At 59.2% G+C, this 57,408-nt stretch carries 54 protein-coding genes and 1 tRNA gene (2 of these 55 cut by a window edge); 24 read left to right on the top strand and 31 right to left on the bottom strand.

Annotated features, from left to right (window positions below; translation table 11 throughout):
- Together V6Z53_RS26750 and V6Z53_RS26755 are read left to right on the top strand one after the other, a co-directional pair.
- On the top strand, nt 1-647 hold the final stretch of the coding sequence (locus V6Z53_RS26750; protein ID WP_338582604.1) for a methyl-accepting chemotaxis protein. Its footprint begins 1,492 nt before the window's first position; 647 of the gene's 2,139 nt are visible here — the last part of the coding sequence; the start codon falls outside the window, past its left edge; it ends in the stop codon at nt 645-647.
- 169 nt (nt 648-816) lie between these two features.
- Complete coding sequence (locus V6Z53_RS26755) at nt 817-2,166, top strand: CoA transferase (protein ID WP_338582605.1); 1,350 nt, start codon at nt 817-819, stop codon at nt 2,164-2,166.
- 112 nt (nt 2,167-2,278) lie between these two features.
- Here V6Z53_RS26755 and V6Z53_RS26760 read toward each other — a convergent pair whose 3' ends face one another.
- Together V6Z53_RS26760 and arcD (V6Z53_RS26765) are read right to left on the bottom strand one after the other, a co-directional pair.
- On the bottom strand, nt 2,279-3,142 hold the full coding sequence (locus V6Z53_RS26760; protein ID WP_338582606.1) for an AlkA N-terminal domain-containing protein: 864 nt from the start codon (nt 3,140-3,142) through the stop codon (nt 2,279-2,281).
- Nucleotides 3,139-4,566 carry an arginine-ornithine antiporter gene (gene arcD / locus V6Z53_RS26765; protein WP_338582607.1) on the bottom strand — a complete coding sequence of 476 codons (1,428 nt, stop codon included), beginning with the start codon at nt 4,564-4,566 and terminating at the stop codon, nt 3,139-3,141. The genes V6Z53_RS26760 and arcD (V6Z53_RS26765) overlap by 4 nt, the downstream gene beginning before the upstream one ends.
- A 426-nt stretch (nt 4,567-4,992) precedes the next feature.
- Here arcD (V6Z53_RS26765) and arcD (V6Z53_RS26770) point away from each other — a divergent pair, with 426 nt between their 5' ends.
- The 12 genes from arcD (V6Z53_RS26770) (at nt 4,993) to V6Z53_RS26825 (ending at nt 19,592) form a co-directional block, all read left to right on the top strand.
- Nucleotides 4,993-6,420, top strand: coding sequence for an arginine-ornithine antiporter (gene arcD, locus V6Z53_RS26770; protein ID WP_338582608.1), 1,428 nt, complete (start codon nt 4,993-4,995; stop codon nt 6,418-6,420).
- 33 nt (nt 6,421-6,453) lie between these two features.
- A complete protein-coding gene (arcA, locus tag V6Z53_RS26775; RefSeq protein ID WP_338582609.1) occupies nt 6,454-7,710 on the top strand; it encodes an arginine deiminase in 1,257 nt (418 codons plus the stop codon).
- Between the two features lie 69 nt (nt 7,711-7,779).
- On the top strand, nt 7,780-8,790 hold the full coding sequence (locus V6Z53_RS26780; RefSeq protein ID WP_338582610.1) for an ornithine carbamoyltransferase: 1,011 nt from the start codon (nt 7,780-7,782) through the stop codon (nt 8,788-8,790).
- A gap of 190 nt (nt 8,791-8,980) precedes the next feature.
- Entirely contained in the window at nt 8,981-9,910 is a 930-nt protein-coding gene (gene arcC, locus V6Z53_RS26785; RefSeq protein ID WP_338582611.1) for a carbamate kinase, read from the top strand.
- 12 nt (nt 9,911-9,922) lie between these two features.
- A complete protein-coding gene (locus tag V6Z53_RS26790) occupies nt 9,923-10,285 on the top strand; it encodes a DUF5064 family protein (RefSeq protein ID WP_338582612.1) in 363 nt (120 codons plus the stop codon).
- Between the two features lie 202 nt (nt 10,286-10,487).
- Nucleotides 10,488-11,996 (top strand): sigma-54-dependent transcriptional regulator, encoded by a 1,509-nt coding sequence (locus V6Z53_RS26795; protein ID WP_338582613.1) that lies wholly within the window; start codon nt 10,488-10,490, stop codon nt 11,994-11,996.
- Between the two features lie 427 nt (nt 11,997-12,423).
- Nucleotides 12,424-12,807 (top strand): glycine cleavage system protein GcvH, encoded by a 384-nt coding sequence (gene gcvH, locus V6Z53_RS26800; RefSeq protein WP_150703051.1) that lies wholly within the window; start codon nt 12,424-12,426, stop codon nt 12,805-12,807.
- Between the two features lie 11 nt (nt 12,808-12,818).
- The gene (gene gcvP / locus V6Z53_RS26805) at nt 12,819-15,671 is read left to right on the top strand and encodes an aminomethyl-transferring glycine dehydrogenase (protein ID WP_338582614.1); all 2,853 of its coding nucleotides are present in this window, start codon (nt 12,819-12,821) and stop codon (nt 15,669-15,671) included.
- A 183-nt stretch (nt 15,672-15,854) separates the two neighbouring features.
- The gene (locus V6Z53_RS26810) at nt 15,855-17,231 is read left to right on the top strand and encodes an L-serine ammonia-lyase (protein ID WP_338582615.1); all 1,377 of its coding nucleotides are present in this window, start codon (nt 15,855-15,857) and stop codon (nt 17,229-17,231) included.
- A 36-nt stretch (nt 17,232-17,267) separates the two neighbouring features.
- Nucleotides 17,268-18,392 carry a glycine cleavage system aminomethyltransferase GcvT gene (gcvT, locus tag V6Z53_RS26815; protein ID WP_338582616.1) on the top strand — a complete coding sequence of 375 codons (1,125 nt, stop codon included), beginning with the start codon at nt 17,268-17,270 and terminating at the stop codon, nt 18,390-18,392.
- Between the two features lie 402 nt (nt 18,393-18,794).
- Nucleotides 18,795-19,007 (top strand): cold-shock protein, encoded by a 213-nt coding sequence (locus tag V6Z53_RS26820; RefSeq protein WP_007931076.1) that lies wholly within the window; start codon nt 18,795-18,797, stop codon nt 19,005-19,007.
- Between the two features lie 96 nt (nt 19,008-19,103).
- On the top strand, nt 19,104-19,592 hold the full coding sequence (locus tag V6Z53_RS26825; RefSeq protein WP_338582617.1) for an RDD family protein: 489 nt from the start codon (nt 19,104-19,106) through the stop codon (nt 19,590-19,592).
- 137 nt (nt 19,593-19,729) lie between these two features.
- On the opposite strand, the gene nadA is transcribed toward V6Z53_RS26825, so the two are convergent.
- From nadA to V6Z53_RS26920, 19 genes are all read right to left on the bottom strand, one after another.
- Nucleotides 19,730-20,788 carry a quinolinate synthase NadA gene (gene nadA / locus V6Z53_RS26830; protein ID WP_338582618.1) on the bottom strand — a complete coding sequence of 353 codons (1,059 nt, stop codon included), beginning with the start codon at nt 20,786-20,788 and terminating at the stop codon, nt 19,730-19,732.
- A gap of 272 nt (nt 20,789-21,060) precedes the next feature.
- Nucleotides 21,061-21,136 (bottom strand) — tRNA-Lys (locus V6Z53_RS26835).
- 63 nt (nt 21,137-21,199) lie between these two features.
- A complete protein-coding gene (gene queC / locus V6Z53_RS26840; protein ID WP_338582619.1) occupies nt 21,200-21,892 on the bottom strand; it encodes a 7-cyano-7-deazaguanine synthase QueC in 693 nt (230 codons plus the stop codon).
- A 1-nt stretch (nt 21,893) separates the two neighbouring features.
- The gene (gene queE, locus V6Z53_RS26845) at nt 21,894-22,541 is read right to left on the bottom strand and encodes a 7-carboxy-7-deazaguanine synthase QueE (protein WP_338582620.1); all 648 of its coding nucleotides are present in this window, start codon (nt 22,539-22,541) and stop codon (nt 21,894-21,896) included.
- 166 nt (nt 22,542-22,707) lie between these two features.
- The gene (ybgF, locus tag V6Z53_RS26850; protein WP_338582621.1) at nt 22,708-23,547 is read right to left on the bottom strand and encodes a tol-pal system protein YbgF; all 840 of its coding nucleotides are present in this window, start codon (nt 23,545-23,547) and stop codon (nt 22,708-22,710) included.
- Nucleotides 23,548-23,553: 6 nt separating this feature from the next.
- Entirely contained in the window at nt 23,554-24,051 is a 498-nt protein-coding gene (gene pal / locus V6Z53_RS26855; protein ID WP_003178634.1) for a peptidoglycan-associated lipoprotein Pal, read from the bottom strand.
- A 52-nt stretch (nt 24,052-24,103) separates the two neighbouring features.
- Nucleotides 24,104-25,405, bottom strand: a complete 1,302-nt coding sequence (gene tolB, locus V6Z53_RS26860) for a Tol-Pal system beta propeller repeat protein TolB (protein ID WP_338582622.1) — start codon at nt 25,403-25,405, stop codon at nt 24,104-24,106.
- Nucleotides 25,402-26,481, bottom strand: coding sequence for a cell envelope integrity protein TolA (tolA, locus tag V6Z53_RS26865; protein WP_338582623.1), 1,080 nt, complete (start codon nt 26,479-26,481; stop codon nt 25,402-25,404). The genes tolB and tolA overlap by 4 nt, the downstream gene beginning before the upstream one ends.
- Nucleotides 26,481-26,933, bottom strand: coding sequence for a protein TolR (gene tolR, locus V6Z53_RS26870; RefSeq protein WP_162135951.1), 453 nt, complete (start codon nt 26,931-26,933; stop codon nt 26,481-26,483). The genes tolA and tolR overlap by 1 nt, the downstream gene beginning before the upstream one ends.
- Nucleotides 26,934-26,956: 23 nt before the next feature.
- A complete protein-coding gene (gene tolQ, locus V6Z53_RS26875) occupies nt 26,957-27,652 on the bottom strand; it encodes a protein TolQ (protein ID WP_008147369.1) in 696 nt (231 codons plus the stop codon).
- On the bottom strand, nt 27,642-28,109 hold the full coding sequence (gene ybgC, locus V6Z53_RS26880) for a tol-pal system-associated acyl-CoA thioesterase (RefSeq protein WP_338582624.1): 468 nt from the start codon (nt 28,107-28,109) through the stop codon (nt 27,642-27,644). The genes tolQ and ybgC overlap by 11 nt, the downstream gene beginning before the upstream one ends.
- Before the next feature lie 127 nt (nt 28,110-28,236).
- On the bottom strand, nt 28,237-29,298 hold the full coding sequence (ruvB, locus tag V6Z53_RS26885; protein WP_150763668.1) for a Holliday junction branch migration DNA helicase RuvB: 1,062 nt from the start codon (nt 29,296-29,298) through the stop codon (nt 28,237-28,239).
- Nucleotides 29,299-29,907, bottom strand: coding sequence for a Holliday junction branch migration protein RuvA (ruvA, locus tag V6Z53_RS26890; protein ID WP_056852661.1), 609 nt, complete (start codon nt 29,905-29,907; stop codon nt 29,299-29,301).
- 114 nt (nt 29,908-30,021) lie between these two features.
- Nucleotides 30,022-30,546, bottom strand: a complete 525-nt coding sequence (gene ruvC, locus V6Z53_RS26895) for a crossover junction endodeoxyribonuclease RuvC (RefSeq protein ID WP_338582626.1) — start codon at nt 30,544-30,546, stop codon at nt 30,022-30,024.
- Nucleotides 30,547-30,686: 140 nt separating this feature from the next.
- Nucleotides 30,687-31,433: a YebC/PmpR family DNA-binding transcriptional regulator gene (locus V6Z53_RS26900; protein ID WP_338582627.1), complete on the bottom strand. Its 747-nt coding sequence runs from the start codon at nt 31,431-31,433 to the stop codon at nt 30,687-30,689.
- A gap of 130 nt (nt 31,434-31,563) precedes the next feature.
- On the bottom strand, nt 31,564-33,339 hold the full coding sequence (aspS, locus tag V6Z53_RS26905) for an aspartate--tRNA ligase (RefSeq protein ID WP_338582628.1): 1,776 nt from the start codon (nt 33,337-33,339) through the stop codon (nt 31,564-31,566).
- Between the two features lie 120 nt (nt 33,340-33,459).
- Nucleotides 33,460-33,681, bottom strand: a complete 222-nt coding sequence (locus tag V6Z53_RS26910) for a zinc ribbon domain-containing protein (protein WP_007977333.1) — start codon at nt 33,679-33,681, stop codon at nt 33,460-33,462.
- A gap of 123 nt (nt 33,682-33,804) precedes the next feature.
- On the bottom strand, nt 33,805-34,155 hold the full coding sequence (locus V6Z53_RS26915; RefSeq protein ID WP_338582629.1) for a ribbon-helix-helix domain-containing protein: 351 nt from the start codon (nt 34,153-34,155) through the stop codon (nt 33,805-33,807).
- A 257-nt stretch (nt 34,156-34,412) separates the two neighbouring features.
- On the bottom strand, nt 34,413-34,883 hold the full coding sequence (locus V6Z53_RS26920; protein WP_150772351.1) for a Dps family protein: 471 nt from the start codon (nt 34,881-34,883) through the stop codon (nt 34,413-34,415).
- Between the two features lie 309 nt (nt 34,884-35,192).
- Here V6Z53_RS26920 and V6Z53_RS26925 point away from each other — a divergent pair, with 309 nt between their 5' ends.
- Entirely contained in the window at nt 35,193-35,795 is a 603-nt protein-coding gene (locus V6Z53_RS26925; protein ID WP_338582630.1) for a cold-shock protein, read from the top strand.
- A 59-nt stretch (nt 35,796-35,854) separates the two neighbouring features.
- On the opposite strand, the gene V6Z53_RS26930 is transcribed toward V6Z53_RS26925, so the two are convergent.
- The 3 genes from V6Z53_RS26930 to V6Z53_RS26940 are packed head-to-tail and all read right to left on the bottom strand — an operon-like array spanning nt 35,855 to nt 36,944.
- Nucleotides 35,855-36,061: a SlyX family protein gene (locus V6Z53_RS26930; RefSeq protein ID WP_077045694.1), complete on the bottom strand. Its 207-nt coding sequence runs from the start codon at nt 36,059-36,061 to the stop codon at nt 35,855-35,857.
- A 2-nt stretch (nt 36,062-36,063) separates the two neighbouring features.
- The gene (locus tag V6Z53_RS26935) at nt 36,064-36,489 is read right to left on the bottom strand and encodes an HIT domain-containing protein (protein ID WP_338582631.1); all 426 of its coding nucleotides are present in this window, start codon (nt 36,487-36,489) and stop codon (nt 36,064-36,066) included.
- Nucleotides 36,490-36,518: 29 nt separating this feature from the next.
- A complete protein-coding gene (locus V6Z53_RS26940) occupies nt 36,519-36,944 on the bottom strand; it encodes a hypothetical protein (protein WP_338582632.1) in 426 nt (141 codons plus the stop codon).
- A gap of 461 nt (nt 36,945-37,405) precedes the next feature.
- Here V6Z53_RS26940 and V6Z53_RS26945 point away from each other — a divergent pair, with 461 nt between their 5' ends.
- On the top strand, nt 37,406-38,734 hold the full coding sequence (locus tag V6Z53_RS26945) for an OprD family porin (RefSeq protein WP_338582634.1): 1,329 nt from the start codon (nt 37,406-37,408) through the stop codon (nt 38,732-38,734).
- 209 nt (nt 38,735-38,943) lie between these two features.
- Here the strand turns inward: V6Z53_RS26945 and V6Z53_RS26950 are convergent, their stop codons facing one another.
- The gene (locus V6Z53_RS26950) at nt 38,944-39,786 is read right to left on the bottom strand and encodes a mechanosensitive ion channel family protein (protein WP_338582636.1); all 843 of its coding nucleotides are present in this window, start codon (nt 39,784-39,786) and stop codon (nt 38,944-38,946) included.
- 138 nt (nt 39,787-39,924) lie between these two features.
- Nucleotides 39,925-40,410 carry a YajQ family cyclic di-GMP-binding protein gene (locus V6Z53_RS26955; RefSeq protein ID WP_060539637.1) on the bottom strand — a complete coding sequence of 162 codons (486 nt, stop codon included), beginning with the start codon at nt 40,408-40,410 and terminating at the stop codon, nt 39,925-39,927.
- A 142-nt stretch (nt 40,411-40,552) separates the two neighbouring features.
- On the opposite strand from V6Z53_RS26955, the gene V6Z53_RS26960 reads away from it, so the two are divergent.
- From V6Z53_RS26960 to V6Z53_RS26970, 3 genes are read left to right on the top strand one after another with little or no spacing between them, the layout of a single operon-like run.
- The gene (locus V6Z53_RS26960) at nt 40,553-41,470 is read left to right on the top strand and encodes a putative 2-dehydropantoate 2-reductase (protein ID WP_338582639.1); all 918 of its coding nucleotides are present in this window, start codon (nt 40,553-40,555) and stop codon (nt 41,468-41,470) included.
- A 45-nt stretch (nt 41,471-41,515) separates the two neighbouring features.
- The gene (locus V6Z53_RS26965; RefSeq protein ID WP_338582640.1) at nt 41,516-43,552 is read left to right on the top strand and encodes an ATP-binding protein; all 2,037 of its coding nucleotides are present in this window, start codon (nt 41,516-41,518) and stop codon (nt 43,550-43,552) included.
- Nucleotides 43,553-43,555: 3 nt separating this feature from the next.
- A complete protein-coding gene (locus V6Z53_RS26970; RefSeq protein ID WP_338582642.1) occupies nt 43,556-44,137 on the top strand; it encodes a cob(I)yrinic acid a,c-diamide adenosyltransferase in 582 nt (193 codons plus the stop codon).
- Nucleotides 44,138-44,253: 116 nt separating this feature from the next.
- Here V6Z53_RS26970 and V6Z53_RS26975 read toward each other — a convergent pair whose 3' ends face one another.
- The 4 genes from V6Z53_RS26975 to secA all read right to left on the bottom strand — a co-directional run bounded on the left by V6Z53_RS26975 (nt 44,254) and on the right by secA (nt 50,046).
- Nucleotides 44,254-45,198, bottom strand: a complete 945-nt coding sequence (locus V6Z53_RS26975) for a Nudix family hydrolase (protein WP_338582643.1) — start codon at nt 45,196-45,198, stop codon at nt 44,254-44,256.
- Nucleotides 45,195-45,827, bottom strand: a complete 633-nt coding sequence (locus tag V6Z53_RS26980; protein ID WP_338582644.1) for a glutathione S-transferase family protein — start codon at nt 45,825-45,827, stop codon at nt 45,195-45,197. The genes V6Z53_RS26975 and V6Z53_RS26980 overlap by 4 nt, the downstream gene beginning before the upstream one ends.
- Before the next feature lie 145 nt (nt 45,828-45,972).
- Complete coding sequence (gene argJ / locus V6Z53_RS26985; RefSeq protein WP_338582645.1) at nt 45,973-47,190, bottom strand: bifunctional glutamate N-acetyltransferase/amino-acid acetyltransferase ArgJ; 1,218 nt, start codon at nt 47,188-47,190, stop codon at nt 45,973-45,975.
- Nucleotides 47,191-47,310: 120 nt separating this feature from the next.
- The gene (secA, locus tag V6Z53_RS26990; RefSeq protein ID WP_338582646.1) at nt 47,311-50,046 is read right to left on the bottom strand and encodes a preprotein translocase subunit SecA; all 2,736 of its coding nucleotides are present in this window, start codon (nt 50,044-50,046) and stop codon (nt 47,311-47,313) included.
- A gap of 308 nt (nt 50,047-50,354) precedes the next feature.
- Between secA and V6Z53_RS26995 the strand changes: the two genes are divergently transcribed.
- Nucleotides 50,355-50,810, top strand: coding sequence for a DciA family protein (locus V6Z53_RS26995; protein ID WP_338582647.1), 456 nt, complete (start codon nt 50,355-50,357; stop codon nt 50,808-50,810).
- A gap of 109 nt (nt 50,811-50,919) precedes the next feature.
- On the opposite strand, the gene V6Z53_RS27000 is transcribed toward V6Z53_RS26995, so the two are convergent.
- Complete coding sequence (locus V6Z53_RS27000; RefSeq protein ID WP_338582648.1) at nt 50,920-52,401, bottom strand: helicase HerA-like domain-containing protein; 1,482 nt, start codon at nt 52,399-52,401, stop codon at nt 50,920-50,922.
- Between the two features lie 169 nt (nt 52,402-52,570).
- Here V6Z53_RS27000 and V6Z53_RS27005 point away from each other — a divergent pair, with 169 nt between their 5' ends.
- The 4 genes from V6Z53_RS27005 to V6Z53_RS27020 form a co-directional block, all read left to right on the top strand.
- A complete protein-coding gene (locus tag V6Z53_RS27005) occupies nt 52,571-54,460 on the top strand; it encodes a methyl-accepting chemotaxis protein (RefSeq protein WP_338582649.1) in 1,890 nt (629 codons plus the stop codon).
- A gap of 241 nt (nt 54,461-54,701) precedes the next feature.
- A complete protein-coding gene (locus V6Z53_RS27010; protein ID WP_338582651.1) occupies nt 54,702-55,823 on the top strand; it encodes a glycosyltransferase family 1 protein in 1,122 nt (373 codons plus the stop codon).
- Nucleotides 55,816-56,592 (top strand): polysaccharide deacetylase family protein, encoded by a 777-nt coding sequence (locus V6Z53_RS27015; RefSeq protein ID WP_338582653.1) that lies wholly within the window; start codon nt 55,816-55,818, stop codon nt 56,590-56,592. The genes V6Z53_RS27010 and V6Z53_RS27015 overlap by 8 nt, the downstream gene beginning before the upstream one ends.
- On the top strand, nt 56,589-57,408 hold the 5' portion of the coding sequence (locus V6Z53_RS27020; protein WP_338582655.1) for a lysylphosphatidylglycerol synthase transmembrane domain-containing protein. It continues 176 nt past the right edge of the window; only the first 820 of its 996 coding nucleotides appear in the window; it begins with the start codon at nt 56,589-56,591; its stop codon lies beyond the right edge, outside the window. Before V6Z53_RS27015 ends, V6Z53_RS27020 begins: the two co-directional genes overlap by 4 nt.

Raw genomic sequence — 57,408 nt, forward strand, 5'->3', positions numbered from 1 at the left:
AAGGCGCCGATCAGTCGGCCCGCGATGGCATGCAGATCATTGAGCGCAGCACCCGCGACATCAATCAACTGGCCGACGAAGTCAGCAAGGCTGTGGCTGAAGTTGAGGCGCTCGCGGTGAACAGCGAGCAGATCGGTTCGGTGCTGGAGGTGATCCGCAGCATCGCCGAACAAACCAACCTGCTGGCGCTCAACGCAGCCATCGAAGCCGCCCGTGCCGGTGAAAGCGGTCGGGGCTTTGCGGTGGTGGCCGATGAAGTGCGCAACCTGGCCAAACGCACTCAGGATTCGGTGGAAGAAATTCGCCTGGTCATCGAACGCATCCAGAGCGGCACTCGCGGTGTGGTCGCGACCATGCATTCGAGTCAGACCCAGGCCCACAGCAACGCCGGGCAGATCCAGCAAGCGGCCCAGGCCTTAAGCAAAATCAGCGACGCGGTCACGGTGATCAGCGACATGAACCTGCAAATCGCCAGCGCCGCCGAACAGCAAAGCGCCGTGGCCGAAGAGGTCAACCGCAACGTCTCGGCGATTCGCACCGTCACCGAAACCCTGACCGGCCAGGCCACTGAGTCGGCGCAAATCAGCAGCCAGCTCAACAGCCTGACGACCCAGCAGATGAAATTGATGGATCAGTTCCGCGTTTAAAAACACCGCAATCCCGTAGGAGCAAAGCTTGCTCGCGATGGCGTCGTGACAGTCAAAATTCAGTGTCTGACCCACCGCCATCGCGAGCAAGCTTTGCTCCTACAAGGGGATTTCATCTACCAGAAGATTTTTTGATCTATGCTCGCCCTCTCGCTCCGGAGGGCCTTCGATGACTGATTTACTCACGTCCATTCAAGCCGCACTCGGCTTGCCGCATACGCCAATCCCGTTCACCGCCGCTGGCGCCCTGCCCTCGGCGTTTTCCGTTACGGACCTTGCGTGCGCCAGCATTGGCGCCGCCGGTCAGGCTGTCGGCGAATTGTTGAATCAACAAACAGGGCGCTTGCCCACCCTTGAAGTCGACCGACGCCTGGCCTCGTTCTGGTTCTCCAGTTCAATCCGCCCGGTAGGCTGGAACGTGCCGCCGCTGTGGGACCCGGTCGCCGGTGACTACGCCGCCAAGGATGGCTGGATCCGCCTGCACACCAACGCCCCTCATCACCGTGCCGCCGCTGAATCCGTGCTGGGCGCCTGCGCCGACCGCGCCGCGATGGCCAGCAAAGTCGCGCAATGGGCCAAGAGCGATCTGGAGCAAGTCGTGGTCGATGCCGGTGGCTGTGCCGCCGAAATGCGCACGTGGGAACAGTGGCAGGCACATCCGCAAGGTCGGGCAGTCAATGCCGAACCGTTGATTCAATTCGGTCATCACGGCAGCCATAACGGCACGCTGTGGCAAGGTTCGGTCGCGCAACCGCTGGCCGGGATCAAGGTGCTGGATTTGACCCGTGTGCTCGCCGGCCCCGTCGCCAGCCGTTTTCTCGCCGGTCTCGGCGCCGACGTTTTACGCATCGACCCGCCCACCTGGAACGAACCGGGCGTGGTGCCGGAAATGACCCTGGGCAAACGCTGCGCTCGCCTGGATCTGCACGAAAAGACCGACCGCGCACTGTTCAACAGCCTGCTCAAAGACGCCGACATTGTGCTCCACGGTTACCGCGCCGATGCGTTGGAGCGCTTGGGTTACGGAGTCACTGAACGACAAAAACTGGCCCCCGGCATGATCGACGTTTGCCTCAATGCCTACGGCTGGAACGGCCCGTGGCAAAACCGTCGCGGCTTCGACAGCCTGGTGCAGATGAGCAGCGGCATAGCCGACGCTGGCATGCAGTGGAAGCACACGGACAAACCGACGCCGTTGCCGGTGCAAGCGCTCGATCACGCCACTGGGTACCTGATGGCGGCCAGTGCGATCAAGTTGCTGACAGAACGCTTGAGCAGCGGCCAGGGTGGATCGGCGCGATTGTCGTTGGCGCGTACGGCGAAGTTGTTGATCGAGCATGGTCGCGGTAGCGAAGAGTTGTTGCGGGTTGAGGATGAACACGATCAGGGGATGCTGGTTGAGCAAACACCGTGGGGGCCTGCGCATCGCTTGCACGTACCGCTAAGGATCACCGGGACGCCGGTGCAGTGGACGCTGGCAGCCTCGGAGTTGGGTTCGCATCGCGCGCAGTGGTGGTGACTGGGCGACTGCTATCGCGAGCAGGCTCACTCCTACAGGGACCGCGCACAACCTGTAGGAGTGAGCCTGCTCGCGATGACGCCAGATCAGTCAACACACATTCCAGATCAGCTCAATCCACCCGACTCAAAGAAGTCCAAAGCAACTGCGCCGCATACCCCCGATACGGCCGCCACGCTTCAGCCCGCGCCAGCAACTGCTTCGCCGTCACCGGCCCACCCTCCAGCGCCGCCAACGCATTGATCAACCCCACATCCCCGTTCGGAAACCCATCCATATCCCGCAGTTGCCGCAGGGCAATGTACTGAGCCGTCCAGTCGCCAATCCCGTGCAACGCGAGCAATCGCGCCACGCCGCCCTCACGCCCGGGCTCAAACAACAACGGATCATCCAGTAGCGCTTGAGCCACGCCAGACAGGGTTCGTCCGCGGCTTTTCGGCATCCCCAGCGTGGCCAGATCCGCCACCGCCAGAACCGCGGCCTCAGGGAATACATGGGTCAAACCATCCCGTGGCGAAGCCAAAGGAGCGCCATATTGCGCCAACAGTTTCCCCGCCAGTTTGATCGCCGCGCCGACGGTAATCTGCTGCCCCAACACCGCACGAATCGCCAACTCCAGACCGTCCCATGTCCCCGGCACGCGCAGCCCCGGACGCTCATCGATCAAGCGTGCAAGCAATGGATCAACCGCCAGATGACGATGAATCGTGGCCAGTTCGGCATCCAGATCAAACATCCGCCGTACCCGTGCGACGATCTCGGGCACGGCCGTCGGATCAGGAAAATCGAGCGTCAATTCCAGTGAGTCGGCTGTCGCAGGCTGGATCGACAGAGTGCCGTGAGCGCCGCTCAGGCTGATGCTGCGCGAGTAAACGCCGTCAGCCACGGTTTCCAGTCCCACAATCGCCCGTGCCGACAAAAATCCCAGCATCGCCGGCCAGTCATAGGGCGGTTCGAAACCCAGCGATAACCTCACAGCCTGAGCAACCCGCTGTACAGCCCATATGCCGCCAACCCGGCACCACTGAGGACGCAGGTAAAGATGCCCTTTTCGATGGCGGTGAAGACAGGCTTGCCCTGTTCATGCCGGGCCTTGGCGAACAGGATCACCCCCGGCGCATAGAGCAGCGCCGAAAGCAGCAGATACTTCAAGCCGCCGGCGTACAACAACCACACCGCATAGCTTAGGGCGACGCCACCGATCAGTAGATCCTTGGTCCGTTCTGCGGACGCGTGTTCATAGGTTTCACCGCGCCCACTCAACAACACCGCATATGCCGCCGACCACAGGTACGGCACGAGGATCATCGACGACGCGAGGTAGATCAGGCTGGTATAGGTGCTGGCGGCGAACAGGATGATCAGCAGGAAAAGCTGAATCATCACGTTGGTCATCCACAACGCGTTGATCGGCACGTGGTTGGCGTTTTCCTTGGTCAGGAACGCCGGCATGGTTTTGTCCTTGGCCGTGGCAAAGAGGATTTCGGCACACAACAACGCCCACGAGAGCAAGGCGCCCAACAGTGAAATCGCCAGGCCGACACTGATCAGCAGCGCGCCCCACGGACCGACGATATGCTCCAGCACCGACGCCAGCGACGGGTTCTGCAAAGTGGCCAGTTCCGGTTGACTCATGATCCCCAGCGACAGCACGTTGACCAGCACCAGCAGCGCCAGCACGCCGAGAAAACCGATGACCGTGGCCCGGCCGACGTCCGAACGTTTCTCCGCCCGCGCCGAATAGACACTGGCGCCCTCGATGCCGATAAACACAAAAACCGTGACCAGCATCATGTTGCGCACCTGGTCCATCACGCTGCCGAAACTCGGATTACTGCGCCCCCAGATGTCACGGGTAAACACGTCGGCCTGGAACGCCACCGCAGCGATCACGATGAACATGATCAGCGGTACCACCTTGGCCACGGTGGTCAGCAGATTGATGAACGCCGCCTCCTTGATCCCGCGCATCACCACGAAATGCACCGTCCACAGCAGCACCGACGCGCAGGCGATGGCGATCGGGGTGTTGCCCTCGCCAAACACCGGAAAGAAAAAGCCAAGGGTGCTGAACAGCAGCACGAAGTAGCCGACGTTGCCCAACCAGGCGCTGATCCAGTAACCCCACGCCGAGGAAAACCCCATGTAATCGCCGAAACCGGCCTTGGCGTAGGCGTACACCCCCGAATCGAGTTCCGGTTTGCGATTGGCCAGGGTCTGGAACACGAAAGCCAGGGTCAGCATCCCCACGGCCGTGATCGCCCAGCCGATCAGAATCGCACCGGCATCGGCCTTGGCCGCCATGTTCTGCGGCAGGGAAAAGATCCCGCCGCCAATCATCGAACCCACGACCAGAGCGATCAGCGCGCTCAGGCGAAGCTTGTGCGGGGCTTGCGACATTGTTGCGCCTCCAATGGCTTGGCAAATATCGGGACTAATTACCGATTAACTAAATGGGTAAAGCGTAATTACGTTTATTAGATAACGCCAATTTATGTCTTTTTATTAACGCTCGATAATTTCCACCCTCCATATACTCAATCGCTTTATAGATGAAGATTCATACAACAATTGCTTACTGAAAATTCACCCTGAAAATTTGCGTCTCAAAGAAAACGAACTAGCGTCATAAGTCCAAGCAATACGATGTGTTCCAAGATCAAAACAGAAAGCCTCTAGGACGGGCCTTTCAGGAAGTCGACTGGTGCCTGCAAACAGCCCGGAAACCGTTTTTTTGAATGTGTGCATGCACTGATCCAAGTCACCTGATTGAGTTGTAAACAGAACTACGCTGTGAACCCTCTTCACCTGCAATGGAGTCATGCAATGTCTGAAGCTCCCGGAAAACTTCGACTGGGTGCACTGGTTGCCCTGGTAGTCGGTTCAATGATCGGTGGAGGGATTTTTTCTTTGCCGCAGAACATGGCCGCCAGTGCTGACGTCGGCGCCATTCTGATTGGCTGGGCCATCACCGCCGTCGGCATGCTCACCCTCGCTTTTGTCTTCCAGACCCTCGCCAACCGCAAGCCCGACCTCGATGGCGGGGTTTACGCCTACGCCAAGGCCGGTTTCGGCGATTACATGGGTTTTTCTTCCGCTTGGGGTTACTGGATCAGCGCGTGGCTGGGCAACGTCGGCTATTTCGTATTGCTGTTCAGCACCCTGGGTTACTTCTTTCCGGTTTTCGGGGAAGGCAACACGGTGGCGGCGGTGATCGGTGCGTCCGTGCTGCTTTGGGCCGTTCACCTGCTGGTATTGCGCGGGATCAAGGAAGCCGCGTTCATCAACCTGGTGACCACCGTGGCCAAGATTGTGCCGCTGGTGCTGTTCATCTTGATTGCGGTGTTCGCCTTCAAACTGGACATCTTCACCGCCGACATCTGGGGCCTGAAGAACCCTGACCTGGGCAGCGTGATGAACCAGGTGCGAAACATGATGCTGGTCACCGTGTGGGTGTTCATCGGCATCGAAGGCGCGAGCATTTTCTCGGCCCGTGCGGAAAAACGCAGTGATGTGGGTAAAGCCACGGTGATCGGTTTTGTCACCGTGCTGCTCATCCTGGTGCTGGTGAACGTGCTGTCGCTGGGCATCCTGACCCAACCTGAACTGGCCAAGCTGCAAAACCCGTCGATGGCCGCCGTGCTGGAGCATGTGGTGGGTCAGTGGGGGGCGGTGCTGATCAGTGTCGGCCTGGTCATCTCGCTGCTCGGCGCGCTGTTGTCGTGGGTGCTGCTGTGCGCGGAGATCATGTTCGCCGCCGCCAAGGACCACACCATGCCGGCCTTCCTGCGCAAGGAAAACGCCAATCAGGTGCCGGTCAATGCGCTCTGGCTGACCAACGCGATGGTGCAGATTTTCCTGGTCATCACGCTGTTTTCGGCCAGCACCTATCTGTCGCTGATCTATCTCGCCACCTCGATGATCCTGGTGCCATACCTGTGGTCGGCGGCCTACGCCTTTCTGCTGGCAGTGCGCGGCGAAAGCTACGAAGGCGCGCCGGGCGAGCGGCAGAAGGATCTGATCATCGGCGCCATCGCCCTGATCTACGCGATCTGGCTGCTGTATGCCGGCGGTACCAAGTATCTGCTGCTCTCAGCCCTGCTTTACGCCCCCGGCGCGATCCTGTTCGCCAAGGCCAAGATGGAAATCAACAAACCGGTCTTCACCAACGTCGAGAAGCTGATTTTCGCTGCGGTGGTCGTGGGCGCGCTGGTGGCGGCCTACGGTCTCTATGACGGCTTCCTGACCCTGTAATTCGATTGTTTTGTCATCTGGAGGATCACTGAAATGACCACGGAAAAAGTTAAGTACGGCGTCCACTCCGAAGCCGGAAAACTGCGCAAAGTCATGGTTTGCTCCCCCGGCCTGGCCCATCAGAGGCTGACCCCGAACAACTGCGACGAACTGCTTTTCGACGATGTGCTGTGGGTGGCCCAGGCCAAGCGCGACCATTTCGACTTCGTCACCAAAATGCGTGAACGCAACGTCGACGTGCTGGAAATGCACAACCTGCTGACCGACATCGTCGCCATCCCCGAAGCGCTCGACTGGATTCTGGAGCGCAAAATCACTGCTGACTCGGTCGGCCTCGGCTTGATCAACGAAACAAGTTCGTGGTTGCGCAGCCTGGAACCACGGCACATCGCCGAGTACCTGATCGGCGGCGTTTCCGGCGATGATCTGCCGAGCAGTTTTGGCGGCAAGTCCATCGAGATGTTCCGCGACTTTCTCGGCAAAACCAGCTTCATCCTGCCGCCGCTGCCCAACACTCAATTCACCCGCGACACCACCTGCTGGATCTACGGTGGCGTAACGCTTAACCCGATGTACTGGCCGGCACGCCGTCAGGAAACCTTGCTCGCCACCGCCATTTACAAATTCCACCCCGAGTTCACCAACGCCGACTTCCAGATCTGGTACGGCGACCCGGACAAGGACCACGGCAACTCCACCCTCGAAGGTGGCGACGTGATGCCGATCGGCAACGGCGTGGTGTTGATCGGCATGGGCGAACGCTCGTCCCGTCAGGCCATCGGCCAATTGGCGGTCAACCTGTTCAAGAACAAGGCCGTGGAAAAAGTCATCGTTGCCGGCCTGCCGAAATCCCGCGCAGCGATGCACCTGGACACGGTGTTCAGCTTCTGCGACCGCGACGTGGTGACGATCTTCCCGGAAGTGGTGAACCAGATCGTCGCCTTCACCCTGCGCCCCGACGAAAGCAAACCGGGCGGCATCGACATCCGCCGTGAAGAAACCAACTTCCTCGACACCGTGGCCCAGGCCCTCAACCTCAAGGCCCTGCGCGTCGTCGAAACCGGCGGCAACAGCTTCGCCGCCGAGCGCGAGCAATGGGACGACGGCAATAACGTGGTCGCCGTGGAACCGGGGGTGGTCATCGGCTACGACCGCAATACCTACACCAATACTTTGCTGCGAAAGGCCGGGGTGGAAGTCATCACCATCAGCGCCGGCGAACTCGGACGCGGGCGCGGCGGCGGCCACTGCATGACCTGCCCGATCATCCGCGATCCGATCGACTACTAACCTATTAGCCTCGGCCCGCACTTACCGAGTGCGGGCCAAGGGGATAACCGACACCTTAGGAGATCCAAAATGGCGTTCAATATCCATAACCGCAATCTGCTGAGCCTGGAACACCACACCCCTCGCGAATTGCGCTACCTGCTCGACCTGTCGCGCGACCTCAAGCGCGCCAAATACACCGGCACCGAACAGCAACACCTCAAAGGCAACAACATCGCGCTGATCTTCGAAAAGACCTCGACCCGCACGCGCTGTGCGTTCGAAGTCGCGGCCTATGACCAAGGTGCCAACGTCACCTACATCGACCCGAACTCCTCACAGATCGGCCACAAGGAAAGCATGAAGGACACCGCCCGCGTACTGGGGCGCATGTACGACGCGATCGAGTACCGGGGTTTCAAACAGGAAATCGTCGAAGAGCTGGCCAAGTTTGCCGGCGTCCCGGTGTTCAACGGTTTGACCGATGAATACCACCCGACGCAAATGATCGCCGACGTGCTGACCATGCGTGAACACGCCGACAAACCGATCCACGAAATCAGCTACGCCTACCTCGGTGATGCCCGTAACAACATGGGCAATTCGCTGCTGCTGATCGGCGCCAAGCTCGGCATGGACGTGCGCATCTGCGCGCCGAAAGCGCTGTGGCCGGCGGACGATCTGGTGGGCCGCTGCAAACAATATGCTGAGGACAGCGGTGCCCGGATCACCCTCACCGAAGACCCGAAAGCCGCCGTCAAAGGCGTGGACTTCATCCACACCGACGTTTGGGTTTCGATGGGCGAACCGGTGGAAGCCTGGGCCGAGCGCATCCAGCAACTGCTGCCGTATCAGGTCAACGCCGAACTGATGAAAGCCACCGGCAACCCGCGCACCAAGTTCATGCACTGCCTGCCGGCCTTCCACAACAGCGACACCAAGGTCGGCAAGCAGATTGCCGAGCAGTACCCGCACCTGAAGAACGGCATCGAAGTGACCGATGACGTCTTCGAGTCGCCCGCCTGCATCGCCTTCGAGCAAGCGGAAAACCGCATGCACACGATCAAGGCGATTCTGGTGTCGACGTTGGCTGACTTGTAACGGACCACTCAGCTCCCACTGACGGAACAGGGTCAATGTGGGAGCTGGCCTGCCAGCGATTGCAATGTGTCAGTCACCATCATCATGGATTGATCGATCGCAATCGCTAGCAGGCTAGCTCCCACAAGGGGCCAGTTCCGACAGTGCGATCAAGTCGTTTGCCTTTTCTCTGCTTAGAAGGACTTGCACCATGCGTATCGTCGTAGCTCTGGGCGGTAACGCCCTGCTTCGCCGGGGTGAACCGATGACCGCTGACAACCAGCGCGCCAACATCCGGATCGCCACCGAACAGATCGCCAAGATCCATCCCGGCAACCAACTGGTCATCGCCCACGGCAATGGCCCGCAAGTCGGTCTGCTGTCGCTGCAAGCGGCGGCGTACACCTCGGTTTCGCCCTATCCGCTGGACGTGCTCGGCGCCGAAACCGAAGGCATGATCGGCTACATCATCGAACAGGAACTTGGCAACCTGCTGGACTTCGAAGTGCCCTTCGCGACCCTGCTGACCCAGGTCGAAGTCGATGCCAATGACCCGGCGTTCCAGAACCCCACCAAACCCATCGGCCCGGTGTACACCAAGGCCGAGGCGGAAAAACTCGCTGCCGAAAAAGGCTGGGCCATCGCCCCGGACGGCGACAAATACCGTCGCGTGGTCGCCAGCCCCAAACCGAAACGCATCTTCGAAATCCGCCCGATCAAATGGCTGCTGGAAAAAAGCAGCATCGTCATCTGCGCGGGCGGTGGCGGCATTCCGACCATGTACACCGCCCCCGGCAAACTGGAAGGTGTCGAGGCGGTCATCGACAAGGATCTGTGTTCGGCGCTGCTGGCCGAACAACTTGAAGCTGACCTGCTGGTGATCGCCACCGACGTCAACGCCGCGTTCATCGACTTCGGCAAACCCACGCAGAAATCCATCACCCAGGCGCACCCCGACGAAATGGAAAAACTCGGCTTCGCCGCCGGCTCCATGGGACCGAAGGTGCAGGCAGCCTGCGAGTTTGCGCGCCATACTGGAAAAGTCGCGGTCATCGGCTCGCTCGCGGACATCGAAGCGATCGTCCAGGGCAACGCTGGCACCCGCATCAGCACAGCGACTCCGGGCATTACTTACTCGTAAGGAGAGACGTCTATGGCACAGTTTGAGCCAGGTCACTTGCACATCGAACGTCATGCGCTGACCCCGGATGATGTCAGCTACAACCTGCACCTCGACTATGAAGTCAGCAAGGATGACAAAGGTGAAAAAGGCATCCAGTTCACCCTGCATGGCAGCATTCAGGGCAAGGATATGTCCGAGCCCTTCTTCCTGCCCAAGGAGGAGGCCTACAACTTCGCCAGCAACGTGACGAAAATCGCCGAGAAGTACGGGATTCCGAAGACACACAGCCAGATCGGCTCGGTCCACAAGCATTACGACTTGATGTTTGAAGACATCCGGGAGCAGTTGAATATGAAATCAGGCGACCCGGTAAACCCTGAACACTTCGAGTAACCCTCATACCTTGTGGGAGCGGGCTTGCTCGCGAAAGCGGTATGCCAGTCGCAATCAATGTCGAATGTCAGACCGCTTTCGCGAGCAAGCCCGCTCCCACAAGGGGGATCATCGCGCCATTGAAGTCCGTGCAACATTTCACCATTCGCCCGCCCCAAGGCATACTTGCCACCCTCCGCAATCCAGAACCCGAAAGCGCCCCATGCGTATCCACGTCAGCTTCATCGACCGCGTCGGCATCACCCAGGAAGTCCTGGCCCTGCTCGGTGGGCGCAATCTCAATCTGGATGCGGTGGAAATGGTCCCGCCCAACGTCTACATCGACGCCCCGACCCTGAGCCCGGAAGTCCTCGAGGAGCTGCGTGATGCGCTGTTCAGCGTGCGCGGCGTGCAAGCGGTGACGGTCGTCGACATTCTTCCCGGCCAGCGCCGGCACTTGCAGCTCGACGCGTTGCTCGCGGCGATGACCGACCCGGTGCTGGCGCTGGACAGCGATGGCAAGGTGCTGCTGGCCAACCCGGCATTGATCGCCCTGTACGGTCGCGAACCGGCCGGCGAAAGCATCGCCGAGCTGTTTGCCGACCCGGCGTTGCTCGATGCCTTGCTCGAACACGGCTTTCGCTTGCCGCTGCGGGAAATCACGGTCAACGGCCAGACCTTGTTGCTGGACGCCACGCCGATCACCGACGCCGGCGCCCTGCTCACGCTCTATCAACCAAACCGTATCGGTGAACGCCTGTCGGCACTGCATCACGATCACGCCGAAGGTTTCGATGCGCTGCTCGGCGAGTCGCCGGTGATCCGCACGCTCAAGGTTCGCGCGCAACGGGTGGCGGCCCTCGATGCGCCGTTGTTGATCCAGGGCGAAACCGGCACCGGCAAGGAACTGGTGGCCCGGGCCTGCCACGCCATCAGCGCGCGACACAGTTCACCGTTTCTGGCACTGAACTGTGCGGCATTGCCGGAGAACCTCGCCGAAAGCGAACTGTTCGGCTACGCCCCTGGCGCCTTCACCGGCGCACAACGCGGTGGCAAACCGGGGCTGATGGAATTGGCCAACCAGGGCACGGTGTTTCTCGACGAAATCGGCGAGATGTCGCCGTACTTGCAGGCCAAGTTGCTGCGCTTTCTCAACGACGGCAGCTTCCGTCGCGTGGGTGGTGATCGCGAGGTGAAGGTCAACGTGCGGATTCTCAGTGCGACTCACCGCGACCTGGAAAAAATGGTCAGTGAAGGTCAGTTCCGTGAAGACCTGTTCTATCGCCTCAACGTGCTCAATGTCGAAGTGCCGCCGCTGCGCGAACGCGGCCAGGACATCCTGCTGCTAGCCCGCTACTTCATGCAGCAAGCTTGCGCACAAATCCAGCGCCCGGTCTGTCGCCTGGCACCGGGCACTTACCCGGCACTGCTGGGCAACCGCTGGCCGGGCAATGTGCGGCAACTGCAAAACGTGATCTTCCGCGCCGCCGCTATCTGCGAAAGCAGCCTGGTGGACATCGGCGACCTCGACATCGCCGGCACCTCGGTCGCACGCCAGAGCGATCACGACGTCGACAGCCTGGAACAGGCCATGGACGAGTTCGAGAAAACCCTGCTGGAAAAACTCTACGTCAGCTACCCCTCGACCCGCCAACTGGCCAGCCGCCTGCAAACCTCGCATACGGCGATTGCCCATCGGTTGCGCAAGTACGGCATCCCCGGCAAGGCCTGACACAAAACAACCTGTGGGAGCCAGCCTGCTGGCGATGGAGCCATATCAGCCAACATCGTTATTGCCTGTCACACCGCAATCGCCAGCAGGCTGGCTCCCACAGGTTTTGAGTCCGACCCGCAAATCCCACTCCAAAAACGACCTCCACCTGTACTGAAAGCGCTACAGCGGAACGATATCGCTACACCCCTCTTCGATCACGGCTGCGCAAGGCTTTGATCCACCTCGGCTTTTATCCATGCCACCTGCCGTATCGATTTCGCTACAGCTATCGAATTTTTTCGACCTCCACAACCCTCCAAATCATTGATTCCAATAGCAAAAACAACATTGGCCGCGATCTTGCTATGTAGTCCGTCATAACCAGGGCATTGCCCAAGCATTCAATCGCGTCCACCAGACGAGTCTGGCCCCCTTAGGAGTTTCCATGAGCGAGTTGCGTTTTACTGAAGATCACGAATGGCTGCGCACCGAAGCTGACGGCAGCGTTACAGTCGGCATCACCGCTTTCGCACAGAACGCCTTGGGCGACGTGGTTTTCGTACAACTGCCTGAGCTGCAGTCCTACGACAAAGGCGCCGAAGCCGCCACCGTGGAATCGGTAAAAGCCGCCAGCGGCGTGTACATGCCGCTCGACGGCGAAGTGCTGGAAGTGAACCCGGCGCTGGACAGCAGCCCTGAACTGGTCAACGAAGATCCGCTGGGCGAAGGCTGGTTCTTCCGCTTCCAGCCTGCCGACGCTGCGGCTGTCGGCCAACTGCTGGATCAGGACGCCTACGACCGCCTGATCAAAGCCCAAGCCGAAGCCTGAGGAGCGCTGACATGACCCAAGTGAATCTGACCACCGCCAACGAATTCATCGCCCGTCACATCGGCCCGCGCGCCGGTGACGAGCAAGCCATGCTCAACAGCCTCGGCTTCGACTCGCTGGAAGCCCTGAGCGCCAGCGTGATTCCGGACAGCATCAAGGGCACCAGCGTACTGGGCCTGGAAGACGGTCTGAGCGAAGCCGACGCCCTGGCGTTGATCAAGTCCATCGCCGGCAAAAACCAGCTGTTCAAGACCTTCATCGGCCAGGGCTACTACGGCACCCACACGCCGTCGCCGATCCTGCGCAACCTGCTGGAAAACCCGGCCTGGTACACCGCCTACACCCCATACCAGCCGGAAATTTCCCAGGGCCGTCTCGAAGCGCTGCTGAACTTCCAGACCCTGATCAGCGACCTCACCGGCCTGCCGATCGCCAACGCCTCGCTGCTCGACGAAGCCACCGCCGCTGCCGAAGCCATGACTTTCTGCAAACGCCTGAGCAAGAACAAAGGCAGCCACCAGTTCTTCGCTTCCGTGCACTGCCACCCGCAAACCCTCGACGTACTGCGCACCCGTGCCGAGCCGCTGGGCATCGACGTGGTGGTTGGCGACGAGCGCGAACTGAGCGACGTGACGCCGTTCTTCGGCGCCCTGCTGCAATACCCGGCGAGCAACGGTGACGTGTTCGACTACCGCGAGCTGACCGAACGCTTTCACGCTGCCAACGCTCTGGTAGCCGTGGCCGCTGACCTGCTGGCCCTGACCGTGCTGACCCCGCCGGGCGAATTCGGCGCCGACGTGGCCATCGGCAGTGCACAACGCTTCGGCGTGCCGCTGGGCTTCGGTGGCCCGCACGCCGCCTACTTCTCCACCAAGGATGCGTTCAAGCGTGACATGCCGGGTCGTCTGGTCGGCGTTTCCGTGGACCGTTTCGGCAAGCCGGCCCTGCGCCTGGCCATGCAGACCCGCGAGCAACACATCCGCCGCGAGAAGGCCACTTCCAACATTTGCACCGCGCAAGTATTGCTGGCCAACATCGCCAGCATGTACGCCGTGTACCACGGCCCGAAAGGCCTGACGCAGATTGCCAACCGCGTGCATCACCTGACCGCGATTCTCGCCAAAGGCTTGACCGCTCTGGGCCTGAACGTCGAGCAGGAAAACTTCTTCGACACCCTGACCGTGGCCACCGGTGCCGACGCCGCCAAACTGCACGATCAGGCACGCGCCCAGCAGATCAACCTGCGCGTCGTCGACGCTGAACGTCTGGGCCTGTCCCTCGACGAAACCAGCACCCAGGCCGACGTTGAAACCCTGTGGGCCTTGCTGGCCAACGGCAAGACCCTGCCGGACTTCGCTGCGCTGGCTAGCAGTGTTGAAAGCACCATTCCTGCCGCACTGGTACGTCAGTCGCCAATCCTCAGCCACCCGGTGTTCAACCGCTATCACTCGGAAACCGAGCTGATGCGCTACCTGCGCAAACTGGCGGACAAGGACCTGGCGCTGGACCGCACCATGATCCCGCTGGGTTCGTGCACCATGAAACTCAACGCCGCCAGCGAAATGATCCCGGTCACCTGGGCTGAATTCGGTGCCCTGCACCCGTTCGCTCCGGCCGAGCAAAGTGCCGGCTACCAGCAACTGACCGACGAACTGGAAGCGATGCTCTGCGCCGCCACCGGTTACGACTCGATCTCGCTGCAACCGAACGCCGGTTCGCAAGGTGAATACGCCGGTCTGCTGGCAATCCGCGCCTACCACCAGAGCCGTGGCGAAGACCGTCGCGACATCTGCCTGATCCCGTCGTCGGCCCACGGCACCAACCCGGCCACCGCCAACATGGCCGGCATGCGCGTTGTCGTCACCGCGTGTGACGCCCGTGGCAACGTTGATATCGAAGACCTGCGTGCCAAAGCCATCGAGCACCGCGAACACCTCGCTGCGCTGATGATTACCTACCCGTCGACCCACGGCGTGTTCGAAGAAGGCATCCGCGAAATCTGCGGCATCATTCATGATAACGGCGGCCAGGTTTACATCGACGGCGCCAACATGAACGCGATGGTCGGCCTCTGCGCACCGGGCAAGTTCGGCGGCGACGTATCGCACCTGAACCTGCACAAAACCTTCTGCATTCCACACGGCGGTGGCGGCCCGGGCGTCGGCCCGATTGGCGTGAAATCGCACCTGACCCCGTTCCTGCCGGGCCACGCCCAGATGGAACGCAAGGAAGGCGCGGTCTGCGCGGCACCGTTCGGCAGCGCAAGCATTCTGCCGATCACCTGGATGTACATTCGCATGATGGGTGGCGCAGGCTTGAAGCGCGCCTCGCAGCTGGCAATCCTCAATGCCAACTACATTTCCCGTCGCCTCGAAGAGCACTACCCAGTGCTCTACACCGGTAGCAACGGCCTGGTAGCGCACGAGTGCATCCTCGACCTGCGTCCACTGAAAGACAGCAGCGGCATCAGCGTCGATGACGTGGCCAAGCGTCTGATCGACTTCGGTTTCCACGCCCCGACCATGTCGTTCCCGGTGGCCGGCACGTTGATGATCGAGCCGACCGAAAGCGAATCCAAGGAAGAACTGGACCGCTTCTGCGACGCCATGATCCGCATCCGCGAAGAAATCCGCGCAGTGGAAAACGGCACGCTGGACAAGGACGACAACCCACTGAAAAACGCCCCGCACACCGCGGCGGAGCTGGTCGGTGAGTGGTCGCACCCGTACAGCCGCGAGCAAGCCGTTTACCCGGTTGCGTCGCTGATCGAAGGCAAGTACTGGCCGCCGGTCGGTCGCGTCGACAACGTCTTCGGTGATCGCAACCTGGTTTGCGCCTGCCCGTCGATCGAAAGCTACGCTTAACGAATAAGGGGGCGGATTTATCCGCCCCACTTTCCAGAACACCGCACTCCCCTGTAGGAGCAAAGCTTGCTCGCGATAGCCGTTACACGGTTTATCTGATGAACCCCGTCATCGTTCATCGCGAGCAAGCTTTGCTCCTACGGGTTCACGTTGCACCTATAACAAGAAACCGGAGAACAACTCATGTCGTTAAGCGTGTTCGACCTGTTCAAGATTGGCATCGGCCCCTCCAGCTCCCACACCGTCGGTCCGATGCGTGCCGCTGCGCGTTTCGTCGAAGGCCTGCGCCGTGAAGGGCTGCTGACGGCAACCACCAGCATCAAAGTCGAGCTGTACGGCTCGCTCGGCGCCACCGGCAAGGGCCACGGCAGCGACAAAGCCGTGCTACTCGGCCTGGAAGGCGAGCATCCGGACACCGTAGACACCGAAACCGTCGCCGCCCGCCTGCAAGACATTCGCGGCAGCGGTCGCTTGAACCTGCTCGGCGAACACAGCATTGCGTTCAACGAGAAAGAACACCTGGCGATGATTCGCAAGCCGTTGGCCTATCACCCCAACGGCATGATTTTTCGTGCCTTCGATGCCGCAGGCCTGCAAATCCGCAGCCGCGAGTACTATTCGGTCGGCGGTGGTTTTGTCGTCGACGAAGACGCCGCCGGCGCCGACCGCATCGTCGAAGACGCCACCCCCCTGACCTTCCCGTTCAAAAGCGCCAAGGATCTTCTCGCTCATTGCGCCAAATATGGCCTGTCCATCAGCCAGGTGATGCTGACCAACGAAAGCGCCTGGCGCCCGGAAGCGGAAACCCGCGCCGGCCTGCTGAAAATCTGGCAAGTGATGCAGGATTGCGTTGCCGCCGGCTGCCGCAACGAAGGCATCCTGCCCGGCGGTTTGAAAGTCAAACGCCGTGCCGCCGCGCTGCATCGGCAATTGTGCAAGAACCCGGAATCGTCCCTGCGTGATCCGCTGTCAGTGCTGGATTGGGTCAACCTGTACGCCTTGGCGGTCAACGAAGAAAATGCCAACGGTGGACGCGTGGTCACCGCGCCTACCAACGGCGCGGCCGGAATCATTCCCGCCGTGCTGCATTACTACATGCGATTTATCCCGGCCTCGAATGACGACGGCGTCGTGCGTTTTCTGCTGACCGCTGCGGCCATCGGCATTCTGTACAAGGAAAACGCTTCGATCTCTGGCGCTGAAGTCGGCTGTCAGGGCGAAGTCGGCGTGGCCTGCTCCATGGCGGCCGGCGCCTTGTGCGAAGTACTTGGCGGCACCGTGCAGCAAGTGGAAAACGCCGCGGAGATCGGCATGGAACACAACCTCGGCCTGACCTGCGACCCGATTGGCGGGCTGGTGCAAGTGCCATGCATCGAGCGCAACGCCATGGGATCGGTCAAGGCCATCAATGCCGTGCGCATGGCCATGCGCGGTGACGGGCAGCACTTCGTCTCCCTCGACAAGGTCATCCGCACCATGCGCCAGACCGGCGCCGACATGAAAAGCAAATACAAGGAAACCGCCCGTGGCGGTTTGGCGGTCAACATTATCGAGTGCTGATGCGCGCTCATCTGCACCCTTTTTCAGGAGCTGAATATGTCCACCGAACAACTGTTGAAAACCCCGTTGCACGCACTGCACATCGAACTCGGCGCACGCATGGTGCCGTTCGCCGGCTACGACATGCCTGTGCAATATCCGCTGGGCGTGATGAAAGAACACCAGCACACCCGTGATCAGGCCGGCCTGTTCGATGTCTCGCACATGGGCCAGATCCGCCTGACCGGCGCCAATGCCGCCAAGGCTTTGGAAACCCTGGTGCCGGTGGACATCATCGACCTGCCGGTGGGCATGCAGCGCTATGCGATGTTCACCAACGAGACGGGTGGCATCCTAGACGACCTGATGGTTGCCAACCTGGGTAACGACGAACTGTTCCTGGTGGTCAACGCTGCCTGCAAGGATCAGGACCTGGCGCACCTGCGCAAGCACATCGGCGAGCAGTGCAGCATCGAGCCACTGTTCGAAGAACGCGCCCTGCTCGCTTTGCAAGGCCCAGCGGCGGTAACAGTTCTGGCACGCCTGGCGCCAGAAGTGGCGAAAATGACGTTCATGCAGTTCGCCCGCGTAAAACTGCTGGGCGTGGACTGCTTTGTCAGCCGTTCGGGCTACACCGGCGAAGACGGTTTCGAAATCTCCGTGCCGGCCGACAGCGCCGAAGCCCTGGCTCGCGCCCTGCTGGCCGAAACAGAAGTTGAAGCCATCGGCCTCGGTGCACGCGATTCCCTGCGTCTGGAAGCCGGCCTGTGCCTGTACGGCCATGACATGAACACCGACACCACGCCGATCGAAGCCAGCTTGCTGTGGGCCATCTCCAAGCCACGCCGTGCCGATGGCGCGCGTGCCGGTGGCTTCCCGGGTGCTGAAACGGTATTCGCTCAGCAACAGGGTGGCGTCAGCCGCAAACGCGTCGGCCTGCTGCCACAAGAACGTACCCCGGTGCGTGAAGGCGCAGAGATTGTCAACGAAGCGGGAGAGATCATCGGTAGCGTCTGCAGCGGTGGTTTCGGGCCGACCTTGGGCGCACCTTTGGCGATGGGTTACCTCGACAGCGCTTATATCGCTATCGATACACCGGTGTGGGCGATTGTTCGTGGGAAAAAGGTTCCTTTGCTTGTAAGCAAAATGCCATTTGTTCCGCAACGCTACTATCGCGGTTGATCGATTGTTCCTATAAGTAACGCGGTTGCGTTAACAGTGCACTAATGTGTAACGCAACCGCCATAAAATAGTGCATCGTTTGGCTGTAAGCTTCGATTATGAACTTTGCTTATAACGATCGAAAACAATTGAACCCCTCTATCGCATAAGCCGATGCTAGTTGGCACAGCACGCCACCAACCCGAGCAAATACGGGCCTTTCATAGGGCTTGTTTTTTCTCCCATAGTTGGCGTAGAGTTTGTTCACTGTGTTTGCATGGGTCGCTTGGAATCGTGACCTGGGCAGTAGCCTACAAGTTAGCTACATCCCGTTCGACGTCTTCTTACTCTCCTGCAACCAGCCCCAGTACTCTTTCATGAGAAGGAGACTGTCATTAATTTTTGCGTCAAAGGAAATAAGAAATGTCCCAACGTCAGAGCGGTACCGTCAAGTGGTTTAACGACGAGAAAGGTTTTGGTTTTATCACTCCTGAAAGCGGTCCGGATCTGTTCGTGCACTTCCGCGCCATCCAGGGCAACGGCTTCAAGAGCCTGAAAGAAGGCCAGAAAGTGACCTTCATCGCCGTGCAAGGCCAGAAAGGCATGCAGGCTGACGAAGTACAAGCAGAAGGCTAATCTTCTGTAACGAAAAAGCCCCTGATGCTGACATCAGGGGCTTTTTTGTGCGCGTAAATCCGTAAAATGGCTTTCTTTTTCCGCCGAGAGCCAGCCATGTCGAAACACCTGCTTAACCCCCAGGGCGAATTTCCTGCCGCTGGCCTGGGTCGTCGCCTGGCAGCGATGTTCTACGACTTCCTGCTGTGCACCGCGCTGCTGATCGTCACCAGCGGTATCTACAAGATGATCCAGATGTGGATCATCGGTGAAGAAAAAATGCGCAGGCTCACTGAGGCAGGCGCGCTCGATGGCGACCCGCTGCTCTCGACAGTGCTGCTGTTCGTGCTGTTCGGTTTCTTCGCCAAATTCTGGACCTACTCCGGTCAGACCCTGGGCATGCAGGTCTGGTGCATCCGCGTGCAGAATGCCGACGGTTCCTCCATCAGCCTGTGGCAAGCGCTGCTGCGCTTTGTGGTGTCGATTGCTTCATGGCTGTGCGTTGGGCTCGGGTTCATCTGGTCGCTGTTCGACAAGCAGCAACGTAGCTGGCATGACATGTATTCCAATACTCAGCTTGTGCGCATTCCGAAGAAAACCAAATAGTTTCCGGTAAGCACAAACCAATGTGGGAGCGGGCTTGCTCGCGAAGAGGGTGTGTCAGACAACATCAATGTCGACTGATACGCCCTCTTCGCGAGCAAGCCCGCTCCCACAGTTTTTTGCGACCTGCCTGACAGATCTCAGGCGTTACCCGCCAACTTCATCCGCGCCGCCTGAGTGAAATCAAGCATGCGTTTCAACGGGCGAATTGCCTGAGGAACCAGCGCCGGGTCGACGAAGATCTCATTCGTCCCTTCCTTCAAGCTCTTCAGCGTGCGCTCAAGCGTATTCATCGCCATCCACGGGCAGTGCGCGCAACTGCGGCAGGCTGCGCCGTTACCGGCCGTTGGCGCTTCGATAAAGACCTTGTCCGGGCACAGCTGCTGCATCTTGTAGAAGATGCCGCGGTCGGTGGCGACAATGAGTGTCTTGTTCGGCAGGCTCTGTGCCGCCGCGATCAACTGACTGGTGGAACCGACGGCGTCTGCCAACTCGATCACCGACGTCGGCGACTCCGGGTGCACCAGGATCGCTGCATCGGGATACAGCGCCTTCATGTCTTCGAGCTGCTTGGACTTGAACTCTTCGTGAACGATGCACGCGCCGTCCCACAACAGCATGTCGGCACCGGTCTGGCGCTGGATGTAAGTGCCCAGATGCTTGTCCGGGCCCCAAATGATGGTTTCGCCGTTGTCCATCAGACTTTCGACGATTTCCAGTGCGCAGCTGGAAGTCACCACCCAGTCCGCCCGGGCTTTGACTGCCGCCGACGTATTGGCGTAGACCACCACCGTACGCTCCGGATGCTGGTCGCAGAACGCGGAAAACTCATCGACCGGGCAACCCAGGTCCAGCGAGCACGTCGCTTCCAGGGTTGGCATCAGAATTCGTTTTTCAGGGGTGAGGATCTTTGCAGTTTCGCCCATGAACTTCACACCGGCGACCACAACGGTCTTGGCCGAGTGATCCCTGCCGAAACGGGCCATCTCCAGCGAGTCGGAGACACAGCCACCGGTTTCTTCAGCCAGGGCCTGAATGACAGGGTCGCAATAGAAGTGAGCGACCAGCACCGCGTCCTGAGCCTTGAGCTCGGCAGCGATGGCGGCACGGTAGTAAGCCTCTTCGTCAGCGGTCAGCGGCTTGGGCTGCTTGGCATCGAGGTGGGCTTGAACCAGAAGGCGTTCGGAAATCTGCGTCATGTTCGCAAGACCTGCAGGCGCATTCGCGCGAAAGTCGAGTATACACCCGGCTCCGGACCCTTCAGGGTACCGCCGGGAAAGTGAGTATTCATCAGGCACGGACAGCGTTGAAGCTGGGCAAGGCTACAGAATATCCGGCGGATGCAAAAGATGATTCTGACCTGAGTCATGAAGTGCCACCCAAGGCCTGGGCAAACACAAATCGCGGGCAAAAAAAAATCCGGAAATCCTCACTCGCGTGGGCCTTCCAGACTTTTAAAACTGCTTGAAAATGGTGGGTCGTGTGGGATTCGAACCTACGACCAATTGGTTAAAAGCCAACTGCTCTACCAACTGAGCTAACGACCCGCTGTGTGGTGGCGCGTATAATACTGATTTTTAAGGACTATTCAACACCTATTTTGAAATAAATCAAAAATAAGGTGTTGGGTCACTGATTCCGGCCGCGATAAAGCCTTCCGCCCGCAGTCGGCAGCTATCGCATTTACCGCATGCACGACCTTCATCATCGGCTTGATAGCAGGAAACGGTCAGGCCGTAATTGACGCCAAGCTTGGTGCCGGCCTGGACAATCTGCGCTTTGCTGAGGTTTTGCAGCGGCGCCTGAATGCGGAAGCCATTGCCCTCTACACCCGCCTTGGTCGCCAGATTGGCCATGCGCTCGAAAGACTCGATGAACTCGGGGCGGCAGTCCGGGTAGCCGGAGTAGTCCACGGCGTTGACGCCAATAAAGATGTCTCGTGCGCCAAGCACTTCAGCCCAGCCCAGCGCCAGGGACAGGAAAACCGTGTTGCGCGCAGGCACATAGGTGACGGGAATACCTTCGCCCAACTCTTCCGGAATATCGATGCTGCTGTCGGTCAGCGCCGAGCCGCCCATGCCGTTGAAATTAAGACCGATGACTTTGTGCTCGACCACACCCAGATCCCGGGCGACGCGTTCGGCGGCGTACAGCTCGGCGTGGGACCGCTGGCCGTAGTCGAAGCTCATGGTGTAGCAGCTGTAGCCTTCGGCGCGGGCCATGGCCACCACGGTTGCCGAGTCCAGGCCGCCGGACAGCAGGATGACCGCACGTTTTTCCGCAGTGTTCAGTTGTTCCGTCATATCAGCGCCCCGGCTCGTCATTCCAAAGATATTTATGCAGCTGCAATTGCAAGCGCACCGGCAGATTATCCGCCACCACCCAGTCAGCCAGGTCCCGTGCATTGAGATCATGGTGACTTGGCGAAAACAGCACTTCACCGGCACGCTTTTCCAGACCGTACTGGATCAGCTTGGAGACCGACCAGTCATAGTCTTCCCGCGAGCAGATGACAAACTTCACCTGATCGTTGGGCGTGAGCAGCTCAATGTTTTCGTAGCGATTGCGGTGCGCTTCCTTCGACCCTGGAGTCTTCAAGTCGACAACGCGACTGACCCGCGAATCTACCGCCGAGATATCAATAGAGCCACTGGTTTCCAGTGACACTTCGTAACCGGCATCGCACAAGCGCTTGAGCAATGGAATGGCGTTGGGTTGCGCCAGAGGCTCGCCGCCGGTGACACAGACATAACGCGGACGGAAACCGGCAACTTGCTCGAGGATATCGTCGAGGGTGCGAATTGTTCCGCCGGTGAAGGCGTAGGCGCTGTCGCAGTATTGGCAACGCAGAGGGCAACCGGTCAGGCGCACAAAAACAGTGGGCAGGCCAGCAGTCCGCGTTTCACCCTGCAACGAGTAAAAAACTTCGGTAATTCTCAATGTGTCTTGCATAGTCGCCACGGGCGTAACAGCTAAACAGGCTGTCCGCCTCCGTCAGGCACTTCAAGGAACCCCGGCAATGCGCAGATCCCAAAAAGCGTGTTTCATAAAAAGGGCGTGAATTCTAACGAAAAAACCCGCGACAAGCGCGGGTTTCTTCGAAACAGGTCAAGCAGCCTTACATTTTCTGCAGATCGCGCTGGGCCAACTGAGCGGCGGAAGTGCCCGGATACTGGGACACTACCTGCTGCAGAATGCCTTTTACCCGGTCGGTGTGACCCAGGCGGCGCTCTACATCAGCGAGCTTGTACAGCGAATCAGGCACTTTGGCGTGCTTTGGATACAGCTGCGAAACCTTGGCAAATGCCTGACCTGCACCTTGCAGATCGCCTTTGGCCAGGTTCACTTCGCCCAACCAGTACTGGGCATTGCCCGCGTATTGGCTGTTCGGGTATTTGCGCAGGAATGCGGCGAAAGCCTGGCTGGCCTTGTCGAAATCCTTGGCTTTGATCAGGTCGAAGGCAGCATCGTAGTAGAGCTTTTCCTTCGCCGGATCTGCCGGTTCGCTACCCGCGGCGGGTGCTTGAGCGGCTGCCGCTCCTGCACTTGCGCCGGCTGCTGCAGCGGGGGCGTTCAAATCGCCACCGCCGGAAGAATTCTCAGGAGTCGCGGCTGGTGCAACGCCGGTTCCTATGCGCCGATCAAGATCCTGGTATCGCTCCAGGTTCTCTTGCTTCATGCGCGATACTTCATTTTGCAGAACTTCAATCGCACCTTGTTGGCGCTCGATCTGTTGCTGCATTGATTGCAGTTGGTTGAACAGCTCGCCCTGTGCCGAGACAGGGGCCGAAACCCCTCCCCCGGCATAGGCGCCGTTCGTACCGTAACCTGCAGGCGGATAACTGCTCCCGCTATTGTTATAGCCGGAGTCGTTATCGACCACAGGAACCGCAGCCCACGCCGCAAGCGGCGCGAGACTGAGAGCCAGAACAGTTACAGCACGACGGCACGTTCGCATGACGAATTACTTACGCAGTTCGACGCGACGGTTTTGAGCCCAGGACTGCTCGTCGTTGCCGGTAGCAACTGGACGCTCTTCGCCGTAAGAAACCAGTTCCAGCTGAGCTGGGGAAACACCTTGCAGTACCAGGTAGCGTTGAACGGCTTTCGCACGACGCTCGCCCAGTGCCATGTTGTACTCACGAGTACCACGTTCGTCGGTGTTGCCTTCCAGAACAACGCGAGCGCCGTTTGCTTTCAGGTCTTTGGCGTGAACGTCCAGAGCGCGCATGGCTTCTGGCTTCAGGTCCGAACTGTCGTATTCGAAGTAGAAAGTGGTGATTGCGCGCAGTGCAGCTTCTTCGCTCAGGGAGCCGTCAACTGCACCAGTGTTTGCGCCGTAACCAGCGTTTGGATCTACAGCGCCTTCACCGGCATTGTCGCCGCCTTTGGACGAGCAACCTACAGCTACAGCCATGGCCAGAGCCAGCGCAGCAAATTTACCAAACTTCAGCATTTCCATCGTGAAACTCCTAATGAACCCCAGTGTGTTAAGTAAAACGTATAGCGCCGCGTCAGTTCAGGTAAGGGGACCAGGAAGGTTCTCTGACTTCGCCTTGTGCGGTAGGAAGCGGGAGCCTTACGCGTCCATTGATGGACACGAGCATCAAGACTCCCCGGCCCTGCTGGCGGGTGGCGTAGATTACCATGGTGCCGTTGGGCGCAACAGTAGGCGACTCGTCCAGAGTGCTATCAGTGAGGATCTTTACACTACCGCGCTGCAAATCCTGAGCCGCCACTTTGAAATTGGTGAAACCATCCTGGCGGTGAATCATTACCAGGGTCTTTTCGTCTGCCGACAGTTTAGGGTTGGCGTTGTAGTTACCGACGAAAGTTACGCGCTCCGCACCGCCACCACCGACGCTGGTTTTGTAGATCTGCGGCTTGCCGCCACGGTCGGAAGTGAAGTAGATGGTCGAACCATCCTTGCCCCAGAACGGTTCGGTGTTGATGCCGGGACCGTTGGTAACGCGGGTGATCTGACGTGAACCGAGGTTCATCACGTAGATGTCCGGGTTGCCGTCTTTGGACAGCACGAACGCCAGGCGATTGCCATCCGGCGACCAGGCTGGCGCGCCGTTCAGGCCTTCGAAGTTGGTGATCTGCTCACGGCGACCGGTGTCGATGTTCTGCATGAAGATGCGCGGACGCTTCTGCTCGAACGAGACGTAGGCGATGCGCTTGCCATCCGGTGCGAAACGCGGCGACAGGATCGGCTCGCGCGATTGCAGCAGGGTCACGGCGCGCGCGCCGTCATAGTCCGAACGTTGCAGCGTGTAGCGAGTGTTCTTCTCGGAAAAACGCTCGGCCGTCACGTACAGCAGGCGAGTCGAGAACGCACCCTTGATGCCGGTGAGTTTTTCGAACGACTGGTCGGCGATGTAGTGCGACATGTCGCGCAGTTGATCGACGCCGCCCGACACGCTGCCGGTCAGCACTTGCTGCTCGGTAGCGACGTTGAACAGTGCGTATTGCACCTGCAGGCGACCGCCCGCCGGAACAATGCTGCCGACCATGACGTACTGGGCACCCAGTGCCTTGAAGTCACGGAAGATGATTTCGCTGGCCTGGCTAGGCTGGCTGATCATGTTCTGCTTTGGAATCGGCGAGTAGTAACCCGAGTTGCGCAGGTCGTTACCGATGATTTCAGCCATGTCGTCCGGCAGCACGCTGCCGCCCTGGTTGCCAAACGGCACCACCGCGATCGGGGTGGCCCGATCACTGCCACTGGTGACCAGAATGTTTTTCTCATCTGCCATCGCCATTCCTGCCATGCAGCAGATAGCGATTAGCATTCCTCGAAGAAGGTTTCTCACGGGGCTAAATCCTCAGGCGTGAATGTCATCTTGAATGAACGATACGGAGCGAAATCACTCGGCTTCATTCCCTGCATTTCTGTCAAACGTCCAATATTCTTCACTGCCGCTACAGCAGACGCATCAAACGGACCGTCACCACTGGACTTGGCCACGCTGGCCGAAGTCACCGTACCGTCCGGCAACATGCCGATTTGCAGCACCACTGTCATACCTTTGCGTGCTGAAGGAGGACGAGCCCAGCCTTCCGCCGCACGAAGGCGAATCAAATCATCGAAACTGCCGGCGACTTCGTCACCTTGCTCATCTGCCAACGCCTGCTGGCGCTGCGGCGTGTCGGAAAGCAAATCGGCCAAGGCCTGGGCCTTTTTGTCTTCGGTAGATTTACGTGCCGCATCCTGCGCTTTCTTCTTCGCAGCATCGGCAGCAGCTTTCTTCTTCGCGTCTTCGGCGACTTTCTTCTTCGCCTCTTCAGCTTCAGCTTTCTTCTTGGCGTCTTCGGCGGCTTTCTTCTTCGCGTCTTCGACGATTTTCTTCTTCGCTTCTTCAGCGGCCGCTTTCTTGGCCTCTTCTTCAGCGGCTTTCTTGGCTTCTTCTTCGGATTTCTTCTTGGCTATATCAGCCAATTGTTTCTCTTCGGCCTTCTTGGCTTCGGCGGTCTTCTTCGCTTCATCGGCTTTCTTGGCTTCATCAGCCTTTTTCGCCTCATCCGCTTTCTTCGACTCGTCGGCCTTCTTGGCTTCCTCGGCCTTTTGAGCCGCTTCTTCTTTCTTTTGTTCCGCAGCCTTCACCGCTTCCTGCTCGACCTTTTTCTGTTCCAACTGTTCGACTTCGGTCTGACGCGCAGCAGATTTCTGCGCTTCACCCGCAATCTTCTGATTGGTCTGGGTGGTCGCCCGACTTTTCGATTTCAGCTGGTACAGGGTCGCCTGGACAATCGGCTTGGCCGGCGGCAGCTCCGGTGTGAAGGCAAAACTGACGAACAGCATGCCGAACACCAGCACGTGCAAGCCAATCGCCCAGACACTAGGCCAGAAGTAGCTTTCCGAGGCGGACGGCTCTCGCTGTTGCTGCATCAGGGCGCCTCGGTAATCAAGCCAACGTTACCGACGCCGGCTTTCTGCAACCCGCCCATGGCGCCCATGACGGAGCCATAGTCGACACTCTTGTCGCCGCGAATGAACACCTGGGTACGCTTGCCGCCTTCGTTGCCGACGCGAATGATCTTGGTCACCGCATCGGTCATCTGAGGCAGGGTCATGGCACGATCCTGCTGCTTCTCGGTGTCGACTTCGCTGCCGAGGTTCCAGTAGTAGGTCTTGTCGGATTTGATGGAAATGGTCAGGACCTGGGTGTTGTTGTCCTGCGGCAAGGCTTCGCTGGAAACCTTGGGCAGATCAACTTTCACGCCCTGATTGAGCATCGGCGCAGTCACCATGAAGATGACCAGCAGCACCAACATCACGTCGATGTAAGGCACCACGTTCATCTCGGCGACCGGCTTGCGCTTTTTGCGAGCTCGAGCGATTAAAGCCATTGGAAATTACCTGCTTATTCTTCGCTGGTGTGCACTTTGCGGTGCAGGATCGCCTGGAATTCATCGGCGAAGGTGTAGTAACGGCCGAGCAGGGTTTCGCTGCGAGCAGCAAAACGGTTGTAAGCGATAACGGCTGGGATGGCCGCGAACAGACCGATCGCGGTCGCGATCAGTGCTTCGGCGATACCGGGTGCCACAGTGGCCAGCGTCGCTTGCTGGGCGGTCGCCAGACCGCGGAAGGAGTTCATGATGCCCCAGACGGTACCGAACAGACCGATATACGGGCTCACGGAACCGACGGTGGCCAGGAAAGGCAGGCTTTGCTCGAGCTTTTCTTCTTCGCGGGAAATGGCAACGCGCATGGCACGGGCCACACCTTCCATCACCGCTTCCGGGTCAACGCCCGGTTGCTGGCGCAGACGGGAGAATTCCTTGAAGCCGGCGCGAAAGATCTGCTCGACACCCGAGTCAGGGTCCGGGTTGCTACCCGCCTGACGGTAAAGTTTGGACAGGTCGATACCCGACCAGAAGCGCTCCTCGAAGCTCTCCAGGGCACGTCGACCGGCGCGCAGCAGGTTGCTGCGCTGAAAGATCATGATCCATGAGGTCACCGATGCGGCTACCAGGATCAGCATTACCAGTTGCACCACGATACTGGCATTGCTGACCAGGCTCCACATGGAGGAATGGTCGACGACGTTAGCTTCCACGCTTTATCTCCTGCTTTGAGTGTGTACCCGCGCCGCTCACGTCGGCAAAGGCCGCTCGTAGAGCTTCGGGAATGGCCCGGGGTTTTAAACTTTCAGTGCGCACACAGGCCACCAGAAACTGCCCTTCACAGAGCAGCGCATCATCCGTAGCCCGCCTGACCTGCTGCTTGAAGCGCAGGCTGACACGGTTCAATTCGATTACTTCAGCGCTTACCAGCAGTTCGTCGTCCAGTCGCGCCGGCGCGTGGTAGCGCGCTTCGCTGGAATGCACGACGAACAACAGGTCCTCCTCTGCCAGCTGCGATTGGGCAAAGCCCAGCTCTCGTAGCCGCTCGGTTCGAGCCCGTTCCATAAACTTGAGGTAATTAACGTAATACACGATGCCGCCCGCATCGGTGTCCTCGTAATAAACGCGACAACGATGTGCGAAAGGCTCAAGCCCGTTTTGCGCGCGCATACTCTAGTGCTTACTCCTCGGGTTGCCAATCCGGCCAGGCAACTGTTTTTCATTGTTCTGCGGCTTTCTCGCGAAAGTACGGTCCTAGGACAGCACAATGCCCGAAAATTCAGCCCGCAAAAGTTAATTAATCGTCCACGGCATCGAGAAACTCGTCTACCACGGGCATCTCGCCCAATCGTGACGGAATGTTTAAGCCGAAGTGCAGGTACGCATGCCGCGTCACCACTCGCCCGCGAGGGGTGCGCATGATGTAGCCCTGCTGAATCAGGTAAGGCTCCAGCACGTCTTCAATGGTGTGGCGCTCTTCACTGATCGCTGCTGCGAGACTGTCCACACCAACCGGCCCGCCATCGAACTTCTCGATCATGGTCAGCAGCAGACGCCGGTCCTGATGATCGAAGCCACGCTCGTCGACATCCAGCAGGTTCAGGGCCAGATCGGCAATCGGCTTGGTGATATGGCCCTTGGCGCGAACTTCGGCGAAGTCGCGTACCCGGCGCAGCAAACGGTTGGCGATTCGCGGTGTGCCACGGGCACGTCGGGCGATTTCGAAGGCGCCTTCAGGGTCCAGCGGCAAGCCGAGGATATTCGCCGAACGACCGACAATCGTGGCGAGGTCGGCCGTGCTGTAGAACTCCAGGCGCTGGACGATGCCGAAACGGTCGCGCAGCGGGTTGGTCAGCATCCCCGCTCGCGTGGTCGCGCCGACCAGGGTGAAGGGCGGCAGATCGAGCTTGATCGAACGCGCGGCCGGGCCTTCGCCGATCATGATGTCGAGCTGGAAATCCTCCATCGCCGGGTACAGCACTTCTTCAACAATCGGCGACAGGCGATGGATTTCATCGATGAACAGCACGTCGTGCGGCTCAAGGTTGGTCAGCAACGCCGCCAGATCACCCGGACGCTCAAGAACCGGCCCCGAGGTGCTTTTGATCGAGACGCCCATTTCCTGAGCGATGATGTTGGCCAGGGTAGTTTTACCCAAGCCCGGCGGACCAAAAATCAATGTGTGGTCCAGGGACTCGTTACGCCCGCGGGCAGCCTGGATGAACAACTCCATTTGCTCGCGAACGGTCGGCTGGCCGATGTATTCGGCCAGGCTGACAGGACGAATCGCCCGGTCCTGGACTTCCTCGCGGTCACGGGGGGCGCCCGTGGCGGCGATCAGACGATCAGCTTCAATCACTTAGATCATTCCCTTCAGGGCACGACGAATCATGTCTTCACTGCTCAAGCCTTTCTCCTTGATCGCGGAAATCGCCTTGCTGGCTTCCTGCGGCTTGTAGCCCAGGGAAATCAGCGCGCTGACCGCGTCGTTCTCGGCGGTGTTGACCGGCGCCGGCCCGTCCGGCTGGTTCGGCACCAGGGCAAACATGGCCGGCACGGTTTCCCAGGCCTTGAAGCGGTCCTTGAGTTCCACCAACAGGCGCTCGGCGGTTTTCTTGCCCACACCCGGCACCTTGGTCAGCGCCGAAGTGTCCTGGGACTGCACGCAACGCACCAGTTCGTCGACTTCCAGGCTCGACATCAACGCCAGGGCCAGTTTCGGCCCCACACCATTGAGACGGATCAACTCGCGGAAAAAGTCTCGCTCGCGCTTGCCGACGAAACCATAGAGTAACTGCGCGTCTTCGCGTACGACCAAATGGGTGTGCAGCGTCAGCGGTTCACCGACCGACGGCAAGCGATACAGCGTGGTCATGGGCACTTCAAGCTCATACCCCAGACCGTTTACATCCAGAATCAGATGCGGTGGCTGTTTCTCAGCCAGAGTGCCGCGCAAACGTCCAATCACGTTACAAATCCTTGAGCGTTGGCCAGCGCTGGGCCAGCGACTGACAGAGCAAGAGGTTCGTGCCGACAATACAGGCGCAAAACCCTCATTCCAGAAAAATGATTGCTGATGCTATCAGAGACGCAGGCGCCCGCCACGACTGCGTGCCGCACCCAGGCCATGGGGCAACAGGCTGGAACGGGTGTGAGCATGGCAAATGGCGATGGCCAGGGCATCCGAGGCATCGATTTGTGGCTTGCTGGTCAGCTTCAACATATGCATGACCATCATTTGTACCTGCTCTTTATTGGCAGCTCCGGTGCCGACGACCGCCTGCTTGACCTGGGTCGCGGTGTACTCGGCAATTTCCAGGCTTTCTTCCGCACCCGCCACGATGGCCGCGCCACGGGCCTGCCCCAGCTTCAGGGCAGAATCGGCGTTACGGGCCATGAACACTTTTTCGATGCCCATGGTCACTGGCTTGTACGTCTGGATAATTTCCCGCACACCGCGATAGACAATCTGTAGGCGCTCAGACAACTCGCCAGCGCCGGTGCGGATACAGCCGGAGGCCACGTATTCGCAGCCACGGCCGGTATCACGAACCACGCCGTAACCGGTGATGCGCGAACCGGGGTCGATACCAAGAATTAAAGTCATAACGCCTGCGGGTTAAAACATTGAATAACAAATGTGGGAGCGGGCTTGCTCGCGAAAGCGGTTTCATATTCAGCAACGATGTTGCCTGAAAATCCGCGTTCGCGAGCAAGCCCGCTCCCACATGGGATCATGGTTACTCTTTAACCGAGCTGTGCGGCGACCGACTCCGGGATTTCGGCGTTGGAGTAGACGTTCTGCACGTCATCCAGGTCTTCGAGCATATCGATCAGCTTGAGGACTTTCTCGGCGCCTTCCAGATCCAGTTCGGCGCTGGTGGTCGGCAGCATGACGATTTCGGCGTCGTCACCTTTGAAACCGGCCGCTTCCAGCGCATTACGCACGGCGTAGAACCCGGAGAACGAGGTGAATACATCGATGGAACCGTCTTCGTTGGTTACCACGTCATCGGCATCGGCTTCCATGGCCGCTTCGATCAGCGCGTCTTCATCGACACCGGCAGCGAAGGAGATCTGCCCCTTGCGCTCGAACAGATAGGCCACCGAACCGTCGGTACCGAGGTTGCCGCCACACTTGCTGAACGCATGGCGAACAGCGGCAGCGGTGCGGTTACGGTTGTCGGTCATGCACTCGACCATCACCGCTACGCCGCCCGGGCCGTAACCTTCGTAGGTCAGCTCGACCATGTCGTCGGTATCGGCGGCACCGGCACCACGGGCGACTGCCCGGTCGATGATGTCGCGACTCATGTTCGCGCCAAGGGCCTTGTCCAACGCCAGGCGCAGGCGCGGGTTGGAACCCGGATCACCGCCACCCTGGCGGGCAGCGACGGTCAGTTCACGAATCCACTTGGTGAAAATCTTGCCTTTTTTGGCATCCTGACGTTCTTTGCGGTGCTTGATGTTCGCCCACTTGGAATGACCTGCCATAACTCGCTCCGAATTCTCTTTGAAACATTGCCCGCCACGCTGTTCCGCGCCGGCCGGCAAACAAAAAAATCTTGAACAGCTCTATCTATAAAGAAAGGGCGCATCCACGGATGCGCCCTTCTGGCCAGCCTTACTCGGCCTTTGGCGTTTCGCGCAGACGAATGTGCAGTTCGCGCAATGCCTTGGCATCCACCTGACCCGGTGCCTGAGTCATGACGTCCGCCGCGCTCTGGGTTTTCGGGAAGGCGATCACTTCACGGATCGACTGGGCGCCGGTCATCAGCATCACCAGACGGTCCAGACCGAAGGCCAGGCCACCGTGCGGCGGCGCGCCGTATTTCAGCGCGTCGAGCAGGAAGCCGAATTTCTCTTCCTGTTCCGCTTCGTTGATACCCAGCAGACGGAATACAGTCTGCTGCATCTCTTTGCGGTGGATACGGATCGAACCGCCGCCCAGCTCGGTGCCGTTCAGAACCATGTCGTAGGCACGGGACAGCGCGGTTGCCGGGTTGGCTTCCAGCTCTTCCGGAGTGCACTTCGGCGCAGTGAACGGATGGTGCAAGGCGGTGAAGCTGCCGTCGTCGTTCTCTTCGAACATCGGGAAGTCGACGACCCACATCGGTGCCCACTTGCAGGTCAGCAGGTCCAGGTCGTGGCCCAGTTTGATCCGCAGCGCGCCCAGGGCTTCGCTGACGATCTTGGCCTTGTCGGCGCCGAAGAACACGATGTCGCCGTCAACTGCACCCACGCGATCAAGGATAGCGTTGAGGTTTTCCAGCGGGATGTTTTTCACGATCGGCGACTGCAGACCGTCAACGCCGGCAGCGCGCTCGTTGACCTTGATGTACGCCAGGCCCTTGGCACCGTAGATACCGACGAACTTGGTGTAATCGTCGATCTGCTTGCGCGGCATGCTTGCCCCGCCTGGAACGCGCAAAGCGGCGATACGGCATTTCGGGTCGTTGGCCGGGCCGCTGAACACCTTGAAATCGACTTCCTTGAGCTGATCGGCAACGTCAACCAGTTCCAGCGGGTTACGCAGGTCCGGCTTGTCGGAACCGTAACGACGCATGGCCTCTTCGAAGGTCATGTGCGGGAAATCACCGAATTCCAGACCCAGCACTTCCTTGAACAGGTTGCGGATCATTTGCTCGGTCAGGCCCATGATCTCTTTTTCATCGAGGAAGCTGGTCTCGATGTCGATCTGGGTGAATTCCGGCTGGCGGTCGGCACGCAGGTCTTCGTCACGGAAGCACTTGGCGATCTGGTAGTAACGGTCGAAGCCGGCCACCATCAGCAGTTGCTTGAACAGCTGTGGCGATTGCGGCAGGGCGAAGAACGAACCGGCGTGGGTACGGCTCGGGACCAGGTAGTCGCGAGCGCCTTCCGGAGTAGCACGGGTCAGGATCGGCGTCTCGACGTCGAGGAAGCCGTTCTCGTCCAGGAAGCGACGGATGCTGGTGGTCATGCGCGAACGCAGACGCAGCTTCTCGGCCATTTCCGGGCGACGCAGATCCAGGAAGCGATAACGCAGACGGGTCTCTTCGCCGACGTCGGAGAACTCGTTCAACGGGAACGGCGGGGTTTCCGATTCGTTCAGCACTTCCAGTTCATAACCAAGGACTTCGATCATGCCCGACGCCATGTTGGCGTTGGTCGCACCCGCCGGACGCAGGCGAACCTTGCCGGTGATCTTCACAACGTACTCGCTGCGCACGCGATCGGCGGCGGCGAAGGATTCAGCGCGATCCGGATCGAACACGACCTGGGCCAGACCGTCACGATCACGGATATCGAGGAAAATCACCCCACCGTGGTCACGGCGACGGTGGACCCATCCGCAAAGGGTAATTTCCTGGCCTTCCAGGCTTTCGTTCAGTTGGCCGCAATAATGGCTGCGCATCATGGTCGTGGTTTCACTTCTCGTAATTCGAAATTCAGTTGGAGATCCTGCAGCAGCCCCCGCCTTTAAAAAGTCGTCGGGTGATGCAAGAGCACACGTGTCGTTCAACTCAGGCTCCAGACCTTAGTCAGCTTTGTCGCCGCCGGCCAGGTTCTTCTTGGAACCGGTCTTGAAATCGGTCTCGTACCAGCCAGTACCGCTGAGGCGGAAGCCCGGCATGGACAGCATCTTCTTAAGCTCTGGCGCCTGGCACGCAGGGCAGTCGACCAGCGGTGCATCGCTGATCTTTTGAATGGCTTCCAACTGATGACCACAGGAAGCACATTGATAATCGTACATCGGCATGGAGGTTGTCTCGGCGATCAGATTGCTACCGCACACGCGGGGTTTTGCGGCAAAGAGCGGGATTATATCCATTAAATGCGGCCTGTGCAGCCGTAAGACTGCACAGATCGACATGCGACCCTTTCACTGCCGAGACTGAGGCATCACCCCACAACCTCCTTCCTTGAGACTGTGTACAACACAGACCACCCGCACCAGTCCGCTGAAGTTCTTCACCCCACCATGGCGCAAATGCACTTCGCGATCCACGTGGGACAACAACGCGCTGACCGAGCAGCCATTGAGCCGGGCGATGTCGCCCAGAATATCCCAGTAAACCTGCTCAAGTCGCAAACAGGTGGCGAAGCCATTCAACCGCACCGACCGGGACAAAGGCTGAACCAGCCCCATATCGAATTCACTGACAAATGGATCAATCCTTTTGTCCTTTACAGGATCAATCCTCCCCTCGTTTCGCCTGTCTCCATAAACCATGTCGTTGACACTCCTTTGCCATCTCGCGGTTTTCATAAGCACGCTTATAAAACCGCGAGGGCAAAGTTATATCCAGATGACTTTATGACCGTCTGCGTAGGATAAGCCAACAGCTGAGGGCAGATCGTGGAGTGCGTCCTACGCCGCCAGTTTTCCCACGCAGACTGGCGAAAACTCGGTCAACAGACAGGTACTTTTCGAGGGATCAAGGCGACGCGCCAACAGCACCCACAGAGCGTCATTCGCGCGTCAACGTGTTACTGATCCAGCAGGGCGCGGAGCATCCATGCGGTTTTTTCGTGAACCTGCATACGCTGGGTCAGCAGATCAGCCGTCGGCTCGTCACTGACTTTGTCGAGCAGCGGAAAGATCCCGCGAGCCGTGCGGGTGACGGCTTCCTGCCCCTCGACCAATTGCCTGATCATGTCTTCGGCGGCAGGCACGCCTTCCTCCTCTTTAATAGAGGACAGTCGCGCATAAACGGCGTAGGCACCGGGCGCAGGAAAACCGAGGGCACGAATCCGCTCGGCAATCGAATCGACCGCCAGGGCCAACTCGTTGTATTGCTCCTCGAACATCAGGTGCAGGGTCCGGAACATCGGGCCGGTGACGTTCCAGTGGAAGTTATGGGTTTTCAAATAAAGTACGTAGGTGTCCGACAGCAGACGCGAAAGTCCGTCGACGATGGACTTGCGATCCTCTTCACTGATACCGATATCGATTGCCATGTTTTTCCCCTAAAGGTGATGAAATTCATCCAACAGGTGCAAGACCACTCTAGCAAGCCTGCCGCCGCATCGCAGCCCCGGATCGCCCATGAGCCTGCGACAAATCGCCCCCGACACACCGCTGGACGCCCTGATTTGAGTAGCCTGCGGCTTTGCTGTTAAATAGACAGCGTGTCGTGGGTGCCCATTTTTTCCGGGTGCTGCGCATAGGCTGATATCGGGTACGTGTCCAACGCCTCCTATTGTTCTGAAGCGAACCGTGCCTCATCAGCTCTTCCTTGTGAGCTGTCTTAACGTGAGTCAATCAAAATGTTGAAAATCGTCCACCTGCTAATAGGTGCAGCGGCTTTGCTGCTGTCCTTCATCCCTAGCCTGCGTTCCGAAGCCGTACCTTACCTGCAACAGCCCGATGCACTGTACCTGGCCCTTTTCGGCCTGCTTAACCTCACTCTCGCACCCGTCATCCCTTACTGGAACAAAGGTCCACGTCATCAACTGCAAAACCTGGTCAGCGCCCTGCTGGTTCTGGCTGTCGTTCTGCAAACCCTGACGCTGATCGCACCGATGCCCGTCATCGCCGGTCAACCTGCCGTTCTGTTCAGCCTGGTCGCCGCCCTGGTCGCTGTTTTTCTGCACCTGGCCATCAGCTTCTACAAATCGTCACCGGCTGCCGCTTCGCCAAGCTACGACATGAGCAACCGCGATACCGGCACCGTCAAGTGGTTCAACACTTCCAAAGGCTTCGGCTTCATTTCCCGCGATTCCGGCGACGATATTTTCGTGCACTTCCGGGCCATTCGCGGTGAAGGTCACCGCGTTCTGGTCGAAGGCCAGCGCGTGGAATTCTCCGTGATGAATCGTGACAAAGGCCTGCAAGCCGAAGACGTGATCGCCGCCCTGCCGCGACGCTGATCCGAGGCAAAAAAAACCGCGAACAGCCTGGCTGCTCGCGGTTTTTTATTGCCTGCATTTCAGTAATGCGGAGGCGGTGCCTCTTCTTCGAAAGTCTCGAACTGGCCGGCCATTTCTTCCTGGCGCTTGAGCAGCGCCGCCATCTGCAATTGCAGGCGCTCCACCGCCCGCTGCTGCGCTGCCAGCACATCATTCAAGGCCTGGATGGTGTCATCCTGAAACGCCAACTGACTCTCCAGATCGGTAACGCGATCTTCCAGGCTCATGATCAGCCCTCCACGAACGTGAAATCGTCGGTCAACACCAAGTGCAACCGCTCGCGAATCGCCGCGACCTGCTCTGCGCTGTAAGGCTTGGCCGGATGTTTACCCCAAACCGGAGCGGGCCAGGCGGCGTCCTCTCGTTTACGCACGATCACATGCATGTGCAACTGACTGACTACATTACCCAACGCCGCGACATTCAACTTGTCAGCGTCGAATGAGTCCTTGAGCAACTCCGACAAAAGGGTCGTTTCCTTCCAGAGTTGCAGTTGATCGGCGACATCCAACTGAAATATCTCACTGATATCGTCGCGACGAGGCACCAGGATGAACCAGGGATAGTTCGAATCGTTGGACAACAGCAACCGGCACAGCGGGAAATCACCGATCGGTAGCGTGTCTTGTTGAAGTCGTGGATCTAAAGCGAACACAGCGCGCACTCCCGCCAGGTCATCAATTTTCAGCTTAGCGCCCATCCCGAGAGATCGCACACCAAGCGACTGGACGGCAGCATACCTGCGAACGGCGCCAGCTTCACGACCAACCGCGCTGCGATCCCCTCGAGGTTCCAGTAACGGACGCCAGAGCGCCCCGGGATGAACCACTTCTCGGCAAAACGCACCATTAGCGAACCGGCGATACCACAAAAAGCGCTGAAATGACCGAAACACAACGATGCGCTCATGCTCCGGGAGCCGCCAAGCTGTATGGATTCAGTACAGCGAATAAAAATTTTTGCACCAAAACCGCACAGTGCGTCTACGCTGACTGCTTCGCATATCCGCCAATTACTCAATGGCGGGGTGAACCGGTAACGTTTCTGGTTGTCACGCGGCGGTAACAGGATGGTCAACACGATGCGAAGGATGGCGTCAAGTCCAAACACCAGCAGGATGAAACCCCCGGTTTTATGAGGTTTTTACGGCACCAGGCGGCGCATTAGAAAAAAATATCCATGGAATGCTGATTTGTGCACGCTTGTTGCATTCACACCCACATCGTCTATAAGGCACCGCTGGAAGCGGGAACCCTTTAGACCAATTAAAACAGTGGCAGGGTAGCCCGATGGAGATTCAAACGTTTCACCAGGGACTCTTTTTACCGATGCACCAGCCCAGAAAAACAGCATTAAAGTTGTCAGTCCGGTTGCATCGGGGCTGTAAATTTGCGACATCTAGCAAGCTGTTTGCGACAGGCTCGTAAAGAAGCTGAAAGGTTAGATGCGCAAGTATCGCCAACATTGTCGGCGTGATATAAGTTTGCGCCGACACAAAAAGAAAGAGCCGCCCAGATAATAAAACAGGTGGGACGGCAGTACTCTTCTAAAAACCAAAGGAGCAAATCACGATGCGCGTGATGAAGTGGAGCATGATCGCACTGGCTGTTGCAGCAGGCACCTCGCAGTTCGCAATGGCGTCCTCGCAGGACGAATCCAAGGGTTTCATCGATGATTCGAGCCTGAAACTCAAAACCCGTTTTGAGTACATGAACCGCGATTTCAAGAACGGTGCAGACAACGGTACTTCCGGTACTGCTGGCTATCGTCAGGATTCCGGTCTGAGCCAGTTGCTCACCTACGAGTCGGGCTTCACTCAAGGCACCATCGGTTTCGGTCTCGACGCCATGGCAATGGGTTCGGTCAAACTGGACGGCGGCTCGGGCCACCGCGGTAACGGCCTGTTCGCCAACGACAGCGACGGCAACCCAGAGAAATCCCAGGGCAAGGTAGGCGGTGCAGTTAAACTGCGTCTGTCCGACACCGTCCTGAAATACGGCCAACAATTCGTTGCCAGCCCAGTATTCGCTACCGATGACAGCCGTCTGCTGCCAGAAGTTGCAACCGGTACCCTGATCACTTCCAAAGAGATCAAAGGCCTGGAACTGAGCGCCGGTCGTTTCACCGCGCTGAGCAAGCAAACCGGTATGGCCCGTGACAGCATCGGCGGTCTGACCGACGAAGACGGCAACCACGGCAAAGGCCTGAGCAACGGCATCAACATCTTCGGTGCCAGCTACGCCTTCACCGACAACTTCACCGGTGCCATCGCTGCGTCGGATGCTGAAGACTACTTCAAAAAGTACTACATCAACCTGAACTACACCCTGCCGATCTCTGATGATCAGTCCCTGAACTTCGACCTGAACGGTTACAAAACCAAAGGCGATGATCGTGGCGACCTGGTCGACGCAATCGGCGACGGCACCCTGGGTGTGGACAACAACCTGTGGTCCCTGGCAGCTGCTTACAGCCTCGGCGCTCACAAGTTCACCCTGGCTTACCAGCAGTCCAGCGGCGACAACGCTTACTACTACGGCGTTGACGGTAACAGCACCATCTTCGTATCCAACTCCATTCAGATCTCCGACTTCGTGGGCCGCGAGGAGAAATCCTACCAAGCTCGCTACGACCTGAACATGGCTACCTACGGCGTACCTGGTCTGAGCTTCATGACCCGTTACGTAATGGGTAACAACATCGAGACCAACGGTCTGGGTGAAGGTAAGGAAAACGAGTGGAACGTCGAGTCCAAGTACGTCCTGCAGGAAGGTCCAGCCAAAGACCTGTCGTTCCGTGTGCGTTTCGCCAACTACCGTGCAAACGGCGCATACCAGAACTACTCGTCTGACAACTACGACACCCGTGTAATCATCGAGTACCCGCTGAGCATCCTGTAATCAGGGTGTAACCCCGGCAGTACTGTAAAACAAAAACGCCCACCTCTTCAGGTGGGCGTTTTTTTATGCCTGCCATAAAGCTGACGCATCGACAAACAACTTCGACTCATAACATTAGTACTTTTTGAAATGACTCGATCAAAACTCACAAAAAAGCCCAAGAGGCTATTAATCTCTTGGGCCCCATACAGTAACTATTGAAAGTACGCTTACTGTACTGCCGCTTCCTGAACCACGCGAATAACCCGCTGTGGGAATGGAATATCGATACCGGCCTTTTTCAAACGATCACGGGACTGCTCATTAAACATGAACATCACATCCCAGTAATCCGCAGTCTTCACCCAGACACGCAGGGAAACAGTGATCGAACTGTCACCCAGTGTCGAAATAACAGCCTGCGGCTCCGGATCAGTCAATACGCGCGGATCCTTGGCCAGATCCAGCAATACTTGACGGGCCTTTTGCAAGTCCGCTTCGTAATCAACACCTACGTCAAACACTACCTTGCGAGTCGGCTGACGGTTGGTGTTGGTGATGATGCCATTCGACAGGTTACCGTTTGGCACGATGATGGTTTTGTTATCGCCGGTGCGCAACACGGTGTGGAAGATCTGGATACTGTCGACAGTACCGGCCACACCCTGGGCTTCGATCCAGTCACCGATGCGAAACGGGCGGAACAGCAAAATCAGCACGCCACCGGCGAAGTTCGCCAGACTGCCTTGCAATGCCAGGCCGATGGCCAGGCCTGCCGCACCGATGGCCGCCACGAACGAGGTGGTTTCCACACCGATCATCGACGCCACGCTGACGATCAGCAGAATCTTCAGAATGATGTTCGCCAGGCTGCTGATAAAGCCTTGCAACGCCAGGTCAGCATTGCGCAACGCAATCAGGCCGCCGAGTTTTTTCGTGACCTTGTTGATCAACCACCAGCCGATGGCGAGAGTGATGACCGCCAGCAGCACACGGCTGCCGTATTCCATGATCATCGGGATCCAGGTTTGCGACACCTTGACCAGGTTATCTACTTCAGCATTCAAGTCCATCTACGTTCTCCTGATTTCCGGGCACCCGGCACGCGAAAAATAAACGGCAGAAAGGATCGAGCCCTTGCGGGGTCAACCATTTCTACCGTTGCTTGGGCCTCGGACGCCGAAAACGCCGAGAGGTTCCCGCTGTGTACGTCAGTCGCGGAAGTTGTTGAACTGCAGCGGCATGCCGAATTCCTTGGCGCGCAGTGCAGCGATAGCTTCCTGAAGATCGTCACGCTTCTTGCCGGTGATGCGCACTTGCTCACCCTGAATGGCGGCCTGGACCTTCAACTTGGCGTCTTTGACGTGAGCGACAATCTTCTTCGCCATCTCTTTGTCGATGCCTTCCTTGAGGACGGCTTCCTGCTTCATCAGCTTGCCCGACGCGAACGCATCCTTGACCTCAAGGCACTGCACATCGATTTTGCGCTTGACCAGGGCCAGCTTGAGGATCTCAATCATCGCTTCAAGCTGGAAATCGGCCTCTGCGGTCAGGTTGACGGTCAGGTCCTTTTCCTTGAACTCGAAGCTGCCTTTGCCTTTCAGGTCATAGCGACGATCGAGTTCCTTGACGGCGTTCTCGACCGCGTTGGTGACTTCGTGTTTGTCCAGTTCGGATACCACGTCGAACGACGGCATGTAATCTCTCCAATAAATAGGGGGCGCTCGATCAAGATGGAGCACGCCTGGCTTGCGGTAAAAATCCGCGCTGATTATAACGGGTCTTTCCCATCATTCACTGCGAGCTGTCCATGCGCGCGTCAAACAAGGCAAAAAGCTGATGTCCACCACCTGGCATATCCTCGGCGCCGGCAGTCTCGGCACGTTATGGGCCACGCGTCTGGCCCGTGCCGGGGTGCCGGTGCGGCTGATCGTGCGCGATGCCACACGCTTGCAGGCTTATGAGACGGCTGGCGGGCTGACATTGGTCGAACACGGCGAAGCACAGTGCTACCCGGTACCCGCCGAAACACCAGACAGCGAAGCACCGATCAATCGCCTGCTGGTCGCCTGCAAAGCCTACGACGCCGAGCAGGCCGTTGCGCAATTGGCACCCCGCCTGGCTCCCGGTGCCGAACTGATTCTGTTGCAGAACGGGTTGGGCAGTCAGGACGCCGTAGCGGCGCAAGTACCGCAGGCACGCTGCATTTATGCCTCAAGCACCGAAGGCGCCTTCCGCGATGGTGATTGGCGCGTGGTGTTCGCCGGCCACGGGTTCACCTGGCTGGGCGATGCCGGCCATCCCGTCGCGCCGATCTGGCTGGATGACCTCGACGCCGCCGGCATTCCCCATGAATGGAGCACCGAAATCCTGACCCGGCTGTGGCGCAAACTGGCGCTGAACTGTGCGATCAACCCGCTGACGGTGCTACACGACTGCCGCAATGGCGGTTTGCAGGACCATAGCTGCGAAGTCGCCACTCTCTGCGGCGAGCTCACCGAACTGCTTGAGCGCTGCGGTCAACCTGCCGCCGCCGAGAACCTGCAACAGGAAGTCGAACGGGTGATTCACGCGACCGCCGCCAATTACTCGTCGATGTACCAGGACGTCAGCAACCGGCGCCGCACCGAAATCAGCTACCTGCTGGGTCATGCCTGCAAAGTCGCCTCCCGGCATCAATTGAACCTGCCGCACATCAATCAATTGCAGCAGCGGCTGATCACCCGCCTGCACAGCCTTGGATTGCCCAGCGACTGAGCAGCGGCTACGCTGGCCACTTGTTCCTTTGCAGCGATAACCCTGATGCCATTGCGCCAGCGCCTTGAAAACCTTCCTGTCGGCCAGAAGCTGCTGGCCGCCCTGTTGGTGCTGTTGACCACTGTCCTGCTGGTCGCCAACCTGACCTTTATCAGCGCCGCGTATTACATCTCCCAGGAAAGCATGGCGCCCCAGGCCTTGCAGACCATTGGCCGCCTGGTGTCCAACCCGAGCCTGATCTCCGAAGCACTGGAATCGCCGCAAAGCGCCCAACGCCTGCTCGATGAACTCAACAGCTACTCGCCGTTACGTGCCGCGGCACTGTACGACGGCCGGGGCGAACGCCTGGCGCAGTTGCAGCATGGCGATCACTTGAAATTGCCGGAACGTTACCGGCACATCGAATCGTGGCAAGCCACCGAGTTTCGCAGCAATCAAATCATCACACTGCCCCGCCCCGGTGCCGCACCGGGCCATCTGCTGCTGGTGGCCAGCAGTGAACTGCCGATGGCGTTCTACACCGGGACTCTCACAGCCAGCCTCGGGATCCTGATTTTCAGTGTACTGTTGTGGCTGGTCATCGCTCGGCAGATCAAACGCCTGATCACCCGGCCGATCCATCAACTCGAAGAGCTGTCCCGGCAAGTAACCCGGGAAGAGAACTACGCCTTGCGCGCCTCCCGGGGCAACCACGATGAAATCGGCAGCCTCGCCGAGGCGTTCAACACCATGCTGTCGCGCATCGAGGCGCGTGAGCAGCAGCTCAAACGGGCGCGGGATGATTCCCAGGCCGCCTACGATCAGGCCCAGGGCCTGGCCGAGGAAACCCGTCACACCAACCGCAAGCTGGAACTCGAAGTCCAGGTGCGCAGCAAGATCGAGAAGAAACTCACCGGGTTCCAGAACTACCTCAACAGCATCATCGACTCCATGCCGTCGGCGCTGATCGCCCTCGACGAACAGCTCTACGTGACGCAGTGGAACCAGGAAGCCAGCGCTCTCTCCGGCACCCGCCTGGACGAAGCCCTGAATCAACCGATATTTCTCGCCTTCGAGCCGCTCAAGCCGTTTCTGCCGCAACTCAAGCAAACCGTCGAGCAGCACACAGTGGCCAAGATCGAGCGCGTGACCTGGGTCAAGGACGATGACGCCCGCCATTACGCCCTGACTTTCTATCCGCTGATGGGTGGCGCCGGACGCGGTGTGGTGATCCGGATCGATGACATCACCCAGCGCCTGTCGCTGGAAGAAATGATGGTGCAGTCGGAGAAAATGCTCTCCGTCGGTGGCCTCGCCGCCGGCATGGCCCATGAGATCAATAACCCGCTGGGGGCGATCCTGCACAACGTGCAGAACATTCGCCGACGCCTGTCCACCGAACTGCCGAAGAACCTCGAACAGGCCGAGCAGGTTGGCGTCGAACTGTCGACGGTCAACAGTTACCTGCAAGCGCGTGAGGTGCCGCAGTTACTTGACGGCATTCAGCAAGCCGGCGCCCGGGCGGCGAAGATTGTCACCCACATGCTCAGCTTCAGTCGCCGCAGCACCCGGCAAATGGCCCCGTGCGACTTGCCGGCGCTGATCGACCAAGCGGTAGAAATCGCCGGTAACGACTTCGACCTGGCAATCGGTTTCGACTTCAAGGGCCAGGCCATCATTCGCCAGTTCGATCCGGCACTCGGCCCGGTCCCCGGCACCGCCAACGAACTCGAACAAGTCTTGCTCAACCTGCTGAAAAACGCCGCCCAGGCCATTCACCAACGCGAAGACGACAGCGAGCCAGGGCGGATCATTTTGCGCACCCGGCTCAACCCGCCCTGGGCGGAAATCCAGGTCGAGGACAATGGCATCGGCATGAGCGAAAACGTGCGCAAGCGTACGTTCGAACCGTTTTTCACCACCAAGGAAATTGGCCAGGGCACCGGTCTCGGGCTGTCGGTTTCGTATTTCATCATTACCAACAACCACAAGGGCCAGATGGAAGTGCAATCGACCCTCGGGCAAGGCACCTGTTTCACCTTGCGCCTGCCACTGGCGGGCACCCCGCTCGTCTCTCAAGAACTCAATCAGCTATCGAGGTAACCCATGGGCTTTCGCTTGTCGAAGATTTACACCCGCACCGGCGACAAAGGCGAAACCGGACTGGGCGACGGCCGCCGCGTACCCAAGGATCACCCGCGGATTGAGGCTATTGGCGAGGTTGATTCACTGAACAGTCAGGTCGGTGTATTGCTGGCCGGGCTCGCCGCGCAAAGCGCCGAATATCCGCGACTAAAGGAAGTGATCGAGGTATTGGCGCCCTGTCAGCATCGGTTGTTCGACCTTGGCGGCGAACTGGCGATGCCGGAATATCAGGCGTTGAACGCAGCAGAAATCGAACGCCTGGAAGCGGCGATCGATGTGTGGAATGAAGAGCTGGGGCCGCTGGAGAATTTCATTCTGCCGGGTGGCTCGGCGTTGATTGCCCAGGCCCATGTCTGCCGCAGCCTGGCGCGCAGTGCCGAGCGCCGCTGTCAGCAGTTGAATGCGATTGAGCCGTTGGCCGGGGTTGGCCTGGCGTACATCAATCGGTTGTCGGATTTGTTGTTTGTGGTGGCACGGGTGATTGCCAAGCGTCAGGGGGTTGCCGAGATTCTTTGGCAAGCGGCGGCCAAGCCTGAGGTTTAGTCGGCGTATTCACAGGCCCCATCGCTAGCAGGCTAGCTCCCACAGGTTTTGTGTTCGCCACAAATCCACTGTGGGAGCTAGCCTGCTAGCGATGAGGCCGGTTGCATCACCGAAACTCAAGCCTCAGGCCAAAACGCCCGAATCCCCGCCACACCCTGCGCACCCGCCGCCCAGGCCTTCTGAACTTCTGCCGGGCCAACGCCACCGAGCAAAAACACCGGTTTGCTGAACCCTTCGATCAAGCTCGACGCCTGTTCCCAACCCAGCGGCTCAGCACCCGGATGCGTCAGCGTCGGCTGCACCGGCGACAAAGTCACGAAGTCCACGCCCATCTCTTCGGCCAACGCCAGTTCCTCAGCGTTATGGCAGGACGCCGCCAACCAGCGCGAGGCGGGCAGCGGTCGACCGGCCGCCGCGTACTTGCGCAGTTGCGCCGAGGTGATGTGCCAACCGGCGGACGGGAAGTCTCCCAGCCACTCGAACGGCCCCTTGATCATCAGTTGCGCCTTGCCAGCACACAGCCCCACCGCATCCACGGCCAGGTCGCGGTACTTCGGGTCGTAACCGTTCGGCGCACGTAACTGAATCAGTTTGATGCCGCCGGCGATGGCTTTCTGAATGCCCCGCAACAGGGCTGGCGTTTCGAGATCTTCCGGCGTGATCAGGTACTGATCCGGTAACCGCGCCGCCGCGACGATTGGCCGGTTGGCCTCGGGGAACTCATAGCCCGACAAATCACGCGCCGTCACCCAGGCCAATGGCTGGCCTTCGGCGCCGTGCGGCTCGCCGCTGAACGCCGAGACTTCCCAGACATCCAGTAACACTTGCTTGTCCGGGTAATCGTGGCGAACCTTGATCAACGGGCGAGCCGCATTGACCACGATGCCCAGCTCTTCTTGAAGCTCGCGGGCCAGCGCGGTTTGCACCGACTCGTCGGCCTCGACCTTGCCACCGGGAAATTCCCACAGGCCGCCCTGGTGTTGGGAATCGGCACGGCGGGCAATCAGGATCTTGTCGCTGTCGTCACGGATAACGGCAGCCGCTACGTGTACTCGTTTCACCGCTCGATTTCCTCCAGTCCGGCCTTCTGCCAGGCCTTGAAGGCTGGCCATTGGTAGATGGTTTCAATATAGGCCTGATCAACTTCGGACAGTTTCACCTGATAGGTGCGCAGACGCACGGCGATCGGGGCAAAGAACACGTCAGCCAAACTGACGCGACCAAACAGGTACGGACCCGCTTCGGTCGCGGCAGCACGGCACTCGGCCCACAACGCCGACATGCGTTCGATGTCCGCCTGCACATCCGCCGGGAGCGGTGACAATGGCGCGTCACGGCTCAGGTCAAACGGCATGTTTCCGCGCATGGCGAAGAATCCGCTGTGCATCTGCGCGCAGGCCGAACGCGCCTGGGCACGGGCAGCGATGTCTTTGGGCCACAGATTCGCGTCGGGAAACTGTTCGGCCAGGTATTCGGCAATCGCCAGGGAGTCGGCGATGGTGCCGTGCCCGGTCTTCAAGAGCGGGACTTTGCCGGTCGGCGAATGCTTGAGCACTCGCTCGCGGGTGTCGGGCTGGTTCAGTTTGATCAGTTCTTCGGTGTAGGCGGCGCCGGTCAGATCGAGCGCCAGAGCGCCGCGCAGGGACCAGGAGGAAAGCAGTTTGTCGCCAATGATCAGGTGCAGGCTCATGTTCGGGACCTTTGGATTTAGGGACAAGCCAGTCTAGCGGCTGACCGGTAAACCGCCATCGCGAGCAGGCTCGCTCCTACAGTGGATCGGGTGTACACAAATCCAGTGTGGGAGCTAGCCTGCTGGCGATGGGTTTGACTCGGTCTTAAGTACGGTACTCGGCGTTGATCTTCACGTACTCGTGGGACAGGTCGGTGGTCCAGATGGTTTCGCTGCAATCGCCACGACCCAACTCGATACGGATGGTGATTTCTTCCTGCTGCATCACCGCCGCGCCCTGGGCTTCGGTGTAGGTCGCGGCGCGGGCGCCACGGCTGGCGATGCACACGTCGCCGAGGAACACGTCGATCTTGCTCACGTCCAGGTTCGGTACGCCGGCACGGCCAACAGCGGCCAGGATACGGCCCCAGTTCGGGTCGGAGGCGAACAGTGCGGTCTTGATCAGTGGCGAGTGAGCCACGGTGTAACCGACGTCCAGGCATTCCTGGTAATTGCCGCCGCCATTGACTTCAACGGTCACGAATTTGGTCGCGCCTTCGCCGTCACGCACGATGGCCTGGGCCACGTCCATGCACACTTCAAACACCGCTTGCTTGAGCTTGGCGAACAGCTCGCCTTCAGCGCGGGTGATTTCCGGCAAGGCTGCCTGACCGGTAGCGATCAGCATGCAGCAGTCGTTGGTCGAGGTGTCGCCGTCGATGGTGATGCGGTTGAACGACTTATTGGCGCCGTCCAGCATCAGGTTTTGCAGCACGTCGCGGGCAACTTTGGCGTCGGTGGCGATGTAGCCGAGCATGGTCGCCATGTTCGGGCGAATCATGCCGGCACCTTTGCTGATGCCGGTAACAGTGATGGTCACGCCGTCGTGCTGGAACTGGCGGCTCGCGCCTTTGGGCAGGGTGTCGGTGGTCATGATGCCGGTGGCGGCAGCTTCCCAGTTGTTGACCGACAGATCGTCGAGAGCGGCTTGCAGTGCGCCTTCGATTTTCTCGACTGGCAGCGGCTCGCCGATCACACCGGTGGAGTACGGCAGCACTTGGCTGGCATCGACGCCGGTCAGCTCGGCCAGCTTGGCGCAGGTGCGTTCAGCGGCGGCCAGGCCCGGCTCACCGGTACCGGCGTTGGCGTTGCCGGTGTTGGTCAGCAGGTAACGCACCGGGCCTTGCACGCGTTGCTTGGCCAGGATCACGGGAGCGGCGCAAAAGGCGTTCAAGGTGAATACGCCCGCCACGGTGGAGCCTTCGGCACACCGCATGACCACGACATCCTTGCGCCCCGGGCGCTTGATACCGGCCGAGGCAATACCGAGTTCAAAACCGGCAACCGGGTGCAACGTTGGCAAAGGACCAAGACCAACAGCCATGAATGCGCTCCTAACTAAATGATGTCTGCACCGCTCGGCAGGAACGGTGGTTTAAATGGCAAAACGCCGCGACGGCATAAGCCGGTCGCGGCGCGGGTATTTCAGCGATTGAAACGGGTTTTACTGGATCTGCCCGTGGCAATGCTTGAACTTCTTGCCCGAACCGCAGTAGCACAGCTCGTTGCGGCCCAGCTTCTGCTCGTTGCGAACCGGTGCGGTGGCGAGGGCCACATCGACCTCTTCACCCAACTGCTCCGGCTGCTCCAGGCCTGGGGCTTCTTCGTGCAGGAACTGCATGCGAGCGGCCAGAGCTTCGGCTTCCTGACGCAGGCGCTGCTCTTCTTCGATCGGATCTTCGCGGCGAACCTGAACGTGCGACAGCACGCGGATCGAGTCGCGCTTGATCGAATCCAGCAGCTCGGAGAACAGCGTGAACGACTCGCGCTTGTATTCCTGCTTCGGGTTCTTCTGTGCATAGCCACGCAAGTGGATGCCGTGACGCAGGTGGTCCATGGTCGACAGGTGGTCTTTCCACAGGTCGTCCAGCACGCGCAGAACGATTTGCTTCTCGAAGGTGCGCAGCGCTTCGGCGCCCGCCTGGTCTTCTTTCTCGTTGTACGCTGCAATCAGTTCCTGCATCAGTTTTTCGCGCAGGGTTTCTTCGTACAGGTGATCGTCTTCGTCGAGCCACTGCTGGATCGGCAGCGCCACACCGAAGTCGCTCTGCAACGCGGCTTCCAGACCGGCCACGTCCCACTGTTCAGGCAACGATTGCGGTGGAATGTGCGCACTGACGGTAGCGTTTAGCACGTCCTGACGGAAATCGGCGATGGTTTCACCGATGTTGTCGGCGGCCAGCAACGTGTTACGCATGTGATAAATCACTTTACGCTGTTCGTTGTTGACGTCGTCGAACTCGAGCAGTTGCTTACGAATGTCGAAGTTGCGGCCTTCAACCTTGCGCTGAGCCTTTTCGATAGCGTTGGTCACCATGCGGTGCTCGATCGCTTCGCCAGGCTGCATGCCCAGGGCCTTCATGAAGTTCTTCACCCGGTCAGAGGCGAAGATGCGCATCAGGCTGTCTTCCAGCGACAGGTAGAAACGGCTGGAACCGGCGTCACCCTGACGACCGGCACGACCACGCAACTGGTTGTCGATACGGCGCGATTCGTGACGCTCGGAAGCAATCACCTGCAAACCGCCCGACTCGAGCACTTGCTGGTGACGCTTCTGCCAGTCGGCCTTGATCTGGGCAATCTGCTCAGGGGTCGGATCTTCCAGCGAAGCGACTTCCACTTCCCAGTTGCCGCCCAACAGGATGTCGGTACCACGACCGGCCATGTTGGTGGCGATGGTCAGTGCGCCTGGGCGACCGGCCTGGGCGATGATCTCGGCTTCTTTTTCGTGGAACTTGGCGTTCAGAACCTTGTGCTCGATGCCTTCCTTGTTGAGCAGGTCAGACATGCGCTCGGAAGTTTCGATGGTCGCGGTACCCACCAGCACCGGACGGCCGGCGGCCATGCTTTCCTTGATGTCAGTGACGATCGCCGCGTATTTCTCGTCGGCGGTCAGGAACACCAGGTCGTTGTAGTCTTTACGGGCCAGCGGCTTGTTCGTCGGAATGACGAGGACCTGCAGGCCATAGATCTGATGGAACTCGAACGCTTCGGTGTCGGCCGTACCGGTCATGCCGGACAGTTTGTTGTACAGACGGAAGTAGTTCTGGAACGTGGTCGATGCCAGGGTCTGGCTCTCGGCCTGGATGTTCAGGTTTTCCTTGGCTTCGATGGCCTGGTGCAGGCCTTCGGACAGACGACGACCCGGCATGGTACGACCGGTGTGTTCGTCGACCAGCACAACCTGACCGTCCTGCACGATGTATTCGACGTTGCGATGGAACAGCTTGTGCGCGCGCAGACCGGCATAAACGTGAGTCAGCAGGCTCAGGTTGTGCGCCGAGTACAAGCTCTCGCCTTCAGCCAGCAAGCCGAGGCTGGTCAGCGATTCTTCGACGAACTGGTGACCGGCTTCGTTGAGTTCGACCTGGCGGGTCTTCTCGTCAACGGTGTAGTGGCCGGCCTTGGTGACTTCGCCTTCGACTTCTTCGACATGCAGTTCCAGCTTCGGGATCAGTTTGTTGATCTCGATGTACAGCTTGGAGCTGTCCTCGGCCTGACCGGAAATGATCAGCGGAGTACGGGCTTCGTCGATGAGGATCGAGTCGACTTCGTCGATCACGGCAAAATTGAGTTCGCGCTGGAATTTTTCTTCCATGCTGAACGCCATGTTGTCGCGCAGGTAGTCGAAACCGAATTCGTTGTTTGTGCCGTAGGTGATGTCGGCGGAGTAGGCAATACGCTTCTCTTCCGGCGGCTGGAACGGCGTAACCACGCCGACCGTCAGGCCGAGGAATTCGTAGAGCGGACGCATCCAGTTGGCGTCACGACGGGCCAGGTAGTCGTTCACCGTCACAACGTGCACGCCCTTGCCGGACAATGCGTTGAGGTAAACGCCCAGTGTTGCCACCAGGGTCTTGCCTTCACCGGTACGCATTTCGGCGATCTTGCCTTCATGCAAGGTCATGCCGCCGATCAGCTGGACATCGAAGTGGCGCATACCCATGACGCGCTTGCCGGCTTCGCGGGCGACCGCAAAGGCTTCTGGCAACAGCTTGTCGAGGGTTTCCCCTTTGGCGACGCGGGCCTTGAACTCATCTGTCTTGGCACGCAATTGATCGTCCGAAAGGGCTACCATTTGCTCTTCGAAGGCATTGACGAGTTGCACCGTCTTGAGCATGCGTTTGACTTCACGCTCGTTCTTGCTTCCAAAAAGTTTCTTTAACAAAGGCGCAAACATATCGGCAGGATCTTCCACACTAAAGGGATGGAGGGCGGCCCCGTGAGTCGCCCGTGCAGCCCTCATGGCCGCATGCGAACGAGCATTCTACCCGGAAACGGAAGTGAGGAAAGTGGCGATATTCCACGATGCTGGCACTGCGCTTTGACGGGGCTCACTTAAAATAGGGGCGTTTTGCTCAACTTCAAGCCGTTCAGGGCAGAAGTTAGTTGTTGATTTAATGGGTAAAGCAGGGACAAAAGCAATGGGTCAGGTGCATCGGGTGCTTTCTGCTACCATGGCGACTCTGTAACTTCAGGTGTTGGATCATGGCATTTCGCCCTCTTACGGCCCGAGCACCCGCCGTTCTGCTTCGCGAAGCCAAGCCGCTCAAAGCCATTCTCGGCCACGCTCAACGCCTTGGACATCTGCAACGTCTGCTCGAAAGCCAACTGCAACCCGCCGCTCGCGAACACTGCCACGTAGCTTCGTGGCGCGAAGGCAGTTTGTTGCTGATCGTCACCGACGGACATTGGGCTACCCGCCTGCGTTACCAGCAAAAACGTCTGCAACGGCAACTGCAAATGTTCGACGAGTTCGCCAGCCTCACGCGAATCCTGTTCAAGGTCCAGCCGCCTACCGTTCAGCAAGGTGCGGCCGGGCATACCATGGACTTGTCGATTGATGCGGCGGCGACCATCCAGGCGACGGCCGATGGCATCAGCGATCCGAACCTGCGAGCGGCGCTGGAGCGGTTGGCGGCGCACGCCAAGTCGAAAACCTGAAAGCGCCATTAGCCCTGTAGGAGCAAGGCTTGCCCGCGATGGATACGCCGCGGTGCGTCAGTTGTACCGCGTGATCGTTCATCGCTGGCAAGCCATGCTCCTACAGGTTTCAGCGGCGTTTGCTGCCGCCGAGCAACGAGCCCATCAATCCCCGCACCAACTCGCGACCAAGCTTGTTGGCCGCCTGACGCATCGCCGATTTCAACGCCTGCCCCGCCGCCGTGCCGAGAAACTCTCCAGCCTGTTCGGTGAAACTCGGCTCTGCCGGTTTGCCCGGTGTCGCCTCAGGCTTTGGCGCCAGGCCTTTACGCCCCATCAGCACTTCATAAGCCGACTCGCGATCAATCGGTTTGTCGTAACGCCCCTTGAATGGCGAGCCGCCGATCAGCACGGTGCGCTCGGTGTCGGTCAGTGGTCCGATCCGCGACTGCGGCGGCGCCACCAGAACACGCTGGACCATCTCCGGCGTGCCCTTGTCCTGCAAGGTGCCGACCAGCGCTTCGCCGATACCCAGCTCAGTCAGTACCGACAAGGCATCGAACGCCGGATTCGGCCGGAAGCCGTCGGCCACCGCCCGCAGGGATTTCTGTTCTTTGGCGGTGAACGCGCGCAAGCCGTGCTGGATGCGCAGGCCCAGTTGCGCCAGCACATCATCCGGCAGGTCGCCGGGCGACTGGGTGACGAAATACACGCCCACGCCTTTTGAACGAATCAGCCGCACCACTTGTTCCAGACGATCCTGCAACGCCTTGGGCGTGCCGGCGAACAACAAGTGCGCCTCATCGAAAAACAGCGCCAGCAGCGGTTTGTCCGAATCGCCGCGCTCCGGCAGTTGCTCGAACAGTTCGGCCAGCAGCCACAGCAGGAACGTCGCGTAGACCTTTGGCGCTTCATGCACCAGACGACTGGCATCGAGTAAATGAATGCGCCCACGGCCATCGGCGGTCGGTTGCAGAATGTCTTCGAGTTGCAGCGCCGGTTCGCCAAACAAGGCTTCGGCGCCCTGCTGCTCAAGGGTTGCCAGGCGCCGCAACAGCGCCTGGCTGGAACCGGTGGTCATCAGCGCCGCGTCGTCTCCCAGCAGTTCCGGGTTGTCCTTGAGGTGATTGAGCAGCGCCTTCAGGTCTTTCAAATCCAGCAGCAACAGGCCTTCGCGGTCCGCGACCTTGAAGGCGGCATACAGCGCCGACTGCTGGCTGTCGGTCAATTCCAGCAGGCTGCCCAGCAGCAACGGCCCCATTTCGCTCAAGGTCGTGCGCAATGGATGACCGGACTGACCGTGAATGTCCCACAAGGTCACCGGATACGCGGCCGGCTTATGGTTCAGCCAGGGCATGCCGGCAATCCGCTCGGCAATCTTGCCCTGAGGGTTGCCGGCAGCGCCCAAACCGCACAGGTCACCTTTGATATCGGCGGCGAACACCGCCACGCCGGCATCGCTGAAGGCTTCGGCCATGCGTTGCAAGGTGACGGTCTTGCCGGTCCCGGTAGCGCCTGCGATCAAACCGTGTCGATTGGCCAGGCGCATGGCCTGGGCGATCGGCTGCCCTGAAAGATCGGCGCCGATAACGAGCTGCGATGAATCGTGCATTTTGCCACCTATGGTTAATCTTTCATCAATCAAGGCCGATACAAAAATTGAGTGTTGGTATTCCGCTAGGGCGAGGACGGAATTATCAACATGGCTTCAACAGCGCCCCCGATGCATGCCTTTATAAAAGCACGCCATGGGCATTAAGACCTTATCGGAACTCCAAGCCATGAATAAAAATTTGCGCTTTAGTCATAAGATTCTGCTTGCTGCCGCCCTCATCGTCACTGTCGCCTTCGCCTCCTTCACGTTGTACAACGACTATATGCAACGTAATGCCATCCGCAAGGATCTGGACAACTACCTGCAAGAAATGGGAAGCGTGACCGCCAACAACATTGAGACTTGGCTGAACGGACGCAGCCTGCTGATTGAAAACCTTTCCCAAAACATCGCGCTGAACGCGGATATGAGCAACATAACCCAACTGCTCGAGCAGAATGTGATGACTACTGCTTTCGTGGCTGTATTTCTGGGCAGCAACGAGGGTAGCTTTATCATCCGCCCGGACGCCGACATGCCAGCGGACTTCGATCCGCGCACTCGCGATTGGTACAAGAGCGCCCAACGCACCAACGACCCGGTACTGACCGAACCCTATGTCGATGTCGGCACCGGTAAACTGGTAGTTTCCATCGTCCAGAGTTTGTTCGAAAAGGGTCAACACATCGGCGCAGTCGGTGGTGACCTGAGCCTGCAAATGATCACCGACAGCCTGAACGCGCTGGACTTCGGCGGCATGGGTTATGCCTTTCTGGTCAGCGCCGACGGCAAAATTCTGGTGCACCCGGATACAACGCTGGCAATGAAATCGCTGGCCGAGGCCTATCCGAAAGACACGCCGCGCATCAGCAGCGACTTCAGTGAAGTCAAAGTCGATGGTAAAACCCGTATCGTCACATTTACTCCGATCAAGGGGCTTTCTTCAGTCAACTGGTACATCGGGCTTTCAGTGGAGAAAGACAAAGCCTTCTCGATGCTCAGCCATTTCCGCTTTTCGGCGGCCATTGCGACAGTGATCGCCGTGACCATCATCATCGCCCTGCTGGGTGTGTTGATACGTTTCCTCATTCAGCCGCTGCACGCCATGACCCGTGCGATGGTAGGCATTGCCGACGGTGAAGGCGACCTGACCAAACGCCTGAGCATTGTGAACAACGATGAGTTCGGCATTCTCGGCACGGCATTCAACCGTTTCGTCGAGCGCATCCACGGTTCGATCCGCGAGGTGTCTTCGGCCACCGGCCAGGTCAACGAAGTGGCATTGCGTGTGGTGGCGGCTTCGAACTCCTCGATGTTCAACTCGGACCAGCAGGCCTCGCGCACCAGCAGCGTCGCCGCGGCGATCAATCAGCTCGGCGCCGCCGCCCAGGAAATCGCCCGCAACGCCGCGCAAGCGTCGAATCAGGCCAGCGATGCCCGCAGCCTGGCCGAGGATGGCCAGCAAGTGGTGGATCGCAGCATTGTCGCGATGAATAAACTGTCGACCATGCTCAGCGCATCGAGCAGCAACATCGAATCGCTGAACAGTAAAACCGTGAACATCGGGCAGATTCTCGAAGTGATCACCAGCATTTCCCAGCAAACCAACCTGCTGGCGCTCAACGCCGCCATTGAAGCGGCGCGGGCCGGTGAAGCCGGGCGCGGGTTTGCCGTGGTTGCCGATGAAGTGCGCAACCTGGCGCATCGCACCCAGGAATCGGCGCAACAGGTGCAGACCATGATCGAGGAGTTGCAGGTCGGCGCCCGCGAATCCGTCAGCACCATGAGCGACAGCCAGCGCCACAGCCAGGACAGCGTGGAAATCGCCAACCTCGCCGGCGAACGCCTGAGCAGCGTGACCCAGCGCATCGGTGAAATTGACGGAATGAACCAGTCGGTGGCCACGGCGACCGAAGAGCAGACGGCCGTGGTGGAATCGATCAACGTCGACATCACCGAAATCAACACGCTGAACCAGGAAGGTGTGGAAAACCTGCAGTCGACGTTGCGGGCGTGTTCGGATCTGGAGCAGCAGGCGGCGCGCCTTAAACAGTTGGTAGGCAGTTTCCGTATTTGATATCTGATCACTACCCAATGTGGCGAGGGAGCTTGCTCCCGCTGGGTTGAGAAGCAACCCCAAAAAAAATGTCCGAGGTGTGTCAGAACTAACACATCGGCTGTTTTACGACTGCTTCGCAGCCGAGCGGGAGCAAGCTCCCTCGCCACAACGAGCCTCTACCCCCGCCAACACCCTCCAAACCCCAACCGAACATCTATTCTTCATTAAGGTCAACCAAGGAGAGCAACGGACCGGAGGAATGTTCATCGTGCATATCGCTGACATAACCATGTTCTACGCCCCTGCCAGCGGTGGCGTGCGCACTTATCTGGATGCCAAGCATCATCGCCTGTGCAACAGGCCGGGCACCCGTCACAGTTTGCTGATTCCCGGGGCTGTATTCAGTGAACAGGATGGCATCTATACCGTTCCGGCCCCCGCCCTGCCTTTCGGCAAGGGCTATCGCTTCCCTCTCCGTCTCGCGCCCTGGCGCAATGTCCTGCACGATTTGCAACCTGAACTGATCGAGGTCGGCGATCCGTACCTCACTGCCTGGGCTGCCCTGGATGCGCGGCGGCAACTGGATGTGCCGGTGATCGGCTTTTATCACTCGGATCTGCCGCTGCTGGTCAGCAACCGCATGGGCAACTGGGTGACCACCAATGTTGAAGCGTATGTCAGCAAGCTCTACGGCAACTTCGACCGCGTGCTGGCGCCGAGCCGGGTCATGGCGGACAAACTGACCGGCCTGGGTGTGAAGAACGTTTTCGTGCAGCCGCTGGGTGTCGATTTGCAAATGTTTCATCCCGATGCGCGCGATCCTGGCCTGCGCGCCGAACTGGGCCTCGACGAAAACACTCATCTGCTGATCTTCGCCGGGCGCGGTTCCAAAGAGAAAAACCTGCCGGTGCTGCTCGATTGCATGAAGCGCCTGGGCAAACGCTATCACTTGCTGCTGGTCGGCTCGTCGATGCCGAGCGCTGTGCCTGCCAACGTCACCGTCATCGATGAATTTTGCCCAGCCGCGCAAGTCGCCCGCCTGATGGCCAGCGCCGACGCCTTGCTGCATGCCGGCGATCAGGAAACCTTTGGCCTGGTCATCCTCGAAGCCATGGCCTGCGGCATCCCGGTGGTCGCCGTGGCAGCCGGCGCGTTCGAGGAAATCATCACCGATCAATGTGGCCTGTTGTGTACCCCCAACGATCCATTGGCCATGGCCAACGCCGTGCGTGAACTGTTCAGCCAGGGTAGCGCGGCCGTCGGGCAGCATGCGCGGCGCCATGTCGAGCAGCATTACGCCTGGGACACGGTGGTCAACAGCTTGCTCGGCCACTATCACGCCGTACTCGGCAGCCAGTGGCCGCGAGCGGCCAATGGTTGAATCCATGCAAACGCCCAGCCTGTTACTGGTGCTGCACGATGTCGCGCCGCAAACCTGGGCCGATTACCAGCCATTCGTCGAAGCCGTCGATGCGCTCGGCGGTGTGCCGATGACCTGGCTGGTGGTGCCGGACTTTCACAAGCACAACGATCTGCAAGCGCATCCGGATTTTCGTCGCCTGCTCAGCGGGCGACTCGCCCGTGGCGATGAACTGGCGCTGCACGGCTATTTTCATTGCGATGACGGACCGATCGCAAACAATCCACGGGACTGGTTCATGCGTCGGATCTACACCCATGAAGGTGAGTTTTACAGCCTGTCCCATGAGGCCGCCCTCGCCCGTTTGCACGCTGGCATTGAAGTGTTCCACCGTAACCACTGGCCGTTGCAGGGCTTTGTCGCCCCCGCCTGGCTGATGAGCGAAGGCACGCGCCAGGCCTTGCGCCAATTGCCCTTGAGTTACACCAGTGACGCGCAGCATCTGTATCGCTTGCCTGACTTCACGCCGGTCGATGCCCCCGGACTGGTCTGGAGTGCGCGCAGTGCCTGGCGCCGGGGCTTGTCGAAACTGGTCAGCGATCAACTCGAACAACACTGGCGACAGGCACCGGTGATTCGCCTTGGCTTGCATCCGGTGGATATGCGCCATGAATTCTCGCGTACTTACTGGCTGAAAACCCTCAAGCGTCTGCTCGACGAGGGCCGGGTGCCGATGACCAAAGCTCACTGGCTGGCACTGCAAAATCAACACGTGGAACGCGCTGCATGAGTCGCGGGATTCTGCTGTTGATCGGCCTGCTCGCCGCGGTGCTGATTCCCTGGCTGTTGGGCGGGAGCGAAACCTGGTCGCGGTTGAACAGCTTTCCACTGAGTTGGCTGCTGGTCATGTTCGGCATGATCCTCCTGTGCTGGGTGGTGAACACCCTGCGCCTGCGCCTGTTGCTGGGGGATCAGCGCGACAGGCTCAGCCCGGTCAAAAGCCTCGGCGTGGTGATGGCCGCCGAATTTGCCTACTGCGCCACCCCCGGCGGCAGCGGCGGGCCACTGACCATCATGGCGTTACTGGCGCGTAACGGTGTGCGTCCGGCCCGGGGCAGCGCCGTGTTCGCCATGGACCAGCTCAGCGATTTGTTGTTCTTCCTCTGCGCACTCTGCGGGATTCTGATTTATGCGTTGTTCCAGCACCTCAGCCAGCGCATGGAGTGGCTGCTGATCGTCAGTGCCGTCTCGATGTTCGGCGGCCTGGTCTGTTGCGTGGTGGTGGCCCGTTACCACCGCTTGCTGATCCGCTTGAGTGGTCGGTTACTGGCTCGGCTCAACGTCCAGTCTGCGACACGGGTTCGCTGGGCGCGAAAACTCCTGCATTTTCTGGCGGCATTTACCGACACGCTGAAGCTGCCCTTTCAGACATTGATCACGGTGTTTGCCCTGACTTGCCTGCACTGGATCTTGCGTTACAGCGTGTTGTATCTGGCGCTGCGCGGGCTGGGGGCGGATTTGCAGTGGGCCTGGAGTTTTCTGATCCAGATGCTTTCACTGAGTGCGGGGCAATTCAGTCTGTTACCGGGCGGGGCCGGGGCGGCGG

Origin of the sequence: Pseudomonas sp. MAG733B (assembly GCF_036884845.1) — a bacterium.
Lineage (GTDB): Bacteria > Pseudomonadota > Gammaproteobacteria > Pseudomonadales > Pseudomonadaceae > Aquipseudomonas.

Coding starts and splice junctions, on each gene's coding strand:
- V6Z53_RS26755 (WP_338582605.1), top strand. CDS start 817: ATGACTGATTTACTCACGTCCATTCAAGCCGCACTCGGCTTGCCGCAT.
- arcD (WP_338582607.1), bottom strand. CDS start 4,566: ATGTCGCAAGCCCCGCACAAGCTTCGCCTGAGCGCGCTGATCGCTCTG.
- arcD (WP_338582608.1), top strand. CDS start 4,993: ATGTCTGAAGCTCCCGGAAAACTTCGACTGGGTGCACTGGTTGCCCTG.
- arcA (WP_338582609.1), top strand. CDS start 6,454: ATGACCACGGAAAAAGTTAAGTACGGCGTCCACTCCGAAGCCGGAAAA.
- V6Z53_RS26780 (WP_338582610.1), top strand. CDS start 7,780: ATGGCGTTCAATATCCATAACCGCAATCTGCTGAGCCTGGAACACCAC.
- arcC (WP_338582611.1), top strand. CDS start 8,981: ATGCGTATCGTCGTAGCTCTGGGCGGTAACGCCCTGCTTCGCCGGGGT.
- V6Z53_RS26790 (WP_338582612.1), top strand. CDS start 9,923: ATGGCACAGTTTGAGCCAGGTCACTTGCACATCGAACGTCATGCGCTG.
- V6Z53_RS26795 (WP_338582613.1), top strand. CDS start 10,488: ATGCGTATCCACGTCAGCTTCATCGACCGCGTCGGCATCACCCAGGAA.
- gcvH (WP_150703051.1), top strand. CDS start 12,424: ATGAGCGAGTTGCGTTTTACTGAAGATCACGAATGGCTGCGCACCGAA.
- gcvP (WP_338582614.1), top strand. CDS start 12,819: ATGACCCAAGTGAATCTGACCACCGCCAACGAATTCATCGCCCGTCAC.
- V6Z53_RS26810 (WP_338582615.1), top strand. CDS start 15,855: ATGTCGTTAAGCGTGTTCGACCTGTTCAAGATTGGCATCGGCCCCTCC.
- gcvT (WP_338582616.1), top strand. CDS start 17,268: ATGTCCACCGAACAACTGTTGAAAACCCCGTTGCACGCACTGCACATC.
- V6Z53_RS26820 (WP_007931076.1), top strand. CDS start 18,795: ATGTCCCAACGTCAGAGCGGTACCGTCAAGTGGTTTAACGACGAGAAA.
- V6Z53_RS26825 (WP_338582617.1), top strand. CDS start 19,104: ATGTCGAAACACCTGCTTAACCCCCAGGGCGAATTTCCTGCCGCTGGC.
- nadA (WP_338582618.1), bottom strand. CDS start 20,788: ATGACGCAGATTTCCGAACGCCTTCTGGTTCAAGCCCACCTCGATGCC.
- queC (WP_338582619.1), bottom strand. CDS start 21,892: ATGACGGAACAACTGAACACTGCGGAAAAACGTGCGGTCATCCTGCTG.
- queE (WP_338582620.1), bottom strand. CDS start 22,541: ATGCAAGACACATTGAGAATTACCGAAGTTTTTTACTCGTTGCAGGGT.
- ybgF (WP_338582621.1), bottom strand. CDS start 23,547: ATGCGAACGTGCCGTCGTGCTGTAACTGTTCTGGCTCTCAGTCTCGCG.
- pal (WP_003178634.1), bottom strand. CDS start 24,051: ATGGAAATGCTGAAGTTTGGTAAATTTGCTGCGCTGGCTCTGGCCATG.
- tolA (WP_338582623.1), bottom strand. CDS start 26,481: ATGCAGCAACAGCGAGAGCCGTCCGCCTCGGAAAGCTACTTCTGGCCT.
- ybgC (WP_338582624.1), bottom strand. CDS start 28,109: ATGCGCGCGCAAAACGGGCTTGAGCCTTTCGCACATCGTTGTCGCGTT.
- ruvC (WP_338582626.1), bottom strand. CDS start 30,546: ATGACTTTAATTCTTGGTATCGACCCCGGTTCGCGCATCACCGGTTAC.
- V6Z53_RS26900 (WP_338582627.1), bottom strand. CDS start 31,433: ATGGCAGGTCATTCCAAGTGGGCGAACATCAAGCACCGCAAAGAACGT.
- aspS (WP_338582628.1), bottom strand. CDS start 33,339: ATGATGCGCAGCCATTATTGCGGCCAACTGAACGAAAGCCTGGAAGGC.
- V6Z53_RS26910 (WP_007977333.1), bottom strand. CDS start 33,681: ATGCCGATGTACGATTATCAATGTGCTTCCTGTGGTCATCAGTTGGAA.
- V6Z53_RS26915 (WP_338582629.1), bottom strand. CDS start 34,155: ATGGTTTATGGAGACAGGCGAAACGAGGGGAGGATTGATCCTGTAAAG.
- V6Z53_RS26920 (WP_150772351.1), bottom strand. CDS start 34,883: ATGGCAATCGATATCGGTATCAGTGAAGAGGATCGCAAGTCCATCGTC.
- V6Z53_RS26925 (WP_338582630.1), top strand. CDS start 35,193: ATGTTGAAAATCGTCCACCTGCTAATAGGTGCAGCGGCTTTGCTGCTG.
- V6Z53_RS26930 (WP_077045694.1), bottom strand. CDS start 36,061: ATGAGCCTGGAAGATCGCGTTACCGATCTGGAGAGTCAGTTGGCGTTT.
- V6Z53_RS26945 (WP_338582634.1), top strand. CDS start 37,406: ATGCGCGTGATGAAGTGGAGCATGATCGCACTGGCTGTTGCAGCAGGC.
- V6Z53_RS26950 (WP_338582636.1), bottom strand. CDS start 39,786: ATGGACTTGAATGCTGAAGTAGATAACCTGGTCAAGGTGTCGCAAACC.
- V6Z53_RS26955 (WP_060539637.1), bottom strand. CDS start 40,410: ATGCCGTCGTTCGACGTGGTATCCGAACTGGACAAACACGAAGTCACC.
- V6Z53_RS26960 (WP_338582639.1), top strand. CDS start 40,553: ATGTCCACCACCTGGCATATCCTCGGCGCCGGCAGTCTCGGCACGTTA.
- V6Z53_RS26965 (WP_338582640.1), top strand. CDS start 41,516: ATGCCATTGCGCCAGCGCCTTGAAAACCTTCCTGTCGGCCAGAAGCTG.
- V6Z53_RS26970 (WP_338582642.1), top strand. CDS start 43,556: ATGGGCTTTCGCTTGTCGAAGATTTACACCCGCACCGGCGACAAAGGC.
- V6Z53_RS26980 (WP_338582644.1), bottom strand. CDS start 45,827: ATGAGCCTGCACCTGATCATTGGCGACAAACTGCTTTCCTCCTGGTCC.
- argJ (WP_338582645.1), bottom strand. CDS start 47,190: ATGGCTGTTGGTCTTGGTCCTTTGCCAACGTTGCACCCGGTTGCCGGT.
- secA (WP_338582646.1), bottom strand. CDS start 50,046: ATGTTTGCGCCTTTGTTAAAGAAACTTTTTGGAAGCAAGAACGAGCGT.
- V6Z53_RS26995 (WP_338582647.1), top strand. CDS start 50,355: ATGGCATTTCGCCCTCTTACGGCCCGAGCACCCGCCGTTCTGCTTCGC.
- V6Z53_RS27000 (WP_338582648.1), bottom strand. CDS start 52,401: ATGCACGATTCATCGCAGCTCGTTATCGGCGCCGATCTTTCAGGGCAG.
- V6Z53_RS27005 (WP_338582649.1), top strand. CDS start 52,571: ATGAATAAAAATTTGCGCTTTAGTCATAAGATTCTGCTTGCTGCCGCC.
- V6Z53_RS27010 (WP_338582651.1), top strand. CDS start 54,702: ATGTTCATCGTGCATATCGCTGACATAACCATGTTCTACGCCCCTGCC.
- V6Z53_RS27015 (WP_338582653.1), top strand. CDS start 55,816: ATGGTTGAATCCATGCAAACGCCCAGCCTGTTACTGGTGCTGCACGAT.